Origin of the sequence: Pseudomonas sp. HMSC063H08 (assembly GCF_001813645.1) — a bacterium.
Lineage (GTDB): Bacteria > Pseudomonadota > Gammaproteobacteria > Pseudomonadales > Pseudomonadaceae > Pseudomonas > Pseudomonas aeruginosa.
This window is the reverse complement of the sequence record NZ_KV813357.1, coordinates 1-51,722: the sequence shown is the minus strand read 5'-3', so window position 1 is coordinate 51,722 and position 51,722 is coordinate 1. Positions and strand designations below refer to the sequence as shown.

Genomic DNA, 51,722 nt, shown 5'->3' with positions numbered 1-51,722 from the left:
TGATCAGGGCGAACACCGAGATCGACAGGCCGAGGGTGGCGTTCGGGTCGGTGGTGGCCACCGCGCGGAAGAACAGGTGCTCGTCGCCGGTGATCTTCGCGGCCAGCATCGGCAGGTAGTCCACCGGTACCAGGTCGATCAGGTTGAGCAGGAAGATCCAGACGAACACGGTCAGGGCCAGGGGCGCGATCAACGGGTTGCGCCCGTGGAAGGTGTCCTTGACGCTGGTGTCGACGAACTCGACCATCACCTCGACGAAGTTCTGCAGTCCACCCGGCTGGCCGCTGGTGGCCTTCTTGGCTGCCAGGCGGAAGATGAACAGGAACACCACGCCGAGCAGTACCGACCAGCCCAGGGTGTCTACGTGGAATGCCCAGAAGCCCATTTCCTTGGCTTGCTCGGCGGTGTGGGCGAACCCCCAATCACCATTAGGCAGACGCCCGAAGGTCAGGTTCTGCAAGTGGTGCTGGATGTAACCCGAAGCGGTTTCTGCTGCCATGTTTGCCTCAATCGCTCTAAGGTCTTGTAAATGTTTTTCCCATCAGCAGGGGTGCGCACCAGCTGACCATCAGGGTCAGCAGATAGACACCGAACAGAGCCGGCGCCATCAGTGGCTTCACGCCTGCGAACGCCAGTGCGAAGAGCACCGCCGTCAGAATCAGTTTCCCGGCTTCGCCCGCATAGAAAGAGCGAACGATTTCCCGGGCAGCCCGCGCTCCGCTGAAACGGAACGCCTTGTAGGCGAAATAACAATTCGGCAACCAGGCGATCATCCCTCCCAGCAGTCCGGAATATCCGGCTACCGGTCCCCAAGAAATCCACAGGGAGATCGCAGCAACAAGCACTACTACCAGTTGGACGAGCAGCAATCTGAATGCCGGCAGGCGACTTGGCATGCGGGACTCCATCGCGCTCTCAGTCTTCTGGTGTCGGCACTGCCAAATCAACGACTTGGCATAAAAAGTGCCCACAAAATAGCGCGCAGAGTATAGGGGGGGAGTCCCCCCTGTTCAACTGGCTGGTAGTGATTTCCGACTACCCGCTACAACCCAAAGTGTGTCAACGGATGTGGGCGAGAACGCCCTGCAGTTCATCCAGGGAGCTGTAGCGGATGACCAGCTGTCCCTTGCCCTTCTGACCATGCCGGATCTGCACCGAAGCGCCCAGGCGCTCGGCCAGGCGCTGTTCCAGGCGGGCGATGTCCGGGTCGCTCTTGACCGGTCCCGCAGGCTTGCCCGGGGCATGCGTCCACTGCCGAACCAGGGCTTCGGTCTGACGTACGGTCAGCCCATGTGCGACAACATGTCGCGCCCCTTCCACCTGCCGTTCTGCCGGCAGACCGAGGAGCGCACGGGCATGGCCCATCTCCAGGTCGCCATGGGAAAGCAGGGTCTTGATCTCTTCCGGCAGGCCGATCAGGCGCAGCAGGTTGGTAATGGTCGCGCGCGACTTGCCGACCGCTTCCGCGACCTGCTGCTGGGTCAGCTGGAACTCCTGCTGCAAGCGCTGCAGGGCAGCGGCTTCCTCGATCGGGTTGAGGTCCTCGCGCTGGATGTTCTCGATCAGCGCCATGGCGATGGCCGCTTCGTCCGGCACGTCGCGCACCAGCGCCGGGATCTTTTCCAGTCCGGCCTGCTGGCTGGCCCGCCAGCGCCGCTCGCCGGCGATGATCTCGTAGCGGCCATTGGCGATCGGCCGCACCACGATGGGCTGCATCACGCCCTGGGCCTTGATCGACTGCGCCAGTTCCTCCAGCGCCTGAGGGTCCATGTCGCGACGCGGCTGGTACTTGCCGCGCTGCATCAGGTCGAGGGGGATCTGCTGCAACTCGCGGCGGTCGGCCTGTACGGCTTCTTCCTGCAGTTTGGCGGGACTCGAGCCGCCCAGCAGGGCATCGAGCCCGCGTCCCAGTCCACGTTTCTTGGCTGCCATGCGGGTTCCTTATGCGGTTGCGGCGCGGCCTTTGGCGCGCTGGCGGCGGACCAGCTCGCCGGCCAGCGCCAGGTAGGCGATGGCGCCGCGGGATTGCTTGTCGTAAACCAGCGCCGGCATGCCGAAGCTGGGGGCTTCGGCGAGGCGCACGTTACGCGGGATGACGGTGCTGTAGAGGGTGTCGCCGAAATGCTCCTGCAACTGCGCGGAGACATCGTTGGTCAGGCTGATGCGCGGATCGTACATGGTCCGCAACAGCCCCTCGATCTTCAGCGTCGGGTTGAGCAACTGGCCGATGCGCTGGATGCTGTTCATCAGGTCGGTCAGCCCCTCCAGCGCGTAGTACTCGCACTGCATGGGGATGATCACGCCGTCGGCGGCGGTCAGCGCGTTGACGGTGAGCATCGACAGCGACGGCGGGCAGTCGATGAGGATGTAGTCGTAGTTCTCGCGGATCGGCGCCAGCGCGTTGCGCAGGCGATTTTCCTTCATGTCCATTTCCAGCAGCACCACTTCCGCGGCGGTCAGGTCGCGGTTGGCCGGCAACAACTGGTAGCCGCCGTGTTCGGAGAACTGCATGGCCTCGGCGAGGTTGCACTCGCCGGTGAGCACGTCGTAGATGGAGTGCTCCAGGTTGTGCTTGTCGATGCCGCTGCCGGTGGTGGCGTTGCCCTGGGGATCCAGGTCCAGCAGGAGGACGCGGCGCTTGGTCGCCACGAGGGAGGCCGCAAGGTTGATACAGGTCGTGGTCTTGCCGACACCGCCTTTCTGGTTGGCGATCGCGAATACCTTAGCCATGGTTATCCCTGTTCCCCCTCATGCTGTGCGCCGCAGTATCAGCAGATGCCGCTGACCTTGGCAACCGGGTACCGCCAGCGCGTGCTCGGCTTCGACCCGGAAATCCTCCGGGAGTGCCGCCAGCTCTTCGTTCGGATGCACGCCCTTCATCGCCAGCCAGCGGGTTTCCTGGCCACCGAGGTGGCGGGTCCAGTTGGCGAAGTCCTCCAGGCTGCTGAAAGCGCGGGAAACGATGCCATCGAAGGGGCTCTCGGGACGGAAGGCTTCCACCCGGCTGTGCACGACTTCGAGGTTGGCCAGCTTCAGCTCGAGCTTCACCTGGGTCAGGAAGCGGGTCTTCTTGCCGTTGCTGTCGAGCAGGGTCAGGCGCTTTTCCGGGAACAGGATGGCCAGCGGCACGCCGGGCATGCCGCCGCCGCTGCCGACATCCAGCCAGTTATCCCCAGCCTCGGCGTAAGGCACGATGCTCAGGCTGTCGAGCAGGTGGCGCGAAACCATCTCGTCCGGGTCGCGTACGGCGGTCAGGTTGTAGGCCTTGTTCCATTTGATCAGCAGGGCCAAGTAGGCCAGCAGCTGGCGTTGCTTGTCGGCGTCGAGGGCGACGCCTAGCTCGTCAGCACCGCGCGCGAGTTCGTCGGCGTGGTGTTGGGTTACCGCAGACATCAAGCGCTCTGCTCCAGTTGGCGGCCAGAGGCACGCTTCTTCAGGTGGATCAACAACAGCGAAATCGCAGCCGGCGTGACGCCGGGGATTCGCGAAGCCTGTCCGAGGGTTTCCGGACGGGCCTGGTTCAGCTTGTTCTGGATTTCCTTCGACAGGCCGGAAATCCCCAGGTAATCGATATCCACAGGCAGGCGGGTATCTTCGCTGGCGCGCAGCCGGGCGATTTCCTCCTGCTGGCGGTCGATGTAGCCGGCGTACTTGGTGCGAATCTCCACCTGCTCGGCCACCTGGGGGTTATCCACAGCGTCGCCGGTGATCTCCACCAGGCCGGCGTAATCGATCTCGGGGCGGCTCAGCAGGTTGAGCAGGTTGTATTCATGGGTCAGCGGCGTACCGAAGCGCTCGGCGATGGCGTCGCCCTGCGGGGTATTCGGCCGCACCCAGGTGCTCTTCAGCCGCTGTTCCTCGCGTTCGATACCTTCGCGCTTGGCTTCGAAGGCAGCCCAGCGCCGATCGTCGACAAGGCCCAGCTCGCGTCCCTTCTCGGTGAGACGCAGGTCGGCGTTGTCCTCGCGGAGGATCAGGCGGTATTCCGCCCGCGAGGTGAACATGCGGTACGGCTCCTGGGTGCCGAGCGTGATCAGGTCGTCCACCAGCACGCCGATGTAGGCCTCGTCGCGGCGCGGGCACCAGCTGTCCTTGCCTTGCGAACGCAACGCAGCATTGGCGCCGGCCAGCAGGCCCTGGGCGCCAGCTTCCTCGTAGCCGGTGGTGCCGTTGATCTGGCCGGCGAAGAACAGGCCGCCGATGACCTTGGTCTCCAGGCTGTACCTGAGATCGCGGGGATCGAAGAAGTCGTACTCGATCGCATAGCCCGGCCGCACGATGTGGGCGTTTTCCATGCCACGGATGGAACGCACGATCTGCAGTTGCACGTCGAACGGCAGGGACGTGGAAATGCCGTTGGGATACAGCTCGTGGGTCGTCAGGCCTTCCGGCTCGAGGAAGACCTGGTGGCTTTCCTTGTCGGCGAAGCGATGGATCTTGTCTTCGATCGACGGGCAGTAGCGCGGGCCGATGCCTTCGATCACACCGGAATACATCGGCGAACGATCGAGGTTGGCGGCGATGATCTCGTGGGTCCGTGCGTTGGTATGGGTGATCCAGCAACTGACCTGCTCGGGATGCTGTTCCTTCGAACCGAGGAAGGACATCACCGGGATCGGCGTGTCGCCCGGCTGCTCGGTCATCACCGAGAAGTCCACGCTGCGCCCGTCGATCCGCGGCGGCGTACCGGTCTTCAGCCGGCCGACCCGCAGCGGCAATTCACGCAGACGACGCGCCAGTGCGATGGACGGCGGGTCGCCGGCGCGTCCGCCTGAGTAGTTCTCCAGGCCGATGTGGATAAGTCCGCCGAGGAAGGTGCCGGTAGTCAGGACCACGTTGTCGGCATGGAAGCGCAGTCCCATCTGGGTCACTACGCCGCGGACCTGATCCTGCTCGACGATCAGGTCGTCGCAGGCCTGCTGGAATATCCACAGGTTCGGCTGGTTTTCCAGTGTATGGCGGATAGCGGCCTTATAGAGCACGCGATCGGCTTGTGCACGAGTGGCGCGCACTGCCGGCCCCTTGCGGCTGTTAAGGATGCGGAACTGGATACCGCCCTTGTCGGTGGCTTCGGCCATGGCGCCGCCAAGGGCGTCGATTTCCTTGACCAGATGGCTCTTGCCGATGCCGCCGATGGCGGGGTTGCAGCTCATCTGCCCCAGGGTTTCCACATTGTGGGTCAACAGCAGGGTTTTCACACCCATGCGCGCAGCCGCGAGTGCGGCTTCGGTGCCTGCATGGCCACCGCCGATCACGATTACGTCAAAACGGGTAGGGAAATCCACCACGCACCTCGGCCTGTTCAGAAGCAGGAATTCAGGAAAGCCGGACAGTATAAGGATTTAGCGAACCTGAATGAAGACTCCTGGACAAAAAATAGCCAATCCAGATCGAGGGAGCAAAACGGCTCGGCGGGCTTACAAAAAATAAAAGGAAAGGAATGTTTATATCTTTTTAGAACTTGTGTTTATTACTTAGCAGCGGCTTTTCTGTTGATAAGTACTTCGAGCCCAGTAAAGACATAGCCTGTAGCGAATGATAAGGCTGTCCCAAACCCTATCTGGGCCCTGTTGATAAGCGTTTTTTAGCTGTGGATGGAATGGCTCGTTATCAACATGTGGAGTTATGCACAGAGCTTCGGCGGGTTTATCTACCCTCCTGTCCCTGGGGTTTTCCACAGGTTTCAGGCGAGCGTATCCGGGCCGCGGCAGGACCGCAGCCAGGTAGGGAGAAGGAGGTGGAAAGGCGTGGGAAAGGCTCAGTCGTTGCCGCTTTCCAGCGTATCGATGGATGACGACAGGCGCTCGAAGCGGCGCTTGGCGGAGACCTGGAAATCCCGCTCGGAGCCCTCGTTAGCGGGTTTGCGCAGCAGTAGCCGAGCACTGAGCCCGCTAGTGCGGTCGTAACTGCCGAACCAGTCGATCATCTGTCCGACATGGCATTCGCCGCCGAGCCATACCGCCAGGTTGGCTACGATCTCCATGTTGTAGTGTCCGAGTGCTCGCCCTGGGACGCCTTGGGAGCCGAAGGCGAGGGCCGCGCCTGGCCGGTATCGACGGAGTCCAGGGTCTGCAACAGCTCTTTTCGCAGAATCTCTTCCAGGCTTGTGGGTAAATCGCTTACCGGGTTGTCTTGCGTGCACGGAACGTCCCGGCGCGTGGCGATAGCGCCAGGCGAGACAACGGGATAGATACGCCGTTCGAGAGGGAGATTGACCACAGCGCAGCGCCTTCGCGGACTCCGGATCGGAGCGCGGTGCCTGTGCATAAACCTCTCCCAGGTGGATATCCATCCCATGCAGACCGACATCGGCGCAGATGGTTTTCTCGGGGACGAAGCGGCGCGCCGGCAATCCATGCCTGCGTGGTTGAGTGCCGGCGGCAAGGGGCACAGTGAAAGGAAAGTACGCAGAACCGGAGCGAACCTTGCCCTGGTTATCCACAACTCGGCGTGGGCCGAGCCCCATTACTTGCCGATGCAGAAACTCGAGAAGATGCGACCCAGCAGGTCATCGGGGGTGAATGCGCCGGTGATTTCACCCAGGTGCTGCTGGGCCTGGCGCAGATCCTCGGCCAGCAGCTCGCCTGCGCCATTGTGGATAAGTTGGCTGTGGCCATGCTCCAGCGCCTGGCCAGCCTGGCGCAGCGCCTCCAGGTGGCGCCGGCGGGCGCTGAAACCGCTTTCCGCGGTCTGTTCGAAGCCCATGCAGGCCTTCAGGTGTTCGCGCAGCAGCTCCAGGCCGGCGCCGGTGCGCGCCGAGAGGGTGATGGTGACGTGGCCGTCCGCGCTTTCCTCGAGGCCAATGGACTCTGTGGACAAATCCGCCTTGTTGCGGATCAGGGTGACCTTGCCCGGTTCCGGTCGCTGGTCGAGAAACTCCGGCCATAGGGAAAACGGGTCCGCTGCTTCCGGGGCGGTGGCGTCCACCACCAGCAGCACGCGATCGGCTTCGCCGATGGCTTTCAGCGCACGTTCCACGCCGATCTTTTCCACATGGTCCTCGGTATCCCGCAGGCCTGCGGTGTCCACCACATGCAGGGGCATGCCATCGATGTGGATATGTTCGCGCAGTACATCGCGGGTGGTGCCGGCTATGTCCGTGACGATGGCCGCCTCGCGACCGGCCAGGGCATTCAGCAGGCTGGACTTGCCGGCATTCGGTCGTCCGGCGATGACCACGGTCATGCCGTCGCGCAGCAGGGCGCCTTGGGAAGCTTCGCGCTGCACTGTGGATAATTCTGTGCGTACTTTTTCCAGAAGCCCCAGTACATGGCCATCGGCGAGGAAGTCGATTTCTTCCTCGGGGAAGTCTATGGCGGCTTCGACATAGATGCGCAGGGAAATCAGTTGCTCGGTCAATGCATGTACCCGGCGCGAGAATTCGCCCTGCAGGGAACGCAATGCATTGCGCGCGGCCTGCTCCGAGCTGGCCTCGATCAGATCGGCGATGGCTTCGGCCTGGGCCAGGTCGAGCTTGTCGTTTAGGAACGCGCGCTCGCTGAACTCGCCCGGTCGCGCCTGGCGGGCGCCCAGTTCCAGACAACGCTGCACCAGCAGGTCGAGTACCACGGGGCCGCCGTGCCCCTGCAGTTCGAGTACGTCTTCGCCGGTGAACGAGTTCGGGCCGGGGAAATACAGTGACAGGCCTTCGTCGATCACCTGCCCACCGGCATCGAGGAACGGTCCGTAATGCGCATGCCGGGCTTTCAGCTGGCGTCCGCTCACGGCCACGGCGATCTGTCCGGCGAGGGGGCCGGAGACGCGAACGATTCCCACGCCGCCGCGGCCCTGGGCAGTAGCTATCGCGACGATGGTTTCGGTGGCGGCTTGCATGTGGATATCTCCGGATAGCAAGACGCCCCTCGAGGGGGCGTCTTGTTGTGGACAGTTTTCGCGATAGACGTCAGGCGGTCTTCGCGGCTGCCTCGATCTTGCGGGTAATGTACCACTGCTGAGCGATCGACAGGCAGTTGTTGACCACCCAGTACAGCACCAGACCGGCTGGGAACCAGAGGAAGAAGAAGGTGAAGATGATCGGCATCAGCTTCATCACCTTGGCCTGCATCGGGTCCGGCGGGGTCGGGTTGAGCATCTGCTGGATCAGCATGGTGCCGCCCATGACGATCGGCAGGATGAAGAACGGATCCTTCACCGACAGGTCGGTGATCCAGCCGAGCCACGGCGCCTGGCGCATTTCCACGCTTTCCAGGAGTACCCAGTAGAGGGAGAGGAAGACCGGCATCTGGACCAGGATCGGCAGGCAGCCGCCTAGCGGATTGATCTTCTCCTTCTTGTACAGCTCCATCATCGCCTGGGACATCTTCTGCCGATCGTCGCCGTGCTGTTCCTTGATCGCCTGCATCTTCGGCGACACCGCGCGCATGCGCGCCATCGAACGGTAGCTGGCGGCGGACAACGGGAAGAAGGCCAGCTTGATCAGGACGGTCAGGGCGATGATCGACCAGCCCCAGTTGCCGATCAGGCTGTGGATATGTTGCAGCAGCCAGAAGATCGGCTGGGCGATGAACCAGAGGAAACCGTAGTCGACGGTCAGTTCCAGGCCCGGGGAGAGTTCCTTCAGGTGCTTCTGGAGTTTCGGGCCGGCATACAGGGTCAGGTCGGTTTCCACCTTGCTACCCGCCGGAACGCTCAGGGTCGGGCCGGTGAAACCGACGATGTAGTTGCCCTGGCCGTCCTTGCGGGTCATGACCTGGTGCTGCTCGCCCTTGGTCGGAACCCAGGCGGTCACGAAGTAGTGTTGCAGCCAGGCGACCCAGCCACCCTGCACGGACTCCTTGAACTGTTCCTTGTCCATGTCCTTGGTGGAGATCTTCTTGTACGGCGAATCCGGGGTCCAGACCGCGGCGCCGAGGTAGGTGGACACCCCGGTGGCGGTGGTCGAGGACGGGTCGGCGCTGCCGTCGCGCTTGAGCTGGGCGAACAGGTTGCCGCTCCAGGTCTTGCCGCTCTGGTTGTCGATCAGGTAGCTGACGCCGACCTGATAGGCGTTTTCATTGATGCACTCGATCTTCTTCTGAGCCTTTTCCTTGTCCGAGCAATCGGCTTTCAGGCCACGGTGGAAGGTGAAGCGCTTGATGTAGTTGACACCGTCGTGGCTGAAGCTCAGGTCCACGACCAGTTCGTTCTGGCCGTCGGCCAACTGGTAGCTGCTCTGCGCACTGTGGAACAGCGGGCGGCCGGCGCTGCTGGCGTCCGGGCCGTCGGCACCGGTGAGGCCGCTCTGCGCCAGGTAGGTACGTTCGCGACCGTTGTCGAACAGCGGGAACGGCACGTCCGGACGGTCCAGGCGGCGCGGATACTGCAACAGGCCGAGCTGGACGATATCGCCGCCACGGGGATCGATGGCCAGGTCGAGGACGTCGGTCTTCACCTGGATCAGCTTGTCGCTGACCGCAACCGGCTTGTCGGCGGCTTCGCTGCCGGCCGCACTGCTCTGGGCAGTGGGAACGTCACTGCTGGTGCCCGAGGCGGACGGAGTGTCCGGCAGGCCTTGCGTGGTGTTCATCGAAGCGCTGGCGGCGGGCAGCTCAGGCTGACCGTAATCCTTGTTCCACTGGAGAACCAGCAGGTAGGACACGACTGCAAGGGCGACGATGAGAATCGAGCGTTGAATGTCCATGGTTACTCGGCCATCGAGAAAGGGCGGGGCTTGAAGGAAACTGACAGTAGCAGATCGTGGCTACGGGATTGCCAGTGATGGAGCCGAGTGGAGGAAACCGCACTCGGGCGACCATTGCGTCGCGGGCCATGCTGCGCGATAGCCTCGTACGCTAGGGAAGTACAACTTGGCTGGGAACGACGGTGCCGGGTCATCGAAGGGGGGATGACACTACAGGGATCGGGATGCGCGGGCATCGACCTATGCATGAGTACCGTCGGCCACGCCAGGGGCGTCAGCAGGGCTTTCCGTGCGAGGTCGATTGCGCAACAGGCGTTTCCAGAGCTTGCCGAACTGCTGGTGCAGCTCCGGATTTTCCAGTTCGCCCAGGCCTTTGCGCGCGATCACCACGATATCCCAGCCAGCCAGGGTTTCCTGGTTATGGCGGAACGATTCGCGGATCAGGCGTTTGAGGCGATTGCGCTGGACGGCGAGCTTGACGTTCTTCTTGCCGATCACCAGGCCCAGGCGGGGGTGATCGAGACCGTTCTCGCGCGCCAGCAGCAGGACGTGCTTGCCGGGGACCTTGCCGGTCGGAGAGTCGAAGACTGCGCTGAATTGCCGGGCTGTCAGTAGACGCTTGTCCCGGTCGAAGTCCCGACTCACCACCCGTACCGGATAAATCAGACGGTCAGACGCTTACGGCCTTTGGCGCGACGACGCGACAGAACCTGACGGCCGTTCTTGGTGGCCATACGGGCGCGGAAACCGTGGACGCGAGCGCGCTTGAGGGTGCTGGGTTGGAAAGTACGTTTCATGATTCGGTACCTGGGTTGACGACTTGAGGTCGCAGTGACCCCGTTTAAAGAGACCGGCGATTCTAGTGAAATCGAACGGGCAGGTCAATTTCCAACCAGCGATGACGTAATAGATAGATACAAGGAAGTCATTTTTCTTTTAAAGGATAGAAACGGTTAATGCTCTTGGGACGGCGCTTTTCTGTGCATAACTCGACGAAGCCCAGCAACTGCGTGTTTCTCCGGCAGGCAAAAGGTTGTCGAGAACCGGTGTCGAGGCTGTTTCCTTCCTGAGCGAAGCCTGGGGATGAACGAGTTGGTTATCCACAGTGGTTTTTTCCACACGGCTGTGCGCAGGGATGTACCCCCTTCAAAGCAAGGGTTATCCACAAAGTCCAGGACGACCGTCCGTCGGCCTGCCTGCTTTTATTAAGGTCTTGATTTGCTTGGGGCCTCAGCGCATCGGCATGTGGATAAGTCCGGCCCGTCCGGCTACAATAGGCGCTTATTTCGTTGTGCCGCCTTTCCAATCTTTGGGGGATATCCGTGTCCGTGGAACTTTGGCAGCAGTGCGTGGATCTTCTCCGCGATGAGCTGCCGTCCCAACAATTCAACACCTGGATCCGTCCCTTGCAGGTCGAAGCCGAAGGCGACGAATTGCGTGTGTATGCACCCAACCGTTTCGTCCTCGATTGGGTGAACGAGAAATACCTCGGTCGGCTTCTGGAACTGCTCGGTGAACGCGGCGAGGGTCAGTTGCCCGCCCTTTCCTTATTAATAGGCAGCAAGCGTAGCCGTACGCCGCGCGCCGCCATCGTCCCATCGCAGACCCACGTGGCTCCCCCGCCTCCGGTTGCTCCGCCGCCGGCGCCAGTGCAGCCGGTATCGGCCGCGCCCGTGGTGGTGCCACGTGAAGAGCTGCCGCCAGTGACGACGGCTCCCAGCGTGTCGAGCGACCCCTACGAGCCGGAAGAGCCCAGCATCGATCCGCTGGCCGCCGCTATGCCGGCCGGAGCCGCACCTGCGGTACGCACCGAGCGCAACGTCCAGGTCGAAGGCGCGCTGAAGCACACCAGCTATCTCAACCGTACCTTCACCTTCGAGAACTTCGTCGAGGGCAAGTCCAACCAGTTGGCCCGCGCCGCCGCCTGGCAGGTGGCGGACAACCTCAAGCACGGCTACAACCCGCTGTTCCTCTACGGTGGCGTCGGCCTGGGCAAGACCCACCTGATGCATGCGGTGGGCAACCACCTGCTGAAGAAGAACCCGAACGCCAAGGTGGTCTACCTGCATTCGGAACGTTTCGTCGCGGACATGGTGAAGGCCTTGCAGCTCAACGCCATCAACGAATTCAAGCGCTTCTACCGCTCGGTGGACGCACTGTTGATCGACGACATCCAGTTCTTCGCCCGTAAGGAGCGCTCCCAGGAGGAGTTCTTCCACACCTTCAACGCCCTTCTCGAAGGCGGCCAGCAGGTGATCCTCACCAGCGACCGCTATCCGAAGGAAATCGAAGGCCTGGAAGAGCGGCTGAAGTCCCGCTTCGGCTGGGGCCTGACGGTGGCCGTCGAGCCGCCGGAACTGGAAACCCGGGTGGCGATCCTGATGAAGAAGGCCGAGCAGGCGAAGATCGAGCTGCCGCACGACGCGGCCTTCTTCATCGCCCAGCGCATCCGTTCCAACGTGCGTGAACTGGAAGGTGCGCTGAAGCGGGTGATCGCCCACTCGCACTTCATGGGCCGGCCGATCACCATCGAGCTGATTCGCGAGTCGCTGAAGGACTTGTTGGCCCTTCAGGACAAGCTGGTCAGCATCGACAACATCCAGCGCACCGTCGCCGAGTACTACAAGATCAAGATATCCGATCTGTTGTCCAAGCGGCGTTCGCGTTCGGTGGCGCGCCCGCGCCAGGTGGCCATGGCGCTCTCCAAGGAGCTGACCAACCACAGCCTGCCGGAGATCGGCGTGGCCTTCGGCGGTCGGGATCACACCACGGTGTTGCACGCCTGTCGTAAGATCGCTCAACTTAGGGAATCCGACGCGGATATCCGCGAGGACTACAAGAACCTGCTGCGTACCCTGACAACCTGACGCAGCCCACGAGGCAAGGGACTAGACCATGCATTTCACCATTCAACGCGAAGCCCTGTTGAAACCGCTGCAACTGGTCGCCGGCGTCGTGGAACGCCGCCAGACATTGCCGGTTCTCTCCAACGTCCTGCTGGTGGTCGAAGGCCAGCAACTGTCGCTGACCGGCACCGACCTCGAGGTCGAGCTGGTTGGTCGCGTGGTACTGGAAGATGCCGCCGAACCCGGCGAGATCACCGTACCGGCGCGCAAGCTGATGGACATCTGCAAGAGCCTGCCGAACGACGTGCTGATCGACATCCGTGTCGAAGAGCAGAAACTCCTGGTGAAGGCCGGGCGTAGCCGCTTCACCCTGTCCACCCTGCCGGCCAACGATTTCCCCACCGTAGAGGAAGGTCCCGGCTCGCTGAACTTCAGCATTGCCCAGAGCAAGCTGCGTCGCCTGATCGACCGCACCAGCTTCGCCATGGCCCAGCAGGACGTGCGTTACTACCTCAACGGCATGCTGCTGGAAGTGAACGGCGGCACCCTGCGCTCCGTCGCCACCGACGGCCACCGACTGGCCATGTGCTCGCTGGATGCGCAGATCCCGTCGCAGGACCGCCACCAGGTGATCGTGCCGCGCAAAGGCATCCTCGAACTGGCTCGTCTGCTCACCGAGCAGGACGGCGAAGTCGGCATCGTCCTGGGCCAGCACCATATCCGTGCCACCACTGGCGAATTCACCTTCACTTCGAAGCTGGTGGACGGCAAGTTCCCGGACTACGAGCGTGTACTGCCGCGCGGTGGCGACAAGCTGGTGGTCGGTGACCGCCAGCAACTGCGCGAAGCCTTCAGCCGTACCGCGATCCTCTCCAACGAGAAGTACCGCGGCATTCGCCTGCAGCTTTCCAACGGTTTGCTGAAAATCCAGGCGAACAACCCGGAGCAGGAAGAGGCCGAGGAAGAAGTGCAGGTCGAGTACAACGGCGGCAACCTGGAGATCGGCTTCAACGTCAGTTACCTGCTCGACGTGCTGGGTGTGATCGGTACCGAGCAGGTCCGCTTCATCCTTTCCGATTCCAACAGCAGCGCCCTGGTCCACGAGGCCGACAATGACGATTCTGCCTATGTCGTCATGCCGATGCGCCTCTAATCACACTGAATGTCCCTGACCCGCGTTTCGGTCACCGCGGTGCGCAACCTGCACCCGGTGACCCTCTCCCCCTCCCCTCGCATCAACATCCTCTACGGCGATAATGGCAGCGGCAAGACCAGTGTGCTCGAAGCCATCCACCTGCTGGGCCTGGCGCGTTCATTCCGCAGTGCGCGCTTGCAGCCGGTGATCCAGTATGAGGAAGCGGCCTGCACCGTATTCGGCCAGGTGATGTTGGCCAACGGCATCGCCAGCAACCTGGGGATTTCCCGTGAGCGCCAGGGCGAGTTCACCATCCGCATCGATGGGCAGAACGCCCGGAGTGCGGCTCAATTGGCGGAAACTCTCCCACTGCAACTGATCAACCCGGACAGCTTTCGGTTGCTCGAGGGAGCGCCGAAGATCCGGCGACAGTTCCTCGATTGGGGAGTGTTCCACGTGGAACCTCGGTTTCTGCCCGTCTGGCAGCGCCTGCAGAAGGCGCTGCGCCAGCGGAACTCCTGGCTCCGGCATGGTAAACTGGACCCCGCGTCGCAAGCAGCCTGGGACCGGGAATTGAGCCTGGCCAGCGATGAGATCGATGCCTACCGCAGAAGCTATATCCAGGCGTTGAAACCGGTATTCGAGGAAACACTCGCCGAATTGGTTTCACTGGATGACCTGACCCTTAGCTACTACCGAGGCTGGGACAAGGACCGGGACCTCCTGGAGGTCCTGGCTTCCAGCCTGTTGCGCGACCAGCAGATGGGCCACACCCAGGCGGGACCGCAGCGTGCGGATCTTCGCATACGGTTGGCAGGTCATAACGCCGCGGAAATTCTCTCGCGCGGTCAGCAGAAGCTGGTGGTATGCGCCCTGCGCATCGCCCAAGGCCATCTGATCAATCGCGCCAAGCGCGGACAGTGCGTCTACCTGGTGGACGACCTGCCCTCGGAATTGGATGAGCAGCATCGAATGGCTCTTTGCCGCTTGCTTGAAGATTTGGGTTGCCAGGTATTCATCACCTGCGTGGACCCGCAACTATTGAAAGACGGCTGGCGCACGGATACGCCGGTATCCATGTTCCACGTGGAACATGGAAAAGTCTCTCAGACCACGACCATCGGGAGTGAAGCATGAGCGAGAACAACACGTACGACTCTTCCAGCATCAAGGTGCTGAAGGGGCTGGATGCCGTACGCAAGCGCCCCGGCATGTACATCGGCGACACCGACGATGGCACCGGTCTGCACCACATGGTGTTCGAGGTGGTGGATAACTCCATCGACGAAGCGCTGGCCGGTTATTGCAGCGAAATCAGCATCACCATCCATACGGATGAGTCGATCACTGTCCGCGACAATGGACGCGGTATTCCGGTGGATATCCACAAGGAAGAAGGGGTTTCTGCGGCGGAAGTGATCATGACCGTCCTCCACGCCGGCGGCAAGTTCGACGACAACACCTACAAGGTGTCCGGCGGCTTGCACGGTGTGGGCGTCTCGGTGGTGAACGCGCTGTCCCATGAACTGCGCCTGACCATCCGTCGCCACAACAAGGTCTGGGAACAGGTCTACCACCACGGCGTTCCGCAGTTCCCACTGCGCGAAGTGGGCGAGACCGATGGCTCCGGCACCGAAGTTCACTTCAAGCCGTCCCCGGAGACCTTCAGCAACATCCACTTCAGTTGGGACATCCTGGCCAAGCGCATCCGCGAGCTGTCCTTCCTCAACTCCGGAGTCGGCATCCTGCTGCGCGACGAGCGTACCGGCAAGGAGGAGCTGTTCAAGTACGAAGGCGGTCTGAAGGCCTTCGTCGAGTACCTGAACACCAACAAGACCGCGGTGAACGAGGTATTCCACTTCAACGTCCAGCGTGAAGAGGACGGCGTGGGTGTGGAAGTCGCCTTGCAGTGGAACGACAGCTTCAACGAGAACCTGCTCTGCTTCACCAACAACATCCCGCAGCGTGACGGCGGCACCCACCTGGCCGGTTTCCGTTCGGCGCTGACGCGTAACCTGAACAACTACATCGAGGCCGAAGGCCTGGCGAAGAAGTTCAAGATCGCCACCACCGGCGACGATGCCCGCGAAGGCCTCACCGCGATCATCTCGGTGAAGGTACCGGACCCGAAGTTCAGCTCGCAGACCAAGGACAAGCTGGTCTCCTCCGAGGTGAAGACTGCGGTGGAACAGGAGATGGGCAAGTACTTCGCCGACTTCCTGCTGGAGAATCCCAACGAAGCCAAGGCCGTAGTCGGCAAGATGATCGACGCCGCCCGTGCCCGCGAGGCCGCGCGCAAGGCGCGCGAGATGACCCGCCGCAAGGGCGCGCTGGACATCGCCGGCCTGCCCGGCAAACTGGCCGATTGCCAGGAAAAGGACCCGGCGCTCTCCGAACTGTACATCGTGGAGGGTGACTCCGCGGGCGGTTCCGCCAAGCAGGGCCGCAATCGCCGGACCCAGGCGATCCTGCCGCTCAAGGGCAAGATCCTCAACGTCGAGAAGGCACGCTTCGACAAGATGCTCTCCTCCCAGGAGGTCGGTACGCTGATCACCGCCCTGGGCTGTGGCATCGGCCGCGAGGAGTACAACATCGACAAGCTGCGCTACCACAACATCATCATCATGACCGATGCTGACGTCGACGGTTCGCACATCCGCACCCTGCTGTTGACCTTCTTCTTCCGCCAGATGCCCGAGCTGATCGAGCGTGGCTACATCTACATCGCCCAGCCCCCGTTGTACAAGGTCAAGCGCGGCAAGCAGGAGCAGTACATCAAGGACGACCAGGCCATGGAAGAGTACATGACCCAGTCGGCCCTGGAAGACGCCAGCCTGCACGTCAACGAGCACGCTCCGGGCCTGTCCGGGGCAGCGCTGGAGAAACTGGTCAACGAGTATCGCGGGGTGATCGCCACCCTCAAGCGCCTGTCGCGCCTGTACCCCCAGGAGCTGACCGAGCACTTCATCTACCTGCCTACCGTGTCGGTGGACGACCTGGCTAACGAGTCGGCCATGCAGGGCTGGTTGGAGAAGTTCCAGGCGCGCCTGACCGCCGCCGAGAAGTCTGGCCTGACCTACAAGGCCAGCCTGCGCGAAGACCGCGAGCGCCACCTGTGGCTGCCCGAGGTGGAACTGGTGGCCCACGGCCTGTCCAGCTACGTCACCTTCAACCGTGACTTCTTCGCCAGCAATGACTACCGCTCGGTGTCGCTGCTCGGCGACCAGCTGAACAGCCTGCTGGAAGACGGCGCCTACGTGCAGAAGGGTGAGCGCAAGCGCCCGATCAGCGCCTTCAAGGACGGCCTGGACTGGCTGATGGCCGAAGGTACCAAGCGCCACAGCATCCAGCGATACAAGGGGTTGGGCGAGATGAACCCTGAGCAGCTGTGGGAAACCACCATGGATCCGAACGTCCGGCGCATGCTCAAGGTGACCATCGAGGACGCCATCGCCGCCGACCAGATCTTCAACACCCTGATGGGCGATGCCGTGGAGCCGCGCCGCGACTTCATCGAAAGCAACGCGCTGGCGGTGTCGAACCTGGACGTGTGACAGGTCGGCAGACCGACCCTCATGGAAACCCCGGCCTGGCGCCGGGGTTTTCTTTTTGCGCCAGGTAGCCTGGATACGGGCGCCAGGGGTGCCTTGCCAAGGTGTGGTCGAGCCCCGGTTGCTCGCCGGCATTGGCACCCTGGGCCCGGGCCTCCTGGCGGCGTTGCACCGCTCCTGTGGGCAGCGGACGCCGGTCAATTCGGTCGATCGTTGCCAGCCGGCCTTGCTTTGCGCCTCGCGTGAAAACAAGAAGCCCCGCCATAGCGGGGCTTCTTTTATCGAATCGGCGCACAGTGCGCCTTGCAGGGGGCTTTGCGGCCCTTCACGAGACCACCGACGGCTCCGGATGGCTGACCTGCTGCTGGATGGGGCTGATCTCGGCCATGGTCTCGCTGACCCAGGCCTCGGCGCGCTGGTTTAGCTCGGCGATGGCGCGCGGGCCTTCGCCTTCGGCGTGCATCGCCGGGCCGATCACCACCTGGATGGTGCCCGGGTACTTGGCCCAGCCGGCCTTGGGCCAATACTGCCCGGCGTTGTGGGCGATCGGCAGTACCGGTAGCCCGGCGTTGACCGCCAGGGCGGTGCCGCCGCGGGAGAACTTGCCCATCTGCCCCACCGGAATACGCGTGCCTTCCGGGAAGATCAGCACCCAGGCGCCTTTCTTCAGGCACTCGTCGCCCTGCTTGGCCAGTTGCTTGAGGGCCAGCTTCGGCTGGCTGCGGTCGATGGCGATGGGCTTGAGCAGGGCCAGGGCCCAGCCGAAGAACGGCACGTAGAGCAGCTCGCGCTTGAGTACCTGGCTGAGTGGCTCGAAGAAGCCGGAGAGGAAGAAGGTTTCCCAGGTGCTCTGGTGCTTGGAGAGGATCACGCAGGGCTTTTCCGGGATGTTCTCCAGTCCGCGCACCTCGTAGCGGATGCCGGCGACCACGCGGGTCAGCCAGATCGCGAAGCGGCACCAGTTCTGGACCACGAAGCGGTAGCGGGCGCGGAACGGCAGGATCGGCGCGATGAAGAAGCTGAGGGTGCCCCAGACGAACGCGCTGGCGGACAGCAGCAGGTAAAAGAGGATGGTTCTGATGGCCTGCACTGTCGACATGTATTCTGACCTTACTGAAGTAATGCGCTGGCGACTGCCGCCAGATCGTCGAATATCAGGGTGCCCTCTGGCAAGGGCTTGCCCAGCGTACGTACACCTTTTCCGGTCTTTACCAACACCGGCTGACAATCGACGGCCCGCGCCGCCTCCAGGTCACCGATGCTGTCGCCGACGAACCAGATACCCGACAGATCGACCCCGTAGTGCTCGCCGATCTGCCGCAGCATACCCGGCTTCGGCTTGCGGCATTCGCAGCCGTCGTCCGGTCCATGCGGACAATAGACGATGAGGCCGACCTCGCCGCCCTGCTCCGCGACCAGTTCGCGCAAGCGCGCATGCATGGCCTCGAGCACCGCCAGGTCGTAATAGCCACGGGCGATGCCGGACTGGTTGGTAGCCACCGCGACGGTCCAGCCGGCCTGGCTCAGGCGGGCGATGGCCTCGATCGAGCTGGGGATGGGGATCCACTCGTCGAGGGTCTTGATGTAATCGTCGGAGTCGAGGTTGATGACTCCATCGCGGTCGAGAATCAGCAGGGAACGGGACATCGATGCGCAGTTGGCCATGAACGGAAAGGATCGATTCTACCTCAGCCAGCCGGAGCATCGCGGATGGATCGACGAGCCCCCTACGCTGGACAATCTGTACTAGATTCAATAATGGCAATGGAATGGCAATCCCAGGCCAGGGAGTCATTTGGCACGCAGCAGTGGGTGTCTCGGAGTACGTGCGAACCCCTTGGCGGGTGGATCACCGGAGTAACGCAGTAAGCGCCTATCGCATGCCAGCACGGCCGACCGGCCGTGTTTCCACCACAGGTGGAGCGGGCATGACGACGGGGAGTTCCGGGGCGTCTGCCCGTTCCCAAGGACGGTAACCGTGAAACGCCTGAAAAAGACACTGCACCTTTCAAGCTTGTCCCTCGTTTCCCTGGCTCTTTCTTCCGCCGCCCTGGCGGCCGCTCCGGTCATGCTCGACCAGGGCAAGGAATGGACCGAAAGCCACCGCCAGGACTTCTACAGCCGCGACCAGGGCTCGCAGGTGATGCCCCTGCCCTGGCTCAAGGCGTTGCGACAGCCGGATGGAACGCCTTTCCTCGCCGACAGCCTGGCCCGCTACGGCTATTTGCCCAATCCCAAGGCGCCCGCGGAAGGCCTGCCGGTGGGCTTCACCGTAGCCGGCACGGGCGCCCGGCAGATGGTCGGCATGACCTGTTCGGCCTGCCATACCCGGCAGATCGAGGTGAAGGGCACGGCCTATCGGATCGACGGCGGTCCGGCGATCGTCGACTTCCAGGCATTCCTCGCCGACCTCGATCGGGCCGTGGGACCGCTGACCAGCGATGACGCCGCCTTCGACGCCTTCGCCAAGCAGATCCTCGGGGCCAATCCGCCTCCCGGTGCGCGCGACGCCCTGCTCGCGGCGGTGAAGGAATGGTACGAGCCCTATCACACGCTGATCGAGCGCGCGCTGCCCAAGGACACCTGGGGACCGGCGCGGCTGGACGCGGTATCGATGATCTTCAACCGCCTTACCGGGCTGGATATCGGCACCGCGCCGCCCTATCTGATTCCCGACAACATCAAGGCGGCGGATGCGCCGGTGCGCTACCCGTTCCTGTGGAACGCGGCGCGGCAGAACAAGACCCAGTGGCCCGGCTTCGCCGCCAACGGCAACGACCTGCTCGGCCTGGCGCGCAATGTCGGCGAGGTCTACGGGGTGTTCGCCACCTTCCACCCGCAGAAGAGCAAGTTCCACCTGCTGGGCATGGACTACCTGAAGGTCAACTCGGCCAACTTCCACGGGTTGGGCAAGCTGGAGGAGCTGATCAAGAAGATCGGCCCGCCGAAGTGGCCCTGGGCGGTGGACAAGCACCTGGCCAGGAAAGGCGCGCTGATCTTCGCCCGCAAGACCGACGAGGGTGGCTGCGTGGAGTGCCACGGCATCCGGATCAAGGACCTGGTGCTTTGGGACACTCCGCTGAGGGACGTCGGCAGCGACAGCCGCCAGCACGCCATCCTCGATGGCCAGGTGCAGACCGGCGTGATGGAGGGCGCGCGGATGCCGTTCGGCCAGCCGCTGAAGGCGACCGACGGAGCCTTCGATGTACTCGCCGTAGCGGTGGCCGGTTCGATCCTGCAGCACTTCGTGCCGATCCTCGGTGAGAAGCACGATGCCAAGGCGGCGGCGGTCAAGCCGGAAAGCGTGATGACCGACGAAACCCGGCAACTGCTGACCGCCTTCCAGAAGCCGGTGCGTACCCAGGCCGACCCCTACCCCTACGAGTCGCGGGTCCTGCAGGGGATCTGGGCGGCGGCGCCGTACCTGCACAACGGCTCGGTGCCGACCCTGGAAGAGTTGCTGAAGCCGGCCGCGGAGCGGGTGGAATCCTTCCCGGTGGGCTCGGCCTACGACGTGGACAAGGTCGGCCTCGCCGCCCAGCAGACCCAATTCGGCAGCTATGTGCTGAAGACCACCGGCTGCGAGCAGCGTGATTCCGGCAACAGCCGCTGCGGCCATGAGTACGGCACCAGCCTGTCGGCCGAGGAGAAGCGCGCGCTGCTGGAGTATCTGAAGGTCCTGTAGTGAAAAAGGCCCGGTGTCGCGAGGACGCCGGGCCTTTTCTTCGAGGCGGGACTGGCTCAGCCGAGCAGCGAGATGTCCGCCACCCCGAGGAACGACCCGCGCAGCTTGGCCAGCAGCGCATAGCGGTTGGCGCGCACCGCCGCGTCGTCGACATTGACCATCACATCGGCGAAGAACGTATCCACCGGCTCGCGCAAGGCCGCCAGGCGGGCCAGCGCGGCGCGATAGTCGCGTGCCGCTGCCAGCGGCGCGACTTCGCTTTCGGCGTTCGCCACGGCGCTGCCCAGGGCCTTCTCGGCGGCTTCCACCAGCAGGCTGGCATCCACGTTCGGCGGAACCTCGTCCTCGGACTTGGCGAGAATATTCGACACCCGTTTGTTCGCCGCGGCCAGGGCCTCGGCTTCAGGCAACTGGCGGAAGGCCTGGACGGCCTGTACGCGCTGGTCGAAGTCCAGCGGCGAGCTTGGCTTGAGCGCGCGCACCGACTGGTACACGGCCACGTCCACGCCTTCGTCCTCGTAGCGCGCGCGCAGGCGGTCGAACACGAAGTCCAGCACCTGCTCGGCCAGGCCGGCGGCCTTGACCTTGTCGCCGTATTGCTCGACGGCGGCGTTGACCGCGGCTACCAGGTCCAGGTCGAGCTGCTTCTCGATGAGGATGCGCAGCACGCCCAGCGCAGCGCGGCGCAGCGCGTAGGGGTCCTTGCTGCCGGTGGGAAGCATGCCGATGCCGAAGATACCGACCAGGGTATCGAGCTTGTCGGCCACCGCCACGGCGGCGCCGGTCAGGGTCGAGGGTAGCTCGGCGCCGGCGCCGCGCGGCATGTACTGCTCGTTGAGGGCCAGGGCGACGTCTTCCGCTTCGCCGCCGTGGGTGGCGTAGTAGTAGCCGGCGATGCCCTGCATCTCGGGGAACTCGCCGACCATCTCGGTCGCCAGGTCACACTTGGACAGGATGCCGGCGCGCGCGGCGTTCTGCGCATTGCCGCCTATACGTTCGGCGATGTAGGCGGCCAGGCCGGAGACGCGCTGGGCCTTCTCGAACACGGTGCCGAGCTGGGCCTGGAACACTACGTTGCGCAGGCGCTCGTTGAAGCTTTCGAGCGGCTGCTTCTTGTCCTGCTTGAAGAAGAACTCGGCGTCGGTGAGGCGCGGGCGAACCACCTTCTCGTTACCGCTGACGATATTCTCCGGCGCCTTGCTCTCGACGTTGGCGACGGTGATGAAGCGCGGCAGCAGCTTGCCGTTGGCGTCCAGCAGGCAGAAGTATTTCTGGTTGTCCTGCATGGTGGTGATCAGGGCTTCCTGCGGGACCTCGAGGAAGCGCTCCTCGAAGGAGCAGACCAGCGGCACCGGCCACTCGACCAGTGCAGTCACTTCGTCGAGCAGGCTCGGCGGCACGATGGCGCTGCCCTGTTGCTCGGCGGCCAGTTCGGCCACGCGCTTGGCGATCAGCTCGCGGCGCTCGGCGAAATCGGCCAGCACATGAGCGCCGCGCAGGTCTTCCAGATACGCTGCCGGGCTGGAAATACGCACATTGTCCGGATTGTGGAAGCGGTGGCCACGGGATTCGCGCCCGGCTTTCTGGGCGAGGATCTCGCACTCGACCACATCGTCGCCGAACAGCATCACCAGCCATTGGGTCGGACGCACGAACTCCTCGCGGCGAGCTGCCCAGCGCATCCGCTTGGGAATCGGCAGTTCGTTCAACGAGGCCTCGACGATGCCAGGCAGCAGGCCGGCGGCCGGTTGGCCGGCGATGATCTGGCTGAAGCGCAGCTTCGGACCGCTCTTGTCGATATGCTGCAGATCCACGCCGCACTTCTTGGCGAAGCCGAGGGCGGCCTGGGTCGGGTTACCGCTGGCGTCGAAGGCGGCCTGTAGCGGCGGACCGTCTAGGTTGACGGTACGGTCGGGCTGCTGCACGGCGAGTTGCTCGACCAGCACGGCGAGACGGCGCGGCGCCGCATAGAAACGCGCAGCGGCATAGCTCAGACCGGCAGCCTTGAGGCCCTTCTCGATACCGCTGAGGAAGGCTTCGCCGAGGCTGTTGAGGGCTTTTGGCGGCAGCTCTTCGGTGCCCAGTTCGACCAGGAAATCCTTGGCGCTCATCATTCGGCCTCCTTCAGCTTGGCCAGTACTTCGTCACGCAATTCGGGGGTGGCCATGGGGAAGCCGAGGCGCGCGCGGGCCTGCAGGTAGCTCTGCGCCACGGCGCGGGCCAGGGTACGCACGCGAAGGATGTAGCGCTGGCGCTCGGTGACCGAGATGGCGCGCCGCGCATCCAGCAGGTTGAAGGTATGCGAAGCCTTGAGGACCATCTCGTAGGTCGGCAACGGCAGCTCCAGCGCGATCAGGCGGTTGGCTTCGCTTTCGTAGAAGTCGAACAGTTCGAACAGCTTCGGCACGTTGGCGTGCTCGAAGTTGAAAGTGGATTGCTCCACCTCGTTCTGGTGGAACACGTCGCCATAGGTGACCTTGCCGAACGGGCCGTCGGTCCAGACCAGGTCGTAGACCGAGTCCACGCCCTGCAGGTACATGGCCAGGCGCTCCAGGCCGTAGGTGATCTCGCCGGTGACCGGATAGCACTCGATGCCGCCGACCTGCTGGAAGTAGGTGAACTGGGTGACTTCCATGCCGTTCAGCCAGATTTCCCAACCCAGGCCCCAGGCGCCGAGGGTCGGCGACTCCCAGTTGTCCTCGACGAAGCGGATGTCGTGGACCAGCGGGTCGATGCCGATGGCTTTCAGCGAGCCGAGGTACAGCTCCTGGAAGTTCTCCGGGTTCGGCTTCAGGACCACCTGAAACTGGTAGTAGTGCTGCAGGCGGTTGGGGTTCTCGCCGTAGCGGCCGTCGGTGGGGCGGCGGCTCGGCTGGACGTAGGCGGCGTTCCAGGTCTCCGGGCCGATGGCGCGGAGGAAGGTGGCGGTGTGGAAGGTGCCGGCGCCCACTTCCATGTCGTAGGGCTGCAGCACCACGCAGCCCTGCTCGGCCCAGTAGTTCTGCAGGGCGAGAATCAGGTCTTGGAAGGTGCGCACGGCGGGCGTAGTCTGGCTCACGAAATTCACCTGTGCTGAGGCTTCGATACAAAACGCGGAAGTATACCCGATTCCCGCGCCGCCTCGCCCGTCCCCCCGATCCCTGGAAAACCACGGAAAGCCTTATGCCACGCTGCTTCTGGTGCAACGACGATCCCCTCTACATGGCCTACCACGACGAGGAGTGGGGTGTGCCGCAGCGCGATCCCGACGCGCTGTTCGAACTTCTGCTGCTGGAGGGCTTCCAGGCCGGGTTGTCCTGGATCACCGTGCTGAAGAAGCGCGAGCGCTACCGCGAGGTGCTGTTCGGCTTCGACGTGCAGCGGGTGGCACAGATGAGCGACGCGGAGATCGACGAACTGATGCTCGACCCCGGCATCATTCGCAATCGGGCCAAGCTCAACGCTGCGCGGCAGAACGCCCAGGCCTGGCTGGAGCTGGATGACCCGGCTGGGTTCCTCTGGTCCTTCGTCGGCGGCCAGCCGAAGATCAACCATTTCGCTGGTCGTGCCGAGGTGCCGGCGATTACCCCGGAAGCCGAGGCCATGAGCAAGGCGCTGCGCAAGGCCGGCTTCAACTTCGTCGGGCCGACCATCTGCTACGCCTTCATGCAGGCCAGCGGCATGGTCATGGACCATACCCAGGACTGCGACCGTTACGCCCAACTCGTCGGCTAGCCGGGCGCTCCCTGATGGATGCGTTCGGATGTTCCACGTGGAACATCGGCGCGCAGCATAGCTGGTCGCCCCGCTTCCTTGGCTGCCGCCCTCGCCCTTCTTCCTGGCGTACAATGCGCGTTCGAGTCGAGCGAGGAGTGTTTCGTGGAGAAATTCAAAGGTGCCCTGGTGGTGGGGGCCCTACGCCTGTTCGCGCTATTGCCCTGGCGTGCCGTGCAAGGCGTCGGGGCCGGCATAGGCTGGCTGATGTGGAAATTGCCGAATCGATCCCGCGAGGTAGTGCGGATCAACCTGTCCAAGTGCTTCCCCGAGTTGTCCGAAACCGAACTGGAAAAGCTGGTCGGACAAAGCCTGATGGATATTGGCCGTACCCTCACCGAAAGTGCCTGTGCCTGGATCTGGGCGCCTGAAAAGTCGCTGAGGTACATCCGCGAGGTCGAAGGCATGGAAGTGCTGGAGGAAGCGCTGGCTTCCGGCGATGGCCTGGTCGGCATTACCAGTCACCTGGGAAACTGGGAAGTACTCAACCACTTCTATTGCTCCTACGCCAAGCCGATCATCTTCTATCGTCCGCCCAAGCTGAAGGCAGTCGACGAATTGCTGAAGAAGCAACGCGTGCAATTGGGCAACCGCGTCGCACCTTCCACTCCGGAGGGTATCCTCAGCGTCATCAAGGAAGTGAAGAAAGGCGGTTGCGTAGGGATTCCCGCCGACCCCGAGCCCGCGCGTACCGCTGGGCTCTTCGTGCCCTACCTGGGCACCACTGCATTGATCAGCAAGTTCGTCCCGCAGTTGCTTTCACGCGGCAAGGCGCGTGGAGTGTTCTTCCATGCGGTGCGCCTGCCCGATGGTAGCGGTTACAAGGTGATCCTCGAAGCGGCTCCGGCGGACATGTACGACAAGGACCTGGAAGTGTCTGTAGCAGCCATGAGCCGCGAGTTGGCGAAGTATGTACGAGCCTATCCCAGCCAGTACATGTGGAGCATGAAGCGCTTCAAGAACCGCCCGGATGGCGAGAAAAAATGGTACTGAGGAAAGGGCGTCGGAAGACGCCTTTTTCATATCCGGGTACTATGCTCAGCTCTGCCGCCTCCTCCGCAGGTCCCGAGGGACTCGATGGATAATCAACGACAATACCCACGAACCCCGCTCAAGTGCCGAATCCGTATCAGTCACCCGTTATTTGGCGAGCTGATGGCGCAGACCCGCGACCTCTCCGACACCGGGGTCTATGTCAAACACCCGGATCTGACCCAGCTCCCAACAGGCAGTGTCGTTACTGGCCAGGTACAGGATCTGCCGATCGACGCGCCGATCCTGCAGATGGAAGTCGTGCGAGTCGATGCGGAAGGCGTCGGCCTGCGCTTTCTCAGCGAAGCCTGAACGGTGATGTTCCACGTGGAACCCCAGGCATGAGCCACTGATCACAGAGTGGGCGAAACCGCTGCCGGTTATCGGCTAGAATGCGCGCCGCTCGGCATGGTGCCGGGCATGGGTTCCCTCACCCCATCGCGCAAAAAGGACAGTACATGTCAGCTTCTTCTCCGGCGGCCTGGCGCGGCACCCTGGCCGGCCTGATCGCCTTCCACATCTTCATCATCATCGCCAGCAACTACCTGGTGCAGTTGCCGATCACCCTGTTTGGCTGGCACACCACCTGGGGCGCCTTCAGCTTTCCGTTCATCTTCCTGGCTACCGACCTCACCGTGCGCCTGCTGGGCAAGGGCCCTGCCCGGCTGGTCATCGCCCGGGTCATGATCCCGGCGTTGATCGCCTCCTACGTGGTCTCGGTGTTGTTCCAGGAAGCGGCGTTCCGTGGCTTCTCCGCGCTGCTCGAGTTCAACACCTTCGTCGCACGGATCTCCCTGGCAAGCTTCCTCGCCTATGTGCTCGGGCAGATCCTCGACATCCAGGTATTCGACCGCCTCCGTCGTTCCCGGCACTGGTGGACCGCGCCAGTCGCCTCGACCATCCTCGGCAACCTGCTGGACACCTTCACCTTCTTCTTCGTGGCGTTCTGGCGCAGCGACAATCCGTTCATGGCGCAGCACTGGGTGGAAATCGCCACGGTGGACTACGGAGTGAAGCTGAGCATCAGCCTTCTGCTGTTCGTGCCGCTCTACGGCATGCTACTCAACGGCATCCTGAAGATGCTGCCGGGGCGGCCGCAGAGCAACGCTTGAGGCTCATCGAGGCAGTCTGGAGGAAGGGCGCAACGGCCGTGACCGTTGCGCCCTTCTTCGTTCAGGAGGTGGTAGCCCGGTGCGCGGCCGTGAGCAGCGTCAGGGCATCGCCGCCGAGCGTGACCAGGATGTGCGCCACGCGCTGAATGGGAACGCCCTGCCCTGTCCGCACTTCGATCCTTTCCAAGGCCTGGAGGAGACCGAGGAGAGCCCTCAGGCGCTCCTGTACGGATTCGAGCAACTCATTGGCAGAGGCGTTCCGGTGAACGTAGAGGATCGCTTGCTCGTATGGGTATTCGACATAGGATGGGACTGAACGCTCTTGCTTCGACATGTTGGCTCCGGAAAAGTAGTTGAAGTCGGGTGTCGCGTTCGGGCTTGGACCGAAGCGATGAGTCGAAGCTAGAGGGCCGGCAGCGGTCGCTCAATGGGGTGTTGGGCGTTCGGGATGCAGGCTACATCGTTGACAGAAGTTGCCTACGAATGTGTGGAACAGGTCTTTGTAAAAGTGTCGTCGGGGCGTGCTCGAACCGTTCCGCCAGCGCTGGATGAGGACGCCCGACCCGTCTGCCGGAACTCCGGCCTACGGGTGGAGAGAACGCGCTGTACTCCGTCCTGGCCGGGGAAGCGCGAGCCTCGGCCGGACGCTCAGGTTCTCGCCCTGTCGAGCTTGCGCAGGAACACCGTCATTTCCTTTTCGGCCTGCTTGTCGCCATGCGTCGCGGCAGCTGCCAGGCCTTGCTCCCAGGCCTGCCGGGCGCCCGCGAGATCGCCGGCAGCCTGGCGCGCCTTGCCCAGCAGTTTCCAGCCAGCGGAATACTTCGGGTCCTGCTCTACGCAACGCTGGAGGTGTTCCGTCGCGCGTTCGGCGTCGCCCGCGTCCAGGTAGCCCTTGCCCAGGCCGAAGCGCAGCAGCGCATTGTCCACGCCTTTGGCCAGGATCTTTTCCAGACCTTCGATCATCACCCTGCCCTCTTCCAACGATGTCGGCCATTGTGCCCGGCTCCGGCCAGGCTTTGCACGGAACAGGGGCTTCGGCCGTTGCGAAGAAGGCACGCGGCCCCTTCGTGTTCGTAGGCCGAAGCCCTATCGCCGTTCGCGATAGGGCGTGCCTCAGAAGAACGTCAGGCCGGCCTGGAACAGTCGTTCGACGTCGCGGATGTATTTCTTGTCGATCAGGAACAGCAGCACGTGGTCGCCGCTCTCGATGTGGGTGTCGCCGTGGGCGATCAGCACTTCCTCGTCGCGCACCAGCGCGCCGATGGTGGTGCCCGGCGGCAGCTTGATCTCGTTGATCGAGCGACCGATCACCTTGCTCGACTTGGCGTCGCCATGGGCCACCACCTCGATCGCTTCGGCTGCGCCGCGGCGCAGCGAGTGTACGCTCTCGATGTCGCCGCGGCGAACGTGGGCCAACAGGGTGCCGATGGTCGCCAGTTGCGGGCTGATGGCGATGTCGATCTCGCCGCCTTGCACCAGGTCGACATAGGCCGGGTTGTTGATCAGGGTCATCACCTTGCTCGCGCCGAGCCGCTTGGCCAGCAGCGAGGACATGATGTTGGCCTCGTCGTCGTTGGTCAGGGCGAGGAACACGTCGGTCTCGCCGATGTTCTCCTCCAGCAGCAGGTCGCGGTCGGAAGCGCTGCCGTTGAGCACGATGGTGCTGTCCAGGGTATCCGAGAGGTGCCGGCAGCGCAGCGGGCTGCGCTCGATGATCTTCACCTGGTAGCGGCTCTCGATGGCCTCGGCCAGGCGCTCGCCGACATTGCCGCCGCCGGCGATGATGATCCGCTTGTAGCTGTCGTCGAGCCTGCGCATCTCGCCCATTACCGCGCGGATATGGGCCTTGGCGGCGATGAAGAAGACTTCGTCGTCGGCCTCGATCACCGTGTCGCCCTGGGGAATGATCGGCCGGTTGCGGCGGTAGATCGCGGCGACGCGGGTATCCACGTTCGGCATGTGCTCGCGCAACTGGCGCAGCTCCTGCCCTACCAGAGGGCCGCCGTAGTAGGCCTTGATCCCGACCAGTTGCGCCTTGCCTTCGGCGAAGTCGATCACCTGCAACGCGCCGGGATGTTCGATCAGGCGCTTGATGTAGTTGGTGACCACCTGCTCCGGACTGATCAGCACGTCCACCGGGATCGCCTCGTTGTCGAACAGGCCGGTACGGGTCAGGTAGGCCGGCTCGCGGACGCGGGCGATCTTGGTCGGGGTGTTGAACAGGGGGTAGGCGACCTGGCAGGCGACCATGTTGGTCTCGTCGCTATTGGTCACCGCCACCAGCATGTCGGCGTCGTCGGCGCCGGCCTGGCGCAGCACCGTGGGGAACGAGGCCTTGCCTTGCACTGTGCGGATGTCGAGGCGGTCGCCGAGGTCGCGCAGGCGGTCGCCGTCGGTGTCGACCACGGTGATGTCGTTGGCTTCGCTGGCCAGGTGCTCGGCCAGTGTGCCGCCGACCTGGCCGGCACCTAGGATGATGATTTTCATGGCAGGAACGGCTCGTCAGGTTTCGATCAACGGGCGGATATCTTGATCAGCTTGGCATAGTAGAAGCCATCGTGGCCTTCCACCTGCGGCAACAACTGGCGGCCGTGGGGCTGTTTCATGCCCCAGGGGCCGGGAAGGTCCAGTTCGCGGGCGCCGGGCGTACGGGCGAGGAAGGCGGCGATGCTGTCGCTGTTTTCCGCCGGCATCACCGAACAGGTGGCATAGAGCAGCACGCCGCCGACTTCCAGGGTAGGCCACAGTGCGTCGAGCAATTCACCTTGCAGGTGCGCCAGGGCGGCGATGTCTTCCGGCTTGCGCGCCAGCTTGATGTCCGGGTGGCGGCGGATCACCCCGGTGGCCGAGCACGGCGCGTCGAGGAGGATGCGCTGGAACGGCTTGCCGTCCCACCACTCCCCGGTGGCCCTGGCGTCGGCGGCGACCAGGCTGGCTTGCAGGCCGAGCCGCTGGAGGTTTTCCCGAACCCTTACCAGGCGGCTCTCCTCGAGGTCGACGGCGATCACTTCGGCCAGTCCCGGCTGGGTTTCCAGCAGGTGGCAGGTCTTGCCGCCAGGCGCACAGCAGGCGTCGAGGACACGCTGGCCGGGCGCGCTTTCGAGCAGCTCGGCGGCCAGTTGCGCGGCTTCGTCCTGGACGCTGACGCGGCCCTCCGCGAAGCCCGGTAGTTCGCGTACGTCGCGCGGCGCGGCGAGCTGGATGCCGTCGCGGCTGTAGTCGCAGGCGCGGGCCTCGATCCCGGCTTCGGCGAGTTCGGCCAGGTAGGCATCGCGCTCGCCATGGCGCCGATTGACCCGCAAGGTCATCGGCGGGTGTGCGTTGTTCGCCGCGCAGAGCGCGTCGAGTTGCTCCGGCCAGGCCTGCTTGAGCGCTTTCAGCAGCCAGCGCGGATGGCCCAGGCGCGCCGAGGGATCGCGGTCGACCTCGGCCAGCAGCGTCTCGCCTTCGCGCTGCGCGCGGCGCAGCACGGCGTTGAGCACGCCCTTGGCCCAGCCCTTCTTCAGCTTGTCGGCGCAGCCGACGGTCTCGCCGATCGCGGCGTGCGGCGGAATCCGCGTGTAGAGCAACTGGTAGAGGCCGATCAGCAGCAGGGCGTGGATATCGGTGTCGGCGGCCTTGAACGGCTTCTGCAACAGGCGCGCGGCCAGGGCCTGCAGGCGCGGTTGCCAGCGCGCCGCGCCGAAGGCCAGCTCCTGGGTCAGGCCGCGATCACGCGGGGCGACCTTGTCCAGTTGCGGCGGCAGCGCGCCAGACAGCGAGGCGCGTCCGGCGAGCACCGCGGCCAGCGCCTGGCAGGCGGCGAGACGCGGGTTCATTGGCCGAGCACCTGGCCGGCGGCGAATTGCTCGCGACGGCTGTTGTAGAGGTCGGCGAAGGCCAGTGGCTTGCCGCCCGGCACTTGCAGGCGGGTGAGGCGCAGGGCGCCTTCGCCGCAGGCGACCAGCAGGCCGTCGCGGCTGGCCTCGAGGATGGTTCCGGGCGCCCCGCTACCCTGCCCCAGGCTGGCGCCGAGGACTTTCAGCGGAGCATCGGCGAGGCTGGTGTGGCAGACCGGCCAGGGGGTGAAGGCGCGGACCTGGCGCTCCAGTTCGACGGCCGGACGGCTCCAGTCGAGGCGTGCCTCGTCCTTGTTCAGCTTGTGCGCGTAGGTGGCCAGGGCGTCGTCCTGGACCTCGCCATGCAGGGTGCCGGCGGCCAGGCCGGCGATGGCTTCGACCACCGCTTTCGGGCCGAGCGCGGCGAGCCGGTCGTGCAGGCTGCCGCCGGTGTCCGCGGCGGAAATCGGCGTGCTCACCTTGAGCAGCATCGGGCCAGTGTCGAGCCCGGCTTCCATCTGCATCACGGTGACGCCGCTCTCCGCGTCGCCGGCTTCCACCGCGCGCTGGATCGGCGCGGCGCCGCGCCAGCGCGGCAGCAGCGAGGCGTGGCTGTTGATGCAGCCCAGGCGCGGGATATCGAGTACCGCCTGGGGCAGGATCAGGCCATAGGCGACCACCACCATCAGGTCCGCGCGCAGCGCCGCCAGCTCCGCCTGGGCCTCGGCATTGCGGAGGCTCTGCGGCTGCATGACCGGTAGGCCATGCTCCAGGGCCAGGCTCTTCACCGCGCTGGGCATCAGTTTCTGCCCGCGGCCGGCCGGCCGGTCGGGCTGGGTGTAGACGGCGACGATCCGATGTGGGGTGTCGAGCAGGGCCTTGAGATGCTCGGCGGCGAATTCCGGGGTTCCGGCGAAGACGATGCGCAATGCTTGGCTCATGCGGGGCTCGCTAAAAGAAAAAGGCTTGCCGGGGCAAGCCTTTGGGGGATGGGGTCACGCCTGCTGTCGATGCTGCTTTTCCAGCTTCTTGCGGATGCGGTCGCGCTTGAGGGTGGACAGGTAGTCGACGAACAGCTTGCCGTTGAGGTGGTCGCATTCGTGCTGGATGCATACCGCCAGCAGGCCTTCGGCGACCTCCTCGAAGGGGTTGCCGTCGCGGTCGAGGGCCTTGATCCGGACCTTCTGCGGTCGGTCCACGTTCTCGTAGAAGCCGGGTACCGACAGGCAGCCTTCCTGGTACTGGTCCATATCCTCGGTCAGCGGTTCGAACTCGGGGTTGATGAATACCCTCGGCTCGGACTTGTCTTCGCTGAGGTCCATGACCACGATGCGCTTGTGCACGTTCACCTGGGTCGCGGCGAGGCCGATGCCCGGGGCTTCGTACATGGTTTCGAACATGTCGTCGATCAGCTGGCGCACCGCGTCGTCGACCACCTCCACCGGTTTGGCGATGGTCCGCAGGCGCGGATCGGGGAATTCGAGAATGTTCAGGATGGCCATATGCGTTTGTGATGCACTTGTGGAATCGATTGAAAATCCGCTGCTAAGATGGCGCGCAGCTTGAAAACGGCTTCAGACCGCGTTTCTCGCGGGCTTCGGGCGTTTCGCGTATGTCGACATGATAAAGGGATTCACTGCATGAGGAAATCACTAGTCGCCCTTCTGCTCCTTGCCGCGAGCGGTCTGGCGCAGGCCCAGGTCGACCTCAGGGAAGGGCATCCGGACCGCTACACGGTGGTCAGGGGCGATACCCTGTGGGACATCTCGGGGAAATTCCTCCGCCAGCCATGGAAGTGGCCGGAACTCTGGCACGCCAACCCGCAGATCCAGAATCCCCACCTGATCTACCCCGGCGACACCCTCAGCCTGGTCTACGTCGATGGCCAGCCGCGCCTGGTGCTGAACCGTGGCGAATCGCGCGGGACCATCAAGCTGTCGCCGAAGATCCGCAGCACGCCGATCGCCGAGGCCATCCCGACCATCCCGCTGGACAAGATCAACAGCTTCCTGCTGGCCAACCGCATCGTCGATGACGAGAAGACCTTCACCAGTGCGCCGTACATCGTCGCCGGCAACGCCGAGCGGATCGTCAGCGGCACCGGCGACCGCATCTACGCCCGCGGCAAGTTCGCCGACGGCCAGCCGGCCTATGGCATCTTCCGCCAGGGCAAGGTCTACATCGATCCGAAGACCAAGGAAGTCCTCGGCATCAACGCCGACGACATCGGCGGCGGCGAGGTGGTAGCCACCGAAGGCGACGTCGCGACCCTGGCGCTGACCCGCACCACCCAGGAAGTGCGCCTGGGCGACCGCCTGTTCCCCACCGAGGAGCGTGCGGTGAATTCCACCTTCATGCCCGGCGAGCCGAGCCGCGAGGTGAAGGGCGAAATCATCGACGTACCGCGCGGCGTGACCCAGATCGGCCAGTTCGACGTGGTCACCCTGAACCGTGGCCAGCGCGACGGGCTGGCCGAGGGCAACGTGCTGGCGATCTACAAGGTCGGCGAGACGGTGCGCGACCGCGTTACCGGTGAGTCGGTGAAGATTCCCGACGAACGCGCCGGCCTGCTGATGGTGTTCCGTACCTACAAGAAGCTGAGCTACGCCCTGGTTCTGATGGCCAGCAGGCCGCTCTCGGTAACCGACAGGGTGCAGAATCCCTGACTCGAAACCCCCGCCTCGGCGGGGGTTTCGCGTTTCTGGGGGAAGGAAATTTCATACGACGGTTTCCAGGATGGAAGCCGGACCCTTCCCCTCTTCCTGTCAGCGATGGACCTGCCTGCTATGGATGAGTCGCGATGAAGAACCATTCTCCAGCCGAACTGGAAGCACGGCTGCGCCTGCATGGCCTGCCCGAACTGGGACCCATGCGCTTCCTGCACTTGATCGAGGCCTTCGGTTCGGCCTCTTCCGCGCTTGCCGCGCCAGCCGGCGCCTGGCGCACCCTGGGAGTGCCTGCCGAGGCCGCTGCCGCGCGGCGCAGCCCGGCGGTGCGGGAAGCGGCGGGTGAAGCCCTGCGCTGGCTGGAAGGTCCGCGCAGGCACCTGCTGATGTGGGACGACCCGGGATACCCGGCACTGCTCGCCGAAGTCGCCGATGCCCCGCCGCTGCTGTACGTCGAAGGCACCCCGGAGACTCTGGAATGGCCGCAACTGGCGATGGTCGGCAGCCGCCGCGCCAGCCCCGCCGGGCTGGGCACCGCCCGGAGCTTTGCGCGCAGCCTGGCGCAGGGCGGCTTCGCCATCACCAGCGGGCTGGCCCTGGGCATCGATGGCGCCGCCCACGAGGGCGCGCTGGAGGCTGGCGGCGCGACCGTGGCAGTCCTCGGCACCGGCCTGCGCAGGCTCTATCCGCGGTGCCACGAGGCGCTGGCGCGGCGCATCGTCGAGGGTGGCGGCGCGCTGGTTTCGGAGCTGCCGCTGGACAGCCCGCCGCTGCCGGCAAACTTTCCCCGGCGCAACCGCATCATCAGCGGACTCTCGCTGGGTGTGCTGGTGGTCGAGGCAAGTCCCGCCAGCGGCTCGCTGATCACCGCGCGGCTGGCGGCGGAACAGGGGCGCGAGGTGTACGCCATTCCGGGTTCCATCCACCATCCTGGCGCACGTGGCTGCCACCAGCTGATTCGCGATGGCGCGCTGCTGGTGGAAAGCGTCGGGCACGTGCTCGAAGCACTGCGCGGCTGGGCGCAGGCGGAGCCAGCGGAAGCGCCGGCGCAACCCCTGCCCCACCCTTTGCTGGCGCTGCTGCGCGCCGCGCCCTACACCAGCGAAGGCCTGGCCGCCGCCAGCGGCATGACGCTGCCCGACGTGCTGGCGACGCTCAGCGAACTGGAACTCGACGGCCGGGTCGCCTGCGAGGCCGGCACCTGGGTGCATCGCTCCGGCTGAAACCGTACACTTCGCGCACCCTGTCCGCTGGAGTGAGTCGATGATCAGCAGCTTTCGTGCGCAATGCGCCGCCCGGGTCGTCCGCGAGGGCGGCGTGATCGCCTATCCCACCGAGGCGGTATGGGGGCTCGGCTGCGACCCGTGGAACGAGGATGCGGTGTATCGCCTGCTGGCGCTGAAGGCGCGGCCGGTGGAAAAGGGCCTGATCGTGGTGGCGGCGAACATCCACCAGCTCGACTTCCTTCTCGAAGACCTGCCGGACGTCTGGCTGGACCGCCTGGCCGGTACCTGGCCGGGGCCGAACACCTGGCTGGTGCCGCACCAGGAGCGCCTGCCGGAGTGGGTCACCGGCGTCCATGACAGCGTCGCCGTGCGGGTCACCGACCACCCCCTGGTACAGGAACTGTGCCATCTCACCGGTCCGCTGATCTCCACCTCGGCCAATCCGGCCGGGCGCCCGGCGGCGCGCACGCGGCTGCGGGTGGAGCAATACTTCCACGACGAGCTGGACGCTATCCTCGGCGGCGCCCTTGGCGGGCGCCGCAACCCCAGCCTGATCCGCGACCTGGTGACCGGGCAGGTCATCCGCCCGGCCTGAGTACGCGCTTCAGGGCAACAGTACGGTCGAGCCGGTGGTTCGCCGTGCGGCCAGTTCGGTATGCGCCCTGGCTGCTTCGGCCAGGGCGAAGCGCTGGTTGATCTCGATGCGGATGTTGCCGCGCTCGATCAGGCCGAACAGCTCGTCGGCCATCGCCTGGAGTTTTTCCGGGGTATCGGCGTAGCTGCCCAGGGTCGGCCGGGTCACGTACAGCGAACCCTTCTGCGAGAGGATGCCGAGGTTGACCCCGGTCACCGGCCCCGAGGCGTTGCCGAAGCTGACCAGCAAGCCGCGCGGCGCCACGCAGTCCAGCGAGGTTTCCCAGGTATCCTTGCCCACCGAGTCGTAGACCACCGGGCACTTCTTCCCGTCGGTCAGTTCGAGCACCCGCCGCGCCACGTTCTCGTGGCTGTAGTCGATGGTCTCCCAGGCACCGTGCTGCCTGGCCAGGCGCGCCTTTTCCGGCGAGCTGACGGTGCCGATCAGTTGCACTCCAAGGGCCTTGGCCCATTGGCAGGCGAACAGGCCCACGCCGCCCGCGGCGGCATGGAAGAGAATGGTTTCGCCGCCCCGCAGTTCGTAGGTCTGGCGCAGCAGGTATTGGGTGGTGAGCCCCTTGAGCATCACCGCGGCGGCCTGTTCGAAGTCGATGCCGTCGGGCAGGTGGACCAGCTTCTCCTCCGCCAGCACATGCAGTTCGCTGTAGGCGCCCAGCGGGCCGGTGGCGTAGGCGACGCGGTCGCCGACCTTGAAACGGGTCACTTCGCTGCCCACCGCCTCGACCTCGCCGGCCCCTTCGCTACCCAGCCCCGAAGGGAAGCCGGGGGCTGGATAGAGGCCGCTACGGTAGTAGGTGTCGATGAAGTTCAGGCCGATGGCGCGATTACGCACGCGGACTTCCCGGGGGCCCGGCTCGGCGGGTTGGTAGTCGCGGTATTCGAGGACTTCGGGGCCGCCGTAGGCAGCGAACTGGATGCGCTTGGCCATGCTGGAACTCCTGCTTCGTCAGGGTTTCGGACGGTCGCGCCGGGTGGGCGACCCTGGGTAAAGGCCTTCATCCAAGCCTTCCCCTTGACGGCCGTCAAGCGCCGGCTACCCATCCAGGGTGGTATGCTTGCGCCCTCGTTTCGTCGCCAGCCCGCGCCCCGCGCGGCCTCCCCGCTCCAAGGTGAACTCCGTGACCGACCGTATCGCCGCTGTCAAAACCTACCTGCTCGACCTGCAAGACCGCATCTGCGCCGCCCTCGAGGCGGAGGACGGCAAGGCCCGCTTCGCCGAGGACGCCTGGGAGCGTCCGGCCGGTGGCGGCGGACGGACGCGGGTAATCGGCGACGGCGCATTGATCGAGAAGGGCGGGGTGAATTTTTCCCACGTCTTCGGCGATAGCCTGCCGCCCTCGGCCAGCGCCCATCGGCCGGAACTGGCCGGGCGCGGTTTCCAGGCGCTCGGCGTGTCGCTGGTGATCCATCCGGAAAACCCCCACGTGCCGACTTCCCATGCCAACGTGCGTTTCTTCTGCGCCGAGAAGGAAGGCGAGGAGCCGGTCTGGTGGTTCGGCGGCGGCTTCGACCTGACCCCCTACTACGCCCACGAGGAAGACTGCGTGCATTGGCACCGGGTCGCTCGCGACGCCTGCGCGCCGTTCGGCGCGGACGTCTACCCGCGCTACAAGGAATGGTGCGACCGCTACTTCCATCTCAAGCACCGCAACGAGCCGCGCGGCATCGGCGGCCTGTTCTTCGACGACCTCAACCAGTGGGACTTCGACACCTGCTTCGCCTTCATCCGCGCTATCGGCGACGCCTATATCGACGCCTACCTGCCGATCGTCCAGCGCCGCAAGCACACGCCGTTCGATGAACGGCAGCGAGAGTTCCAGGCCTATCGTCGCGGTCGCTACGTGGAGTTCAACCTGGTCTTCGATCGTGGCACCCTGTTCGGCCTGCAGTCCGGCGGCCGTACCGAATCGATCCTGATGTCGTTGCCGCCGCAGGTGCGCTGGGGCTATGACTGGAAACCCGAGCCGGGCAGCGAGGAAGCGCGCCTGACCGAGTATTTCCTCGCCGACCGCGATTGGCTCGCCGGCCAGCCCTGACCCGCCCGCAGGGGACGAGTCCGCTCGTCCCGTCCCACCCCGGCAAAGGAACGACCCATGGACCGCTACTGCGTATTCGGCAACCCCATCGGCCACAGCAAGTCGCCGCTGATCCACCGCCTGTTCGCCGAGCAGACCGGCGAGGCGCTGGTCTATGACGCGCAGCTGGCGCCGCTGGACGATTTCCCCGGGTTCGCCCGGCGCTTCTTCGAGCAGGGCAAGGGCGCCAATGTCACCGTGCCGTTCAAGGAAGAGGCCTATCGTCTGGTGGACGAATTGAGCGAGCGGGCCACCCGGGCCGGGGCGGTGAACACCCTGATCCGCCTGGCCGACGGTCGCCTGCGCGGCGACAACACCGACGGCGCGGGCTTGCTGCGGGACCTGACGGCGAACGCCGGGGTCGAGCTGCGCGGCAAGCGGGTTCTCCTGCTCGGCGCCGGCGGTGCGGTGCGCGGGGTGCTCGAACCCTTCCTCGGCGAGTGCCCGGCGGAGTTGCTGATCGCCAACCGCACGGCGCGGAAGGCCGTGGACCTGGCCGAGCGATTCGCCGATCTCGGCGCGGTGCGCGGCTGCGGTTTCGCCGAGGTCGAAGGGCCTTTCGACCTGGTCGTCAACGGCACCTCGGCCAGTCTTGCCGGCGACGTGCCGCCGCTGGCGCAGAGCGTGATCGAGCCCGGCCGTACCGTCTGCTACGACATGATGTATGCCAAGGAACCGACCGCCTTCAACCGCTGGGCCGCCGAACGCGGTGCGGCGCGTACCCTGGATGGCCTGGGCATGCTGGTGGAGCAGGCCGCCGAGGCATTCTTCCTCTGGCGTGGCGTGCGTCCTGCCTCGGCGCCGGTGTTGGAGACGCTGCGCCGGCAATTGGCAACTGTCTGAGTTGTCAGGCCGCATTTGAGACGTACGTCTCAAATCGGTTTCCATCTGACATGTAGGAATCACAAAACCGGGTTAAGACTTCAGGCTTCACTCACTCTCGAGCGCTGCCGATGAAAACCTTCGCCCGCCTGGCCGCCGGTCTCTGCATCTGCGCCATCGCCAGCCAGGCCAACGCCTGGTCGCAACCGACCCACAAGAACATCGTCAAGGACGCCCTGGCCTTCATGAACTCCTCCTACGCCACCGAGGAGATGCGTCAGGCCTACCGGTTCTACGTGAGCGCCGCCGGCAGCGAGGCGCAGGCCGGGGAGATCCTCGGCCAGGCGGCCTTCGACGTGGACGACTTCAAGGACACCCGTCTCGGGGGCTGGTGGGTCGGCTACGAACACGCGCCGCTGTGGGGCGCGGCTTCGGGCATCGTCAACTACACCTCGTACTGGCACTTCCTCAACCTGGCCCGCGACGGCGATTCCCATGGCAACCCCCACGGCGGCTACGACTACCGCTACCACAAGGTCGACGGCGGCATCGCCGACGTCGACTGGTACGCCATGGTCTATCTCTACAACCGCGAGCTGAAGCGCGAGGACTTCGACACCACCGAGGCGCACTACCGCCAGGGCACCCGCTCGGACTGGCAGGAGCACTACGGCGACTTCCAGACCGCCGCCTTCCAGCCGATCGACAACCTCGCCACCTACTGGTTCGAGCAGTTCCGCGCCGCGCCTTCGCTGCAAACCATCGGCTATGCCCTGCACGCCACCGGCGACGTGGCCCAGCCGCACCATGTGTGGATCACCTCGGCCAACGGCCATTCCAGCTGGGAAGGCTGGGTCGACGACCACTACGCCAGCGAGAAGCTCAACGACCCGGCGGCGGTGGCCAACCTGGTGGGGCGCTACGATCCGAGCAAGAGCATCCGCGACCTGCTCACCCAGACCGGCCAGGTCGCCTACGCGCGTCCCGAGCCGCTCTACGACACCAGCTACGAGACGCGCCTGCGGGTGGCGAAGGAGCTGATTCCCGAGTCCATCGCCCTGACCGTCACCGTACTGACCAAGGGCGCCAACAGCTTCGATGCACAGACTGCTCTCTGACCGCGCTCGGGGCTGGCGTCGCGCACTGTGCGGGGTCGCCTTCGGGCTGCTGGCGTGGAGCGCCCATGGCGTCCCCGCCAAGGCGCCGCAGGATCTGCGGATCGACGGCGAGGTGCTGCCGGGGAAAAGCGTCGACCTGCTCGAGCAGGCCTTGTCGCGGGTCAAGTTCAACACCGACCCGCAGCAGTTGCGCCGTGGCCTGGTGGAAAACCGCCTGCTGGCACGCGCGGTGGAAGACCAGCTCACCGCGCAGAGCCGCGCCGATCTCGACGCCAGCGTGGAGATCGAGGCCGGCAACCTGCTCGAACAGGTATACGGCAGGCGCTACCGCGAGGACCTCGGGCCATACCTGCGCCAGCCCCGGGCCCTGAGCGCGGAGCGTTTGCGCGAGGTGCTGGCGCCGAGGAGCCGCGGCCTGGTGGAAAACAGCCTGCTGCTGGACGAGACGCAGCGCCGCGAGGCGGCCGGGGTCGAGCTGATCGGCTGGCAGTTTCCCGGCCAGCCGGCACAGGTCCTCGACCTGCTATCGCTGTACGAAGGCGACAACGTCCAGGGCCAGGTCGAATTGCAACAGGGCAACCTCGCCTACCTGGCGCGCCAGGTCCAGACCCGCATCCGCCGCGACTACCTCTGGTACCGCCTGGCCCGGGACGGCTTCGGCCCGGCAGAGCGGCAGGGCGTGAGGACCCTGGTGCGGGACAAGCTGGTGCGCCATCGCTATCTGCACCAGATCGGCCTCTACAGTGATTTCCACCATGAGTCCGATGCGCTGCGGGAACTCGCCGGCAAGGTCAGCGACAAGGACGCCGAGGCCTACTATCGGCGCAACCTGGAGCGTTACCGCAACGTCGCGCAGGTGCAGGCGGCGCATATCCGCCTGGCCGACCAGGCGAGCGCGGACAAGGTCTACGCCGAGTTGCGCAACGGCCTGGCCTTCGACGAGGCGGTACGCCGCTATTCCCTGGCCGACGACAGGGACCGCGACCCGCCCGGCGACCTAGGCCTGATACGGCCCCAGGACGGCCGGCTCGACCTGCTGCGCAAGACTGCGCTGATCCAGAAGGCCGATACGGTTTCCCAGCCGATGCGCATCGACGGCGCGTTCGAGATCGTCCGGGTGCGTAGCCGCGAGGATCGCCAGTTGCCCCTCGACGACCGCAGCGTGCGCTTCGAGGTGAACCAGGCGGTGGCGCGCGAGCAACTGGCAGCACAGTTCGAGACGCGCCTGCGCAACCTGCTGGCCGGCGCCAGGGTGGAAGGCCTGTGAAGCGCTGGCTCGGCGTTGCCCTCGGCTGCAGCGGGCTGGCGATCGCCCTGGCCTGCGCCGGCGTGTTGCTGGCGCCCGCCGATATGGCCGCTTCCTCGTCTTCTCCGCCGCCAGCCAGGACGGTTGCGGCGCTGCCCGCGGTCGACGACCGTCCGCCGCCGCTGGCGCCGGTACGATCGCAAGCGGTGGCACCGGCGTACGAGGCGGAGCCGCCGGCGGCGGAACTGGATCGCGAGCAGGCGATCCAGTTCATGCAGATGCTGCGCGACGAGGGCGACCCGCGCAGCCCGCCGCTCGGCGGCCTGCAACCACGCCAGGGCGCGACGGCTCAGGAGCTGGCCGATCCGAAGCAGTACCAGGCCTTCGAGGAACGACAGACCCGCGAACTGGTACAGGCCTACACCAGCGGCGTACAGCAGATACCGGAAATCCGCGCGCGGATCGAGGCGGCCGAACAGGGTGGCGAGCGCAGCGCCGAGGAAATCGACGAGGCTCGCGCCGCCCTTGGACAGTTGGAGATGATGCGCGACAAGCTGCAGCGGGAATCGCCGCAACTGCTGCCCGGCGACAGCGCACCGACATCGCCGGCGGCGCCCTGAGCGTCAGCCTTCGTAGTGCAGGCGGCAGCCTTCGTCGGCCTGCCGGCCCAGCGCTTCGCGGACCTGCGGGCGAGCGTGGCGCAATACCAGGCGGCGTCCCTCGGCGTGCAGGCGGCGGGCTTCCTGCTGCAACAGCACTGCGCCGGCGAAGTCGATGAAGTTCACCTGGCGGGCGTCCAGCACCAGCCGTGGCCTGTCGCATTGGCGCATGAGGCGTTGCAGGTAGTCGCAGGCGCCGAAGAAGATCGAGCCTTCGATGCGCAGCACCTCTTCCTCGTCGTTGCGCTGGCGCAGTACGCGTGGTGTCGAGGTGCGCCGCAGGTAGAAGAACAGCGACGCCAGCACTCCCGCGTAGATGGCGTTCTGCAGCGGCAACAGCAGCGTGGCCAGGGCGGTTAGGCCGGCCACCAGGCATTCGGCGCGGCCGCTGCGGTAGAGCGCGCGGAGCGCCGGGCGGTCGATCAGGCCCCAGGCGATCAGCAGGATGCCTGCGGCCATCGCCGGCAACGGTACATGCTCGATCAGGCGCGCACCGAGCACGGCCAGCAGGGCCACCCAGAGCGCCGAAAACGCACCCGCCAGCGGGGAGCGCGCACCGGCTTCCAGATTGAGCCCGGAGCGGGTGAAGGAACCCGCCGACAGGCTCGCCGACAGCCAAGGCCCGAGCAGGTTCGACAGACCCTGGGCGCGGACCTCCTGGTTGGCATCGAACGCGTCTCCCTGGCGCGCGGCCAGGGCGCGGGCGATCGACAGGCTGGTGACCAGCCCGAGCATGCCGCAGGCCACCGCCGCAGGTAGCAGGTCAAGGATCGATCGGGAATCGAAGACCAGCGGATTCCAACCCGGCAGTGCACTCGATAAGGCCTGCACATGGGCTACCGAGGCGAAGGTCCCGGGTAGCGCCCAGACCAGCGTGGCACCGCCCAGCAAGCCAAGCAGCAGGGCCGGCCAGCGCGGTCGGAGGCGCCTGACCAGCAGGCTGAGCGCGAAGCTGAAGCCGCCCACCAGCAGCGATGGGCCATCGAACTCGGCGAACCGCGCCAGCAGCCGCCAGCCGTTTCCCGGCGCTGCGCCCTCCCCGCTCGCGGCCAGGCCGAGAAGATAGGGCAGTTGGCCGAGGACGATCAGCAGCGCCGCGCCAAGGGTGAAGCCGAGCATCACCGAATGCGAGACGAAATTGACCAGCGACCCGACGCGCAGGACGCCGAGCAGCCACTGGAAGGCGCCGGCGAGAAAGGTCAGCAGCAGCACGGCCTGGACGTATTGCGGGCTGCCCAGCGGCGCCAGCGGGGCCACCGAACTGAACAGCAGCACCGAGATCGCCGCGGTGGGACCGCTCACCAGGTAGCGCGACGAGCCCCACAGGCAGGCGATCGCCACTGGCAGCATCGCCGCGTACAGGCCGTACTCCGCTGGCAGGCCGGCGATCAGCGCATAGGCCATCGATTGCGGCAGTGCCAGGATTGCGCCATTCAGGCCGACCCAGGCCTCGCGCCTGAGCGTGCCCCGGCGTAGCCCCGGTAGCCAGGCGAGGAACGGCAGCAGGCGCGTCCACATGGCGCTATGGCTGGCCGCGAACCGCGGCCAGGGCGTCGCCGCCGTCGCGGCTGGTCACCCCTTGCAGCCAGGCCTCGAGCACCCGCGGGTTGGCCTTGAGCCAGGCGCGGGTCGCCGAGGCCGGAGTCGCCGTGCCTTCCAGCGCGTCGCTCATCAGGCGGTTCTCCATATCCAGGTCGAAGCGCAGGTTGGCCAGCAGCCGCGCCGGGTTCGGGCACTGCGCGGCGTAGCCCTTGCGTGCCAGGGTGTAGACCTGGCCGCGGTCGCCGAAGTACTGCTCACCGCCTTCCAGGTAGCGCAGGTCATGGCGGATGTTCATCGGGTGCGGCGTCCAGCCGAGGAACACCAGCCAGCGCTGGCGCTTCTCGGCCCGGCCGAGTTCGGCGAGCATCGCCTGCTCGCTGGACTCCACCAGCTTCCAGTCGCCGAGGCCGAACTGGTTGGCGTCGATCATCTTCTGGATCGACTGGTTGGCCGGCGCGCCGGAGCCGATCCCGTACAGCTTGCGGTTGAAGCGTTGCCCTTGCGCGGCGAGGTCTTCGAAGCGGTGTACGCCGGCGTCCCAGACGTAGCGCGGCACCGCCAGGGTGAAGCGGGTGCCATCGAGGTTGCGAGCGAGGCGTTCGACCTGGCCGCTGGCGATGAACTTGTCGTGATAGTCCTGGTGCGCGGGCATCCAGCCGCCGAGGAAGGCGTCCACCTGGCCGTCGCGCAGGCCGCCATAGATGATCGGCACCGACAGGGTATCGATCTTCACCTGGTAGCCGAGGCTTTCCAGGAGAAACGCGGCGGTGGCGTTGGTCACCGCGATATCGCTCCAGCCTGGATCGGCCAGCCTGACGCGGGCACAGGCGGGGTCTTCGGCGTATAGCGAGGCGCTGCCCAGGAACAGGGTGGCGGCCAGCAGGCAGGTGGGAAGCCGGTTCATGGAAGTGCCCTCGTGCTCAGGGTTGCGGGAAGCGCGCGCGGCGCTCGAGATCGTCCAGGTCGATATGGTTGCGCATGTACTGCTGGCTGGCGTCGACCCACGGCTGGTGGTCCCAGCTGGCCAGCCGCCCTCGCGCCAGCGCGGCGGCCACCAGGCGTCGGCGGCGCTGGCTGTCGAGTACGGCGCGGGTGATCGCGGGGATGTCCCAGCGTCGCCGGGCCTCGTCGAGGAACGCCTCGAACGTTCCGCGATGGGCCGGACTGGCGGCGAGGTTCTCGCGCTCCTGCGGGTCGTTGCGCAGGTCGTAGAGCAGGCAGGGGTCCTGCTCGGAGTAGATGAACTTGTAGTCGCCGCGGCGGATCATCATCAGCGGGCTGAGGGTGCCCTCGGCGGTGTATTCGCCGATCACCTCGTCATGCCCGCTGCCGTCGCGCAGGTGCGGCAGCAGCGAGCGGCCTTCCAGCGGCAGGCGTGGATCGACCTGGCCGCCGGCCAGCTCCACCAGGGTCGGCAGCAGGTCCACGGTGGATACCGAAGCGCCGATGCGGCGCGGCGCGAAGCGCGCCGGCGCATGGACCAGCAGCGGCACGCGCGCGGCCATCTCGAACCAGTGCATCTTGTACCAGAGGCCGCGCTCGCCGAGCATGTCGCCATGGTCGCCGGAGAACACCACGATGGTGTCGTCGGCCAGCCCGCATTCCTGCAGGGTCGCCAGCAGCGCACCGATCTGCGCGTCGACGTAGCTGCAGGCGCCGAAGTAGGCACGCCGGGCGGCGCGGATGCGCTCCTCGGGCAACGGCTTGTCCCACAGGTCGATGACCTTCAGCAGGCGTTGCGAATGAGGGTCCTGCTCCTCCTGGGCGAAGCGCTGGCGCGGCAGCGGGATGTCCTCGTCGCGGTAGAGATTCCAGTAGCTCGCCGGGATGCTGTAGGGGTCGTGCGGATGGGTCATCGACACGGTCAGGCAGAATGGCTGGCCGGCGTGCTGGCGAACATGGTCGTAGAGGTACTGGCGGGCCTTGAACACCACCTCCTCGTCGAAGTCCAGCTGGTTGGTGCGCACGCAGGGACCGGCCTGCAAAACCGAGGACATGTTGTGGTACCAGCTCGGGCGCACCTCCGGCTCGTCCCAGTTCACCGCCCAGCCATAGTCCGCCGGATAGATGTCGCTGGTCAGGCGTTCCTCGTAGCCGTGCAACTGGTCGGGACCGCAGAAGTGCATCTTGCCCGACAGCGCCGTGCGATAGCCGAGGTTGCGCAGGTAGTGGGCGTAGGTGGGGGTATCGGCGGCGAAGTCGGCGGCGTTGTCCCAGGCGCCGATGCGGGTAGGCAAGCGACCGCTGACCAGGGTGAAGCGCGACGGCGCGCAGAGCGGGCTGTTGCAGTACGCCGAGTCGAACACCACGGCCCGTTCGGCGAGGCGCGAGAGGTGAGGCATGCGCAGCACCGAGCGCGGATCGTGAAGCGGCAGCAGCGGCGCGGCCATCTGGTCGGCCATGATGAACAGGATGTTCGGCGAGGTCTTCATCGGGCGGCTTATCCCATGCGATTGGGTTATGCGATAGTGCTGCGTCGATCATCAGTGCATCGAAATCCCTGGTAAACCGCATGGGGCTGGATGCGTTGGATAAGCCTGGCTTATGGGAGAACGCCTCATGCCGCTGTCCCTCGACCTGCTCCGGGTATTCGAGTCCGCCGCCCGCCAGCTCAGCTTCACCGCTGCCGCCGAGGAGCTGGGGACCACCCAGCCTGCGGTCAGCCAGCAGATCAAACGCCTGGAGAAGGAGCTGGCGACCCCTCTGTTCCAGCGCGTCCATCGAGGCATCGTGCTCACCGACGCCGGCCAGCTCCTGCTCCGCCACGTGGCCGCCGGCCTCGAGACGATCGATGCCGGCATCGCCGCGCTGGGCGCGCGCCAGCGCCACGAGGTGCTCCAGGTGGCCACCGACTACGCCTTCGCCGCCTACTGGCTGATGCCGCGCCTTCCGCGCTTCCACCAGGCCCATCCGCACCTGGACGTGAGCCTGGTGACCAGCGAGCGCGGCCTGGCCGGCCAGCGCGGCGATATCGACGTGGCGATCCTGTTCGGCGACGGTCGTTCCAAGCACGGCGAAGCGCACCGGCTGTTTCGCGAGGAGGTGTTCCCGGTCTGTAGCCCACGCCTGGTCGAGGGATTGCAGTTGCCGCTGGCCAAGGCGCACCTGGCGCGCCTGCCGATGCTGCATCTGAAGCCGGCGCAGCACGCCCGCTGGTTCGACTGGCCGGCGTTGTTCGAAGCGTTGGCCATCGATCGGCAGCCGATTCCGGCGGTGCTCAGCTTCGACAACTACACCTTGCTGATCCAGGCGGCCATCGCCGGCCAGGGCGTGGCCATCGGCTGGCGCCACCTGGTCGACGGCCTGCTCGAACAGGGGCTGCTTTGCCGGCCCATTGGCGAGAGCTGCCTGTCGCGATACGGGTACTATGCGGTATTGCCGGAGCGCAAGCGGCGCCAGCGGCTGGTCGACGGTTTCGTCGACTGGCTGCAGGCCGAGTTGCAGGCCGGCGGCGCTTGAAGAGGTGACGATGAACGAGTATTCCACCCCCCGCATCCAGGGCTTCCATGCTCACGTCTATTTCGATGCGCAGAGCATCGAGCGAGCCCGGGCCCTTTGCGAAGAGGCGGCGCGGCGCTTTCCGCTGAAGATGGGGCGGGTCCATGAGCGGCCGGTAGGGCCGCATCCGGACTGGAGCTGCCAGCTGGCATTCGCTCCCGAGGTGTTCGGCGAGCTGGTGCCCTGGCTGGCCATCCATCGGCAGGACCTGGTGGTGTTCATCCACCCGGTCACCGGCAACGATCTGCTCGACCATCGCGACCGAGCCATCTGGATGGGAGCCATTCGCCCGCTGGACCTGTCGATCCTGGACGAAGGCCCGCAACGCTATGACTTCGCCGTGCCTTGAGGCGCGGTCATCGTCATCCAGTCGTGCAGTTCGCATTGCAGCTCGCCCAGTGCCGTCACCAGGTCGTCGACGGCATCGGCGAGCTTGCGCACGGAGCTTTCGCCGCAGGCGATCTCCAGTTGGTGGCAGGCGCGTTCCACGGCGTGGGCGTGGATCAGCGAGGCCATGCCCGCCAGGCGGTGCGCCAGCTCGTTGAGTTCCTGGGTCTGCTCGCGCTCCTGGGCGCGTCGCAGCTTGCGGGTGTCTTCGTTGTTGCTGGTCATCAGCTGCGCGACGAGCAGGCGGCTGATCTCCGGTTGGTTGGCGCGGTCGCCCAGGGCGGCGGTCAGGTCGAACGTTCGCATGGGATCCTCAGATCAGCTCGTGGCGGCGGGCGAAATCGATCAGGCCGGCCAGGGAATGGGCGTTGAGTTTCAGCATGATGCGTGACTTGTAGGTGCTCACGGTTTTCTCGCTGAGGAACAGCTGCTGGGCGATGGCCTTGTTGGTATTGCCGTTGGCCAGGTACTGCAGCACGGTCATCTCGCGGTCGGAAAGGCTTTCCAGCATGCGGGCCTCGTTGTCGCGGCTCTGCTGGTTGATGCTGCGCAACGCCCCGGTGGGGAAGTGGATGTAGCCGGCCAGCACGGCCTTGGCGGCGAGCAGCAGCTCGGAGAGGTTTTCCCTTTTGCTGACGAAGCCCATGGCGCCGGCCTGCAGGCAGCGCGGGGCGAACTGCGCCGGATTCTGCCGGGTCAGGACCAGGACCTTGGTGTCCAGCTTCAGGGACTTCAGGCGGGCTATCACTTCGAGACCGTCGATCTTGGGGATGCCGATGTCCAGGATGGCCAGGTCGGGAGACTTCTTGCGGGCTACCTGCAGGGCTTCGGCACCGTTGTCGGCCTCGCCGACGATGGTGAAACCGTCGCGCTCGAACAGCAAGCGCACGGCCAGGCGGATAGCGGGATGATCATCGACGATCAGCACCTTACTCATGCGAACCTTCTTTGAATGCGTTGGCTATTTGGGTGAGGCGCTATTCAAGGCTTCGGCAGAGTCGGCGGACAATAAGACGTTTCTGAAAGTGACCGTGAATTTTTCCTCACGGTTCTGGCAGCGTGCAACGCAAGGCCAGGCGCAGCGGGTTGCCTGCGCCTGGCGAATGCCGCTGTCAGGGTCTGTCAGCGTGCGTTGCGCACGCCTTCGGCCAGCTCGCCGCACAGGGCGAGGACATCCTTGACCGCCTGGGCATTGTCGCGGGCCTTGGCGATCCGGTCGATCAGCGCCGAGCCGACCACCACGCCGTCGGCCAACCGCGCGACCGCGGCGGCGTGTTCGGCGCTGCGGATGCCGAAGCCGATACCGATCGGCAGGTCGGTATGCCGGCGCAGGCGCGCCACTGCTTCCTCGACGTGCTCCAGGGTCGCCGCGTTGGCGCCGGTGACGCCGGCCACCGACACGTAGTAGACGAACCCGGAACTGCCTTCGAGCACCGTCGGCAGGCGCTGGTCGCCAGTGGTCGGGGTGGTCAGGCGGATGAAGTCGAGGCCGGCGGCCTGGGCCGGGTGGCAGAGGTCTTCGTTGTGCTCCGGCGGCAGGTCGACCACGATCAGGCCGTCCACTCCCACCTCCTTCGCCTCGGCGATGAAGCGTTCGACGCCGTAGTGGTGGATCGGGTTGAAGTAGCCCATCAGCACCAGGGGCGTCTCACTGTCGCCGCTGCGGAATTCGCGGACCATCTGCAACGTCCTGGCCAGGGTCTGGCCGCCTTCGAGGGCGCGGATGTTGGCCAACTGGATGGCCGGGCCGTCCGCCATCGGATCGGTGAACGGCATGCCCAGTTCGATCACGTCGGCTCCGGCCGCCGGCAGGCCTTTGAGGATTTCCAGGGAAGACGCGTAGTCCGGGTCGCCGGCGGTGACGAAGGTCACCAGGGCGGCGCGGTTTTCCTGCTTGAGCTGGGCGAAGCGGGTCTGCAGGCGGCTCATGCTTTCGACTCCTGTTGCATGTGGTGCATGACGGTCTGCATGTCCTTGTCGCCGCGACCGGACAGGTTCACCACCATGATGTGCTCCTTGGGCAGGCTGGGCGCACGCTTGAAGACCTCGGCCAGGGCATGGGAGCTTTCCAGCGCCGGGATGATGCCTTCGAGGCGGCAGCAGGTGTGGAAGGCCTCCAGGGCTTCGTCGTCGGTGATCGAGGTGTACTCGACGCGGCCGGTGTCGTGCAGCCAGGCGTGTTCCGGGCCGATGCCGGGATAGTCGAGGCCGGCGGAGATGGAGTGTGCGTCGATGATCTGGCCATCCGCGTCCTGCAGCAGGAAGGTGCGGTTGCCGTGCAGCACGCCGGGAACCCCGCCGTTCAGGCTGGCCGCGTGCTTGCCGGTGTCGATGCCGTGGCCGGCGGCTTCCACGCCGACGATCTGCACCCCGGCGTCGTCGAGGAACGGGTGGAACAGGCCCATGGCGTTGGAGCCGCCGCCGATGCAGGCGACCAGCGAATCGGGCAGGCGCCCTTCCTTCTCGGCCAGTTGCTCGCGGGTTTCCTTGCCGATCACCGCCTGGAAATCGCGGACCATCGCCGGGTACGGATGCGGGCCGGCGACCGTGCCGATCAGGTAGAAGGTGCTGTCGACGTTGGTCACCCAGTCGCGCAGCGCCTCGTTCATGGCGTCCTTCAGGGTACCGGTGCCCGCGGTCACCGGGATCACCTCGGCGCCCAGCAGCTTCATGCGGAAGACGTTGGCCTGCTGCCGGTCGATGTCGGTAGTGCCCATGTAGATCACGCACTGCAGGCCGAAGCGCGCGGCGACGGTGGCGGTGGCCACGCCGTGCATGCCGGCGCCGGTCTCGGCGATGATGCGTTTCTTGCCCATGCGCCGGGCCAGGAGGATCTGGCCGATGCAGTTGTTGATCTTGTGCGCGCCGGTATGGTTCAGCTCCTCGCGCTTGAGGTAGATCTTCGCCCCGCCGCAGTGCTCGGTCAGGCGCTCGGCGAAGTACAGCGGGCTCGGTCGACCGACGTAGTCGCGCTGGAAGTAGGCCAGTTCCTCCTGGAACGCCGGGTCGTCCTTGGCCTTCTCGTACTCGCGGGCGAGGTCGAGGATCAGCGGCATCAGGGTCTCGGCGACGTACTGGCCGCCGAAGCGGCCGAACAGGCCCTTGGCGTCGGGGCCGTTGCGATAGGAAGTCATGGAGGGCTCCAGGAAATGACGTATGGGCAGAATCTAATCCCCCCGCCGGGTAAAAGAAACCGATAAGATTGCTCAAACCTGTCAGGAAAACTCACGAATAGCCATGAGCCGCGACCTCCCTTCCCTGAATGCCCTGCGCGCTTTCGAAGCCGCTGCCCGGTTGCACAGCATCAGCCTGGCGGCCGAGGAACTGCACGTTACCCATGGCGCCGTGAGCCGGCAGGTGCGGTTGCTCGAGGACGATCTCGGGGTGGCCCTGTTCGGCAAGGATGGGCGCGGCGTAAAACTCACCGATTCCGGCGTTCGCCTGCGTGACGCCTGCGGCGATGCGTTCGAGCGACTGCGTGGCGTCTGTGCCGAGCTGCGCCGGCAGACCGCCGAGGCCCCGTTCGTCCTCGGCGTACCCGGCAGCCTGCTGGCGCGCTGGTTCATCCCGCGACTGGACCAGCTCAACCGTGCCCTCCCCGACCTGCGCCTGCAACTGTCCACCAGCGAGGGCGAGTTCGATCCGCGTCGTCCCGGCCTGGACGCCATGCTCTGGTTCGCCGAGCCGCCCTGGCCGGCGGACATGCAGGTCTTCGAACTGGCGCCCGAGCGCATGGGCCCGGTGGTCAGCCCGCGCCTGGCGCAGGAAACCGGCCTGGCCCAGGCGCCCGCCGCGCGGCTGTTGCAGGAGCCGCTGCTGCATACCGCCTCGCGACCCCAGGCCTGGCCGGCCTGGGCCGCGAGCCAGGGGCTGGCGGCGGAGGCGCTGCGCTATGGCCAGGGGTTCGAGCATCTCTACTACCTGCTGGAAGCGGCGGTGGCGGGCCTCGGCGTGGCCATCGCCCCGGAGGCGCTGGTCCGCGACGATCTCGCCGCGGGCCGCCTGGCGGCGCCCTGGGGCTTCATCGAGACCGACGCGCGCCTGGCCCTGTGGGTACCGGCGCGCCTGCACGATCCGCGTGCCGGGCGCCTGGCGCAATGGTTGCGGGAGCAGTTGGCAGGCTGAGCGCTGGCGATTTGCTGCACTTTTCCGGCTCGGCTAGTGTCCATTGAACAGAGGCGCCCGTCGGGCGCGAAGAACCAGGCATCGTCCGGGGAGAGAGTTCATGTCCAATCACCACACCTACAAGAAGATCGAACTGGTCGGCTCGTCCAAGACCAGCATCGAGGACGCCATCAACAACGCCCTCGCCGAAGCGGCGAAGAGCATCCAGCATCTGGAATGGTTCGAGGTGGTGGATACCCGCGGGCACATCGAGAACGGCGCCGTCGGCCATTACCAGGTGACCCTGAAAGTAGGGTTCCGTATCGCCAATAGCTGATGGCACCCTGGAAACCTGTCCACGATCGCCAGCGCCCTGGGAAGGCCACCGCGTCTTTCCGCTTCGCCGGATCATGCACAGGCTATGAGGGCGGCGTGCCTCCATGGGCGGCGCGCTCGTCTCAACCTTGCCGCATTTGGCAAGCCTGACCCGTTCGGGTCTTCATCCATGCAACGAGGGAATGTGTTCATGAAGAAGTTGATGTTGGCAGTCGGCCTGTTTGCCGTGGCGGGCAGCGCATTCGCCGCCAAGCCCTGTGAGGAACTGAAAGCCGAGATCGATGCGAAGATCAAGGCCAACGGCGTTCCTGCCTACACCCTGGAAATCGTCGACAAGGGCAGCGTCACCGACAAGAAGGTAGTCGGCACCTGCGACGGCGGCACCAAGGAAATCGTCTACCAGCGCGGCTGATGCAGCGCCTGCGACGAGCAGTATCCGGGGCCGGCTTTCCCATGGGAGCCGGCCCTTTCTTTTTGCCGCGATGAGTACCCTACCAACGATGGGTCTTGTTGCAGTTCGTCGAGAAAGCGTGCCATCTAACGGATTAATCCAAAAGTCTGTGTTAGGTTTTTCGGCGCGCCCAGATGGCCTTGTGCCTTATTCCCGGATTGTCCGACTCATGGAAGACGGATTTCGGAATATTCCTGCTTACCCGCTGTAGCCGCTGGGCCAGTATCGCGCCTCTCTGAATTCAAGGAATGAACTCGTGGCTCTCCATCGCCTGGCCTTTATCTTCCTGTGCCTGCCGCTCATGGCCAGCGCCGCCCCCTTCACCTCCCCCGGCGACCGCGACCTGATCCGCGACCGCCAGCAGCG

The 51,722-nt window shown here is 65.3% G+C and carries 51 protein-coding genes and 1 pseudogene; 23 read left to right on the top strand and 29 right to left on the bottom strand.

The features are described from left to right. The 11 genes from HMPREF2924_RS04195 to rpmH all read right to left on the bottom strand — a co-directional run. Window positions 1–499, bottom strand: a 499-nt coding sequence (locus HMPREF2924_RS04195; protein WP_083325375.1) for a FoF1 ATP synthase subunit A, incomplete at its 3' end; no start/stop codon positions are given. Between the two features lie 16 nt (window positions 500–515). Next, window positions 516–896, bottom strand: coding sequence for a F0F1 ATP synthase subunit I (locus HMPREF2924_RS04190; protein WP_003097239.1), 381 nt, complete (start codon window positions 894–896; stop codon window positions 516–518). Window positions 897–1,059: 163 nt separating this feature from the next. Further along, window positions 1,060–1,932 carry a ParB/RepB/Spo0J family partition protein gene (locus HMPREF2924_RS04185; protein WP_003100240.1) on the bottom strand — a complete coding sequence of 291 codons (873 nt, stop codon included), beginning with the start codon at window positions 1,930–1,932 and terminating at the stop codon, window positions 1,060–1,062. 9 nt (window positions 1,933–1,941) lie between these two features. Beyond that, window positions 1,942–2,730 (bottom strand): chromosome partitioning protein Soj, encoded by a 789-nt coding sequence (gene soj / locus HMPREF2924_RS04180; protein ID WP_003097243.1) that lies wholly within the window; start codon window positions 2,728–2,730, stop codon window positions 1,942–1,944. An 18-nt stretch (window positions 2,731–2,748) separates the two neighbouring features. Further along, entirely contained in the window at window positions 2,749–3,393 is a 645-nt protein-coding gene (rsmG, locus tag HMPREF2924_RS04175; RefSeq protein ID WP_003100242.1) for a 16S rRNA (guanine(527)-N(7))-methyltransferase RsmG, read from the bottom strand. After that, window positions 3,393–5,285 (bottom strand): tRNA uridine-5-carboxymethylaminomethyl(34) synthesis enzyme MnmG, encoded by a 1,893-nt coding sequence (mnmG, locus tag HMPREF2924_RS04170; RefSeq protein WP_003100244.1) that lies wholly within the window; start codon window positions 5,283–5,285, stop codon window positions 3,393–3,395. Before mnmG ends, rsmG begins: the two co-directional genes overlap by 1 nt. A gap of 473 nt (window positions 5,286–5,758) precedes the next feature. Further along, window positions 5,759–5,983: a hypothetical protein gene (locus HMPREF2924_RS36010; protein ID WP_003097251.1), complete on the bottom strand. Its 225-nt coding sequence runs from the start codon at window positions 5,981–5,983 to the stop codon at window positions 5,759–5,761. A 482-nt stretch (window positions 5,984–6,465) separates the two neighbouring features. Continuing rightward, complete coding sequence (gene mnmE / locus HMPREF2924_RS04160; protein ID WP_003136526.1) at window positions 6,466–7,833, bottom strand: tRNA uridine-5-carboxymethylaminomethyl(34) synthesis GTPase MnmE; 1,368 nt, start codon at window positions 7,831–7,833, stop codon at window positions 6,466–6,468. Window positions 7,834–7,903: 70 nt separating this feature from the next. Then, window positions 7,904–9,640 carry a membrane protein insertase YidC gene (gene yidC, locus HMPREF2924_RS04155; RefSeq protein WP_003097255.1) on the bottom strand — a complete coding sequence of 579 codons (1,737 nt, stop codon included), beginning with the start codon at window positions 9,638–9,640 and terminating at the stop codon, window positions 7,904–7,906. Between the two features lie 240 nt (window positions 9,641–9,880). Further along, entirely contained in the window at window positions 9,881–10,288 is a 408-nt protein-coding gene (gene rnpA / locus HMPREF2924_RS04150; RefSeq protein WP_003100251.1) for a ribonuclease P protein component, read from the bottom strand. Between the two features lie 14 nt (window positions 10,289–10,302). After that, the gene (rpmH, locus tag HMPREF2924_RS04145) at window positions 10,303–10,437 is read right to left on the bottom strand and encodes a 50S ribosomal protein L34 (protein ID WP_003100258.1); all 135 of its coding nucleotides are present in this window, start codon (window positions 10,435–10,437) and stop codon (window positions 10,303–10,305) included. A gap of 525 nt (window positions 10,438–10,962) precedes the next feature. Between rpmH and dnaA the strand changes: the two genes are divergently transcribed. From dnaA to gyrB, 4 genes and pseudogenes are all read left to right on the top strand, one after another. Beyond that, entirely contained in the window at window positions 10,963–12,507 is a 1,545-nt protein-coding gene (dnaA, locus tag HMPREF2924_RS04140; RefSeq protein WP_003109151.1) for a chromosomal replication initiator protein DnaA, read from the top strand. 28 nt (window positions 12,508–12,535) lie between these two features. Further along, window positions 12,536–13,639, top strand: coding sequence for a DNA polymerase III subunit beta (dnaN, locus tag HMPREF2924_RS04135; RefSeq protein WP_003097262.1), 1,104 nt, complete (start codon window positions 12,536–12,538; stop codon window positions 13,637–13,639). Between the two features lie 9 nt (window positions 13,640–13,648). Continuing rightward, window positions 13,649–14,751: pseudogene (gene recF, locus HMPREF2924_RS04130) on the top strand (DNA replication/repair protein RecF). Window positions 14,752–14,754: 3 nt separating this feature from the next. Continuing rightward, on the top strand, window positions 14,755–17,175 hold the full coding sequence (gyrB, locus tag HMPREF2924_RS04125) for a DNA topoisomerase (ATP-hydrolyzing) subunit B (protein ID WP_003097268.1): 2,421 nt from the start codon (window positions 14,755–14,757) through the stop codon (window positions 17,173–17,175). A gap of 322 nt (window positions 17,176–17,497) precedes the next feature. Here the strand turns inward: gyrB and HMPREF2924_RS04120 are convergent, their stop codons facing one another. Both HMPREF2924_RS04120 and gmhB read right to left on the bottom strand, forming a co-directional pair. Beyond that, entirely contained in the window at window positions 17,498–18,271 is a 774-nt protein-coding gene (locus tag HMPREF2924_RS04120) for a lysophospholipid acyltransferase family protein (RefSeq protein WP_003136532.1), read from the bottom strand. Window positions 18,272–18,282: 11 nt separating this feature from the next. Continuing rightward, entirely contained in the window at window positions 18,283–18,819 is a 537-nt protein-coding gene (gene gmhB / locus HMPREF2924_RS04115; RefSeq protein WP_003136533.1) for a D-glycero-beta-D-manno-heptose 1,7-bisphosphate 7-phosphatase, read from the bottom strand. Window positions 18,820–19,150: 331 nt separating this feature from the next. Between gmhB and HMPREF2924_RS04110 the strand changes: the two genes are divergently transcribed. Continuing rightward, on the top strand, window positions 19,151–20,857 hold the full coding sequence (locus tag HMPREF2924_RS04110; RefSeq protein WP_003161952.1) for a di-heme-cytochrome C peroxidase: 1,707 nt from the start codon (window positions 19,151–19,153) through the stop codon (window positions 20,855–20,857). Window positions 20,858–20,913: 56 nt separating this feature from the next. On the opposite strand, the gene glyS is transcribed toward HMPREF2924_RS04110, so the two are convergent. Then, window positions 20,914–22,968, bottom strand: a complete 2,055-nt coding sequence (gene glyS / locus HMPREF2924_RS04105; RefSeq protein ID WP_003131360.1) for a glycine--tRNA ligase subunit beta — start codon at window positions 22,966–22,968, stop codon at window positions 20,914–20,916. Next, window positions 22,968–23,915, bottom strand: a complete 948-nt coding sequence (glyQ, locus tag HMPREF2924_RS04100) for a glycine--tRNA ligase subunit alpha (protein WP_003097276.1) — start codon at window positions 23,913–23,915, stop codon at window positions 22,968–22,970. Before glyQ ends, glyS begins: the two co-directional genes overlap by 1 nt. 104 nt (window positions 23,916–24,019) lie before the next feature. Here glyQ and HMPREF2924_RS04095 point away from each other — a divergent pair, with 104 nt between their 5' ends. From HMPREF2924_RS04095 to HMPREF2924_RS04080, 4 genes are all read left to right on the top strand, one after another. After that, a complete protein-coding gene (locus HMPREF2924_RS04095; RefSeq protein ID WP_003097280.1) occupies window positions 24,020–24,571 on the top strand; it encodes a DNA-3-methyladenine glycosylase I in 552 nt (183 codons plus the stop codon). Window positions 24,572–24,715: 144 nt separating this feature from the next. Continuing rightward, complete coding sequence (locus HMPREF2924_RS04090; protein ID WP_003123762.1) at window positions 24,716–25,603, top strand: lysophospholipid acyltransferase; 888 nt, start codon at window positions 24,716–24,718, stop codon at window positions 25,601–25,603. Window positions 25,604–25,687: 84 nt separating this feature from the next. Beyond that, window positions 25,688–25,954 (top strand): PilZ domain-containing protein, encoded by a 267-nt coding sequence (locus HMPREF2924_RS04085; protein ID WP_003114645.1) that lies wholly within the window; start codon window positions 25,688–25,690, stop codon window positions 25,952–25,954. A 146-nt stretch (window positions 25,955–26,100) separates the two neighbouring features. Beyond that, window positions 26,101–26,754: a 7-cyano-7-deazaguanine/7-aminomethyl-7-deazaguanine transporter gene (locus HMPREF2924_RS04080; protein ID WP_003097286.1), complete on the top strand. Its 654-nt coding sequence runs from the start codon at window positions 26,101–26,103 to the stop codon at window positions 26,752–26,754. 61 nt (window positions 26,755–26,815) lie between these two features. On the opposite strand, the gene HMPREF2924_RS04075 is transcribed toward HMPREF2924_RS04080, so the two are convergent. The 6 genes from HMPREF2924_RS04075 to def form a co-directional block, all read right to left on the bottom strand. Beyond that, the gene (locus tag HMPREF2924_RS04075) at window positions 26,816–27,088 is read right to left on the bottom strand and encodes a hypothetical protein (protein ID WP_003131362.1); all 273 of its coding nucleotides are present in this window, start codon (window positions 27,086–27,088) and stop codon (window positions 26,816–26,818) included. 314 nt (window positions 27,089–27,402) lie between these two features. After that, the gene (locus tag HMPREF2924_RS04070; RefSeq protein ID WP_003131364.1) at window positions 27,403–27,720 is read right to left on the bottom strand and encodes a tetratricopeptide repeat protein; all 318 of its coding nucleotides are present in this window, start codon (window positions 27,718–27,720) and stop codon (window positions 27,403–27,405) included. 147 nt (window positions 27,721–27,867) lie between these two features. Continuing rightward, window positions 27,868–29,241, bottom strand: a complete 1,374-nt coding sequence (trkA, locus tag HMPREF2924_RS04065) for a Trk system potassium transporter TrkA (protein WP_070700374.1) — start codon at window positions 29,239–29,241, stop codon at window positions 27,868–27,870. A 26-nt stretch (window positions 29,242–29,267) separates the two neighbouring features. Further along, window positions 29,268–30,572 carry a 16S rRNA (cytosine(967)-C(5))-methyltransferase RsmB gene (gene rsmB, locus HMPREF2924_RS04060; RefSeq protein WP_003131368.1) on the bottom strand — a complete coding sequence of 435 codons (1,305 nt, stop codon included), beginning with the start codon at window positions 30,570–30,572 and terminating at the stop codon, window positions 29,268–29,270. Beyond that, window positions 30,569–31,513 (bottom strand): methionyl-tRNA formyltransferase, encoded by a 945-nt coding sequence (gene fmt, locus HMPREF2924_RS04055; RefSeq protein WP_003131369.1) that lies wholly within the window; start codon window positions 31,511–31,513, stop codon window positions 30,569–30,571. Before fmt ends, rsmB begins: the two co-directional genes overlap by 4 nt. Before the next feature lie 54 nt (window positions 31,514–31,567). Then, a complete protein-coding gene (gene def / locus HMPREF2924_RS04050; protein WP_003107059.1) occupies window positions 31,568–32,074 on the bottom strand; it encodes a peptide deformylase in 507 nt (168 codons plus the stop codon). 138 nt (window positions 32,075–32,212) lie between these two features. On the opposite strand from def, the gene HMPREF2924_RS04045 reads away from it, so the two are divergent. The 3 genes from HMPREF2924_RS04045 (at window position 32,213) to HMPREF2924_RS04035 (ending at window position 35,059) form a co-directional block, all read left to right on the top strand. Beyond that, window positions 32,213–33,238: a LysM peptidoglycan-binding domain-containing protein gene (locus tag HMPREF2924_RS04045; RefSeq protein WP_003097294.1), complete on the top strand. Its 1,026-nt coding sequence runs from the start codon at window positions 32,213–32,215 to the stop codon at window positions 33,236–33,238. A 134-nt stretch (window positions 33,239–33,372) separates the two neighbouring features. Then, window positions 33,373–34,461 carry a DNA-processing protein DprA gene (gene dprA / locus HMPREF2924_RS04040; RefSeq protein ID WP_003131371.1) on the top strand — a complete coding sequence of 363 codons (1,089 nt, stop codon included), beginning with the start codon at window positions 33,373–33,375 and terminating at the stop codon, window positions 34,459–34,461. A 40-nt stretch (window positions 34,462–34,501) separates the two neighbouring features. Further along, the gene (locus tag HMPREF2924_RS04035) at window positions 34,502–35,059 is read left to right on the top strand and encodes an L-threonylcarbamoyladenylate synthase type 1 TsaC (RefSeq protein WP_003097300.1); all 558 of its coding nucleotides are present in this window, start codon (window positions 34,502–34,504) and stop codon (window positions 35,057–35,059) included. Between the two features lie 9 nt (window positions 35,060–35,068). On the opposite strand, the gene HMPREF2924_RS04030 is transcribed toward HMPREF2924_RS04035, so the two are convergent. Next, a complete protein-coding gene (locus tag HMPREF2924_RS04030) occupies window positions 35,069–36,046 on the bottom strand; it encodes an NADPH:quinone reductase (protein WP_003131373.1) in 978 nt (325 codons plus the stop codon). Window positions 36,047–36,236: 190 nt separating this feature from the next. Between HMPREF2924_RS04030 and hemF the strand changes: the two genes are divergently transcribed. The 5 genes from hemF (at window position 36,237) to HMPREF2924_RS04005 (ending at window position 40,999) form a co-directional block, all read left to right on the top strand. Next, entirely contained in the window at window positions 36,237–37,154 is a 918-nt protein-coding gene (gene hemF, locus HMPREF2924_RS04025; RefSeq protein ID WP_003097311.1) for an oxygen-dependent coproporphyrinogen oxidase, read from the top strand. Window positions 37,155–37,211: 57 nt separating this feature from the next. After that, the gene (gene aroE / locus HMPREF2924_RS04020) at window positions 37,212–38,036 is read left to right on the top strand and encodes a shikimate dehydrogenase (protein WP_003097314.1); all 825 of its coding nucleotides are present in this window, start codon (window positions 37,212–37,214) and stop codon (window positions 38,034–38,036) included. Between the two features lie 110 nt (window positions 38,037–38,146). Beyond that, window positions 38,147–39,133 carry a phospholipase C/P1 nuclease family protein gene (locus HMPREF2924_RS04015; RefSeq protein ID WP_003097316.1) on the top strand — a complete coding sequence of 329 codons (987 nt, stop codon included), beginning with the start codon at window positions 38,147–38,149 and terminating at the stop codon, window positions 39,131–39,133. Continuing rightward, window positions 39,114–40,400, top strand: a complete 1,287-nt coding sequence (locus HMPREF2924_RS04010; RefSeq protein ID WP_003142206.1) for a peptidylprolyl isomerase — start codon at window positions 39,114–39,116, stop codon at window positions 40,398–40,400. Before HMPREF2924_RS04015 ends, HMPREF2924_RS04010 begins: the two co-directional genes overlap by 20 nt. Further along, a complete protein-coding gene (locus HMPREF2924_RS04005; RefSeq protein WP_003131389.1) occupies window positions 40,397–40,999 on the top strand; it encodes a hypothetical protein in 603 nt (200 codons plus the stop codon). Before HMPREF2924_RS04010 ends, HMPREF2924_RS04005 begins: the two co-directional genes overlap by 4 nt. Before the next feature lie 3 nt (window positions 41,000–41,002). On the opposite strand, the gene HMPREF2924_RS04000 is transcribed toward HMPREF2924_RS04005, so the two are convergent. The 3 genes from HMPREF2924_RS04000 to betC are packed head-to-tail and all read right to left on the bottom strand — an operon-like array spanning window position 41,003 to window position 45,012. Further along, window positions 41,003–42,556, bottom strand: a complete 1,554-nt coding sequence (locus HMPREF2924_RS04000) for a SulP family inorganic anion transporter (RefSeq protein WP_003097320.1) — start codon at window positions 42,554–42,556, stop codon at window positions 41,003–41,005. Window positions 42,557–42,560: 4 nt separating this feature from the next. Beyond that, window positions 42,561–43,484: a choline ABC transporter substrate-binding protein gene (locus HMPREF2924_RS03995; protein ID WP_003111196.1), complete on the bottom strand. Its 924-nt coding sequence runs from the start codon at window positions 43,482–43,484 to the stop codon at window positions 42,561–42,563. Between the two features lie 16 nt (window positions 43,485–43,500). After that, entirely contained in the window at window positions 43,501–45,012 is a 1,512-nt protein-coding gene (betC, locus tag HMPREF2924_RS03990) for a choline-sulfatase (RefSeq protein WP_003111195.1), read from the bottom strand. A gap of 112 nt (window positions 45,013–45,124) precedes the next feature. On the opposite strand from betC, the gene HMPREF2924_RS03985 reads away from it, so the two are divergent. Together HMPREF2924_RS03985 and HMPREF2924_RS03980 are read left to right on the top strand one after the other, a co-directional pair. Further along, window positions 45,125–46,039, top strand: coding sequence for a choline sulfate utilization transcriptional regulator (locus HMPREF2924_RS03985; protein WP_003122286.1), 915 nt, complete (start codon window positions 45,125–45,127; stop codon window positions 46,037–46,039). A 10-nt stretch (window positions 46,040–46,049) separates the two neighbouring features. Then, on the top strand, window positions 46,050–46,427 hold the full coding sequence (locus tag HMPREF2924_RS03980; RefSeq protein ID WP_003114635.1) for a DOPA 4,5-dioxygenase family protein: 378 nt from the start codon (window positions 46,050–46,052) through the stop codon (window positions 46,425–46,427). Here the strand turns inward: HMPREF2924_RS03980 and HMPREF2924_RS03975 are convergent. From HMPREF2924_RS03975 to trpB, 4 genes are all read right to left on the bottom strand, one after another. Continuing rightward, on the bottom strand, window positions 46,406–46,771 hold the full coding sequence (locus HMPREF2924_RS03975) for an Hpt domain-containing protein (protein WP_003097330.1): 366 nt from the start codon (window positions 46,769–46,771) through the stop codon (window positions 46,406–46,408). The genes HMPREF2924_RS03980 and HMPREF2924_RS03975 overlap by 22 nt on opposite strands. A 7-nt stretch (window positions 46,772–46,778) precedes the next feature. After that, window positions 46,779–47,402 carry a response regulator transcription factor gene (locus tag HMPREF2924_RS03970; protein WP_003111192.1) on the bottom strand — a complete coding sequence of 208 codons (624 nt, stop codon included), beginning with the start codon at window positions 47,400–47,402 and terminating at the stop codon, window positions 46,779–46,781. Between the two features lie 185 nt (window positions 47,403–47,587). After that, window positions 47,588–48,394 carry a tryptophan synthase subunit alpha gene (trpA, locus tag HMPREF2924_RS03965; RefSeq protein ID WP_003120671.1) on the bottom strand — a complete coding sequence of 269 codons (807 nt, stop codon included), beginning with the start codon at window positions 48,392–48,394 and terminating at the stop codon, window positions 47,588–47,590. Then, window positions 48,391–49,599 carry a tryptophan synthase subunit beta gene (trpB, locus tag HMPREF2924_RS03960; RefSeq protein WP_003097340.1) on the bottom strand — a complete coding sequence of 403 codons (1,209 nt, stop codon included), beginning with the start codon at window positions 49,597–49,599 and terminating at the stop codon, window positions 48,391–48,393. Before trpB ends, trpA begins: the two co-directional genes overlap by 4 nt. A 103-nt stretch (window positions 49,600–49,702) precedes the next feature. On the opposite strand from trpB, the gene trpI reads away from it, so the two are divergent. The 4 genes from trpI to HMPREF2924_RS36310 all read left to right on the top strand — a co-directional run. Further along, window positions 49,703–50,590, top strand: a complete 888-nt coding sequence (gene trpI / locus HMPREF2924_RS03955; protein WP_003122282.1) for a trpBA operon transcriptional activator TrpI — start codon at window positions 49,703–49,705, stop codon at window positions 50,588–50,590. A 100-nt stretch (window positions 50,591–50,690) separates the two neighbouring features. Beyond that, window positions 50,691–50,906 carry a dodecin gene (locus HMPREF2924_RS03950; protein WP_003097345.1) on the top strand — a complete coding sequence of 72 codons (216 nt, stop codon included), beginning with the start codon at window positions 50,691–50,693 and terminating at the stop codon, window positions 50,904–50,906. A 183-nt stretch (window positions 50,907–51,089) separates the two neighbouring features. Then, on the top strand, window positions 51,090–51,317 hold the full coding sequence (locus tag HMPREF2924_RS03945; RefSeq protein WP_003097347.1) for a DUF1161 domain-containing protein: 228 nt from the start codon (window positions 51,090–51,092) through the stop codon (window positions 51,315–51,317). Window positions 51,318–51,612: 295 nt separating this feature from the next. Then, window positions 51,613–51,722: hypothetical protein (locus HMPREF2924_RS36310; protein WP_238578883.1), on the top strand; the 110-nt coding region annotated here is incomplete at its 3' end.

What these genes read in the sequence shown, in the direction of transcription:
- dnaN (WP_003097262.1), top strand. Translation starts at nt 12,536, where the DNA reads ATGCATTTCACCATTCAACGCGAAGCCCTGTTGAAACCGCTGCAACTG.
- glyS (WP_003131360.1), bottom strand. Translation starts at nt 22,968, where the DNA reads ATGAGCGCCAAGGATTTCCTGGTCGAACTGGGCACCGAAGAGCTGCCG.
- HMPREF2924_RS04120 (WP_003136532.1), bottom strand. Translation starts at nt 18,271, where the DNA reads ATGTCGACAGTGCAGGCCATCAGAACCATCCTCTTTTACCTGCTGCTG.
- soj (WP_003097243.1), bottom strand. Translation starts at nt 2,730, where the DNA reads ATGGCTAAGGTATTCGCGATCGCCAACCAGAAAGGCGGTGTCGGCAAG.
- HMPREF2924_RS04030 (WP_003131373.1), bottom strand. Translation starts at nt 36,046, where the DNA reads ATGGCCAAGCGCATCCAGTTCGCTGCCTACGGCGGCCCCGAAGTCCTC.
- HMPREF2924_RS04075 (WP_003131362.1), bottom strand. Translation starts at nt 27,088, where the DNA reads ATGTCGAAGCAAGAGCGTTCAGTCCCATCCTATGTCGAATACCCATAC.
- trpB (WP_003097340.1), bottom strand. Translation starts at nt 49,599, where the DNA reads ATGACTTCCTATCGCAACGGCCCCGACGCCAAGGGCCTGTTCGGCCGC.
- rpmH (WP_003100258.1), bottom strand. Translation starts at nt 10,437, where the DNA reads ATGAAACGTACTTTCCAACCCAGCACCCTCAAGCGCGCTCGCGTCCAC.
- HMPREF2924_RS04015 (WP_003097316.1), top strand. Translation starts at nt 38,147, where the DNA reads ATGAAAACCTTCGCCCGCCTGGCCGCCGGTCTCTGCATCTGCGCCATC.
- rsmG (WP_003100242.1), bottom strand. Translation starts at nt 3,393, where the DNA reads ATGTCTGCGGTAACCCAACACCACGCCGACGAACTCGCGCGCGGTGCT.
- HMPREF2924_RS04190 (WP_003097239.1), bottom strand. Translation starts at nt 896, where the DNA reads ATGCCAAGTCGCCTGCCGGCATTCAGATTGCTGCTCGTCCAACTGGTA.
- HMPREF2924_RS04010 (WP_003142206.1), top strand. Translation starts at nt 39,114, where the DNA reads ATGCACAGACTGCTCTCTGACCGCGCTCGGGGCTGGCGTCGCGCACTG.
- rsmB (WP_003131368.1), bottom strand. Translation starts at nt 30,572, where the DNA reads ATGAACCCGCGTCTCGCCGCCTGCCAGGCGCTGGCCGCGGTGCTCGCC.
- gyrB (WP_003097268.1), top strand. Translation starts at nt 14,755, where the DNA reads ATGAGCGAGAACAACACGTACGACTCTTCCAGCATCAAGGTGCTGAAG.
- dprA (WP_003131371.1), top strand. Translation starts at nt 33,373, where the DNA reads ATGAAGAACCATTCTCCAGCCGAACTGGAAGCACGGCTGCGCCTGCAT.
- mnmE (WP_003136526.1), bottom strand. Translation starts at nt 7,833, where the DNA reads ATGCAAGCCGCCACCGAAACCATCGTCGCGATAGCTACTGCCCAGGGC.
- HMPREF2924_RS04000 (WP_003097320.1), bottom strand. Translation starts at nt 42,556, where the DNA reads ATGTGGACGCGCCTGCTGCCGTTCCTCGCCTGGCTACCGGGGCTACGC.
- trkA (WP_070700374.1), bottom strand. Translation starts at nt 29,241, where the DNA reads ATGAAAATCATCATCCTAGGTGCCGGCCAGGTCGGCGGCACACTGGCC.
- HMPREF2924_RS04080 (WP_003097286.1), top strand. Translation starts at nt 26,101, where the DNA reads ATGTCAGCTTCTTCTCCGGCGGCCTGGCGCGGCACCCTGGCCGGCCTG.
- HMPREF2924_RS03975 (WP_003097330.1), bottom strand. Translation starts at nt 46,771, where the DNA reads ATGCGAACGTTCGACCTGACCGCCGCCCTGGGCGACCGCGCCAACCAA.
- HMPREF2924_RS03950 (WP_003097345.1), top strand. Translation starts at nt 50,691, where the DNA reads ATGTCCAATCACCACACCTACAAGAAGATCGAACTGGTCGGCTCGTCC.
- yidC (WP_003097255.1), bottom strand. Translation starts at nt 9,640, where the DNA reads ATGGACATTCAACGCTCGATTCTCATCGTCGCCCTTGCAGTCGTGTCC.
- HMPREF2924_RS03970 (WP_003111192.1), bottom strand. Translation starts at nt 47,402, where the DNA reads ATGAGTAAGGTGCTGATCGTCGATGATCATCCCGCTATCCGCCTGGCC.
- HMPREF2924_RS04035 (WP_003097300.1), top strand. Translation starts at nt 34,502, where the DNA reads ATGATCAGCAGCTTTCGTGCGCAATGCGCCGCCCGGGTCGTCCGCGAG.
- HMPREF2924_RS03985 (WP_003122286.1), top strand. Translation starts at nt 45,125, where the DNA reads ATGGGAGAACGCCTCATGCCGCTGTCCCTCGACCTGCTCCGGGTATTC.
- HMPREF2924_RS03995 (WP_003111196.1), bottom strand. Translation starts at nt 43,484, where the DNA reads ATGAACCGGCTTCCCACCTGCCTGCTGGCCGCCACCCTGTTCCTGGGC.
- gmhB (WP_003136533.1), bottom strand. Translation starts at nt 18,819, where the DNA reads ATGTCCCGTTCCCTGCTGATTCTCGACCGCGATGGAGTCATCAACCTC.
- HMPREF2924_RS36010 (WP_003097251.1), bottom strand. Translation starts at nt 5,983, where the DNA reads ATGGAGATCGTAGCCAACCTGGCGGTATGGCTCGGCGGCGAATGCCAT.
- trpI (WP_003122282.1), top strand. Translation starts at nt 49,703, where the DNA reads ATGAGCCGCGACCTCCCTTCCCTGAATGCCCTGCGCGCTTTCGAAGCC.
- def (WP_003107059.1), bottom strand. Translation starts at nt 32,074, where the DNA reads ATGGCCATCCTGAACATTCTCGAATTCCCCGATCCGCGCCTGCGGACC.
- HMPREF2924_RS04095 (WP_003097280.1), top strand. Translation starts at nt 24,020, where the DNA reads ATGCCACGCTGCTTCTGGTGCAACGACGATCCCCTCTACATGGCCTAC.
- HMPREF2924_RS03980 (WP_003114635.1), top strand. Translation starts at nt 46,050, where the DNA reads ATGAACGAGTATTCCACCCCCCGCATCCAGGGCTTCCATGCTCACGTC.
- HMPREF2924_RS04085 (WP_003114645.1), top strand. Translation starts at nt 25,688, where the DNA reads ATGGATAATCAACGACAATACCCACGAACCCCGCTCAAGTGCCGAATC.
- betC (WP_003111195.1), bottom strand. Translation starts at nt 45,012, where the DNA reads ATGAAGACCTCGCCGAACATCCTGTTCATCATGGCCGACCAGATGGCC.
- HMPREF2924_RS04185 (WP_003100240.1), bottom strand. Translation starts at nt 1,932, where the DNA reads ATGGCAGCCAAGAAACGTGGACTGGGACGCGGGCTCGATGCCCTGCTG.
- HMPREF2924_RS04045 (WP_003097294.1), top strand. Translation starts at nt 32,213, where the DNA reads ATGAGGAAATCACTAGTCGCCCTTCTGCTCCTTGCCGCGAGCGGTCTG.
- aroE (WP_003097314.1), top strand. Translation starts at nt 37,212, where the DNA reads ATGGACCGCTACTGCGTATTCGGCAACCCCATCGGCCACAGCAAGTCG.
- trpA (WP_003120671.1), bottom strand. Translation starts at nt 48,394, where the DNA reads ATGAGCCGCCTGCAGACCCGCTTCGCCCAGCTCAAGCAGGAAAACCGC.
- fmt (WP_003131369.1), bottom strand. Translation starts at nt 31,513, where the DNA reads ATGAGCCAAGCATTGCGCATCGTCTTCGCCGGAACCCCGGAATTCGCC.